Annotated in this window: 46 protein-coding genes, 3 tRNA genes and 1 riboswitch (2 of these 50 only partly in view); of the genes, 21 read left to right on the top strand and 28 right to left on the bottom strand. The window is 45.1% G+C overall.

All coding sequences use genetic code 11. The features are described 5' to 3' along the window. On the top strand, nucleotides 1-487 hold the 3' portion of the coding sequence (locus AC6H1S_RS02010) for a right-handed parallel beta-helix repeat-containing protein (RefSeq protein ID WP_497564937.1). The gene continues 773 nt to the left of window position 1, outside the view; only the last 487 of its 1,260 coding nucleotides appear in the window; the start codon falls outside the window, past its left edge; it ends in the stop codon at nucleotides 485-487. A 3-nt stretch (nucleotides 488-490) separates the two neighbouring features. Continuing rightward, entirely contained in the window at nucleotides 491-1,558 is a 1,068-nt protein-coding gene (locus tag AC6H1S_RS02005) for a phytase (RefSeq protein WP_497564936.1), read from the top strand. Between the two features lie 81 nt (nucleotides 1,559-1,639). Here AC6H1S_RS02005 and AC6H1S_RS02000 read toward each other — a convergent pair whose 3' ends face one another. Further along, complete coding sequence (locus tag AC6H1S_RS02000; protein ID WP_497564935.1) at nucleotides 1,640-2,413, bottom strand: hypothetical protein; 774 nt, start codon at nucleotides 2,411-2,413, stop codon at nucleotides 1,640-1,642. Nucleotides 2,414-2,429: 16 nt separating this feature from the next. Between AC6H1S_RS02000 and AC6H1S_RS01995 the strand changes: the two genes are divergently transcribed. Next, the gene (locus AC6H1S_RS01995; RefSeq protein ID WP_497564934.1) at nucleotides 2,430-2,663 is read left to right on the top strand and encodes a hypothetical protein; all 234 of its coding nucleotides are present in this window, start codon (nucleotides 2,430-2,432) and stop codon (nucleotides 2,661-2,663) included. A 200-nt stretch (nucleotides 2,664-2,863) separates the two neighbouring features. Here AC6H1S_RS01995 and AC6H1S_RS01990 read toward each other — a convergent pair whose 3' ends face one another. Further along, the gene (locus AC6H1S_RS01990; RefSeq protein WP_497564933.1) at nucleotides 2,864-3,550 is read right to left on the bottom strand and encodes a GNAT family N-acetyltransferase; all 687 of its coding nucleotides are present in this window, start codon (nucleotides 3,548-3,550) and stop codon (nucleotides 2,864-2,866) included. A 189-nt stretch (nucleotides 3,551-3,739) separates the two neighbouring features. Between AC6H1S_RS01990 and AC6H1S_RS01985 the strand changes: the two genes are divergently transcribed. The 3 genes from AC6H1S_RS01985 (at nucleotide 3,740) to AC6H1S_RS01975 (ending at nucleotide 5,350) form a co-directional block, all read left to right on the top strand. Beyond that, nucleotides 3,740-4,282: a hypothetical protein gene (locus AC6H1S_RS01985; protein WP_199140068.1), complete on the top strand. Its 543-nt coding sequence runs from the start codon at nucleotides 3,740-3,742 to the stop codon at nucleotides 4,280-4,282. Nucleotides 4,283-4,358: 76 nt separating this feature from the next. Further along, nucleotides 4,359-4,862, top strand: a complete 504-nt coding sequence (locus AC6H1S_RS01980; RefSeq protein WP_497564932.1) for a GNAT family N-acetyltransferase — start codon at nucleotides 4,359-4,361, stop codon at nucleotides 4,860-4,862. Continuing rightward, entirely contained in the window at nucleotides 4,859-5,350 is a 492-nt protein-coding gene (locus AC6H1S_RS01975) for a MarR family winged helix-turn-helix transcriptional regulator (RefSeq protein WP_199140072.1), read from the top strand. Before AC6H1S_RS01980 ends, AC6H1S_RS01975 begins: the two co-directional genes overlap by 4 nt. A gap of 11 nt (nucleotides 5,351-5,361) precedes the next feature. On the opposite strand, the gene AC6H1S_RS01970 is transcribed toward AC6H1S_RS01975, so the two are convergent. From AC6H1S_RS01970 to AC6H1S_RS01900, 15 genes are all read right to left on the bottom strand, one after another. Beyond that, nucleotides 5,362-6,954: an ABC-F family ATP-binding cassette domain-containing protein gene (locus AC6H1S_RS01970; RefSeq protein ID WP_497564931.1), complete on the bottom strand. Its 1,593-nt coding sequence runs from the start codon at nucleotides 6,952-6,954 to the stop codon at nucleotides 5,362-5,364. A 168-nt stretch (nucleotides 6,955-7,122) separates the two neighbouring features. Beyond that, a complete protein-coding gene (locus tag AC6H1S_RS01965) occupies nucleotides 7,123-8,016 on the bottom strand; it encodes a hypothetical protein (RefSeq protein ID WP_497564930.1) in 894 nt (297 codons plus the stop codon). A gap of 309 nt (nucleotides 8,017-8,325) precedes the next feature. Beyond that, entirely contained in the window at nucleotides 8,326-9,105 is a 780-nt protein-coding gene (locus AC6H1S_RS01960; RefSeq protein ID WP_497564929.1) for a hypothetical protein, read from the bottom strand. 143 nt (nucleotides 9,106-9,248) lie between these two features. Then, a complete protein-coding gene (locus AC6H1S_RS01955; protein WP_497564928.1) occupies nucleotides 9,249-10,508 on the bottom strand; it encodes a DUF2264 domain-containing protein in 1,260 nt (419 codons plus the stop codon). Nucleotide 10,509: 1 nt separating this feature from the next. After that, a complete protein-coding gene (locus tag AC6H1S_RS01950) occupies nucleotides 10,510-11,700 on the bottom strand; it encodes a glycoside hydrolase family 88 protein (RefSeq protein ID WP_199140082.1) in 1,191 nt (396 codons plus the stop codon). A 31-nt stretch (nucleotides 11,701-11,731) separates the two neighbouring features. Beyond that, nucleotides 11,732-13,180, bottom strand: a complete 1,449-nt coding sequence (locus AC6H1S_RS01945; protein ID WP_497564927.1) for an alpha-L-fucosidase — start codon at nucleotides 13,178-13,180, stop codon at nucleotides 11,732-11,734. A gap of 64 nt (nucleotides 13,181-13,244) precedes the next feature. Further along, on the bottom strand, nucleotides 13,245-15,494 hold the full coding sequence (locus AC6H1S_RS01940) for a glycosyl hydrolase family 95 catalytic domain-containing protein (protein ID WP_497564926.1): 2,250 nt from the start codon (nucleotides 15,492-15,494) through the stop codon (nucleotides 13,245-13,247). Further along, the gene (locus tag AC6H1S_RS01935; RefSeq protein WP_497564925.1) at nucleotides 15,494-17,092 is read right to left on the bottom strand and encodes a beta-N-acetylhexosaminidase; all 1,599 of its coding nucleotides are present in this window, start codon (nucleotides 17,090-17,092) and stop codon (nucleotides 15,494-15,496) included. Before AC6H1S_RS01935 ends, AC6H1S_RS01940 begins: the two co-directional genes overlap by 1 nt. Further along, entirely contained in the window at nucleotides 17,089-18,474 is a 1,386-nt protein-coding gene (locus AC6H1S_RS01930) for an alpha-L-fucosidase (protein ID WP_497564924.1), read from the bottom strand. Before AC6H1S_RS01930 ends, AC6H1S_RS01935 begins: the two co-directional genes overlap by 4 nt. A 91-nt stretch (nucleotides 18,475-18,565) precedes the next feature. Further along, nucleotides 18,566-19,993 carry a hypothetical protein gene (locus AC6H1S_RS01925; RefSeq protein ID WP_497564923.1) on the bottom strand — a complete coding sequence of 476 codons (1,428 nt, stop codon included), beginning with the start codon at nucleotides 19,991-19,993 and terminating at the stop codon, nucleotides 18,566-18,568. 151 nt (nucleotides 19,994-20,144) lie between these two features. Beyond that, nucleotides 20,145-21,962 (bottom strand): RagB/SusD family nutrient uptake outer membrane protein, encoded by a 1,818-nt coding sequence (locus tag AC6H1S_RS01920; protein WP_497564922.1) that lies wholly within the window; start codon nucleotides 21,960-21,962, stop codon nucleotides 20,145-20,147. Nucleotides 21,963-21,979: 17 nt separating this feature from the next. After that, a complete protein-coding gene (locus tag AC6H1S_RS01915; RefSeq protein ID WP_497564921.1) occupies nucleotides 21,980-25,060 on the bottom strand; it encodes a SusC/RagA family TonB-linked outer membrane protein in 3,081 nt (1,026 codons plus the stop codon). 44 nt (nucleotides 25,061-25,104) lie between these two features. Further along, nucleotides 25,105-26,859, bottom strand: coding sequence for a RagB/SusD family nutrient uptake outer membrane protein (locus AC6H1S_RS01910; RefSeq protein ID WP_497564920.1), 1,755 nt, complete (start codon nucleotides 26,857-26,859; stop codon nucleotides 25,105-25,107). Nucleotides 26,860-26,870: 11 nt separating this feature from the next. Continuing rightward, entirely contained in the window at nucleotides 26,871-29,681 is a 2,811-nt protein-coding gene (locus tag AC6H1S_RS01905) for a SusC/RagA family TonB-linked outer membrane protein (RefSeq protein ID WP_497564919.1), read from the bottom strand. A gap of 13 nt (nucleotides 29,682-29,694) precedes the next feature. Continuing rightward, the gene (locus AC6H1S_RS01900; RefSeq protein ID WP_199140102.1) at nucleotides 29,695-30,192 is read right to left on the bottom strand and encodes a CHRD domain-containing protein; all 498 of its coding nucleotides are present in this window, start codon (nucleotides 30,190-30,192) and stop codon (nucleotides 29,695-29,697) included. Nucleotides 30,193-30,464: 272 nt separating this feature from the next. On the opposite strand from AC6H1S_RS01900, the gene AC6H1S_RS01895 reads away from it, so the two are divergent. The 5 genes from AC6H1S_RS01895 (at nucleotide 30,465) to AC6H1S_RS01875 (ending at nucleotide 36,641) form a co-directional block, all read left to right on the top strand. Then, entirely contained in the window at nucleotides 30,465-34,514 is a 4,050-nt protein-coding gene (locus AC6H1S_RS01895; RefSeq protein ID WP_497564918.1) for a hybrid sensor histidine kinase/response regulator, read from the top strand. 69 nt (nucleotides 34,515-34,583) lie between these two features. Further along, entirely contained in the window at nucleotides 34,584-34,922 is a 339-nt protein-coding gene (locus tag AC6H1S_RS01890; RefSeq protein ID WP_497564917.1) for a zinc ribbon domain-containing protein YjdM, read from the top strand. Nucleotides 34,923-35,011: 89 nt separating this feature from the next. After that, on the top strand, nucleotides 35,012-35,275 hold the full coding sequence (locus AC6H1S_RS01885) for a hypothetical protein (protein WP_199140108.1): 264 nt from the start codon (nucleotides 35,012-35,014) through the stop codon (nucleotides 35,273-35,275). A 222-nt stretch (nucleotides 35,276-35,497) separates the two neighbouring features. Further along, the gene (locus tag AC6H1S_RS01880) at nucleotides 35,498-35,875 is read left to right on the top strand and encodes a VOC family protein (protein WP_497564916.1); all 378 of its coding nucleotides are present in this window, start codon (nucleotides 35,498-35,500) and stop codon (nucleotides 35,873-35,875) included. A gap of 97 nt (nucleotides 35,876-35,972) precedes the next feature. Continuing rightward, complete coding sequence (locus AC6H1S_RS01875; protein ID WP_497564915.1) at nucleotides 35,973-36,641, top strand: dihydrofolate reductase family protein; 669 nt, start codon at nucleotides 35,973-35,975, stop codon at nucleotides 36,639-36,641. A 240-nt stretch (nucleotides 36,642-36,881) separates the two neighbouring features. Here the strand turns inward: AC6H1S_RS01875 and AC6H1S_RS01870 are convergent, their stop codons facing one another. From AC6H1S_RS01870 to AC6H1S_RS01855, 4 genes are all read right to left on the bottom strand, one after another. Next, complete coding sequence (locus AC6H1S_RS01870; RefSeq protein WP_497564914.1) at nucleotides 36,882-37,442, bottom strand: hypothetical protein; 561 nt, start codon at nucleotides 37,440-37,442, stop codon at nucleotides 36,882-36,884. A 213-nt stretch (nucleotides 37,443-37,655) separates the two neighbouring features. Beyond that, nucleotides 37,656-37,727 (bottom strand) — tRNA-Glu (locus tag AC6H1S_RS01865). Nucleotides 37,728-37,821: 94 nt separating this feature from the next. Further along, nucleotides 37,822-37,893 (bottom strand) — tRNA-Glu (locus AC6H1S_RS01860). Between the two features lie 27 nt (nucleotides 37,894-37,920). After that, nucleotides 37,921-37,996, bottom strand: a tRNA-Met gene (locus AC6H1S_RS01855). A gap of 111 nt (nucleotides 37,997-38,107) precedes the next feature. On the opposite strand from AC6H1S_RS01855, the gene era reads away from it, so the two are divergent. From era to der, 3 genes are all read left to right on the top strand, one after another. Continuing rightward, nucleotides 38,108-38,986, top strand: a complete 879-nt coding sequence (era, locus tag AC6H1S_RS01850; protein ID WP_199140923.1) for a GTPase Era — start codon at nucleotides 38,108-38,110, stop codon at nucleotides 38,984-38,986. A 12-nt stretch (nucleotides 38,987-38,998) separates the two neighbouring features. Further along, nucleotides 38,999-39,505: a TlpA family protein disulfide reductase gene (locus AC6H1S_RS01845; RefSeq protein ID WP_497564913.1), complete on the top strand. Its 507-nt coding sequence runs from the start codon at nucleotides 38,999-39,001 to the stop codon at nucleotides 39,503-39,505. Nucleotides 39,506-39,646: 141 nt separating this feature from the next. After that, nucleotides 39,647-40,948: a ribosome biogenesis GTPase Der gene (der, locus tag AC6H1S_RS01840; protein WP_199140921.1), complete on the top strand. Its 1,302-nt coding sequence runs from the start codon at nucleotides 39,647-39,649 to the stop codon at nucleotides 40,946-40,948. A 47-nt stretch (nucleotides 40,949-40,995) separates the two neighbouring features. Here der and AC6H1S_RS01835 read toward each other — a convergent pair whose 3' ends face one another. Further along, the gene (locus AC6H1S_RS01835; protein WP_199140920.1) at nucleotides 40,996-42,126 is read right to left on the bottom strand and encodes a histidine decarboxylase; all 1,131 of its coding nucleotides are present in this window, start codon (nucleotides 42,124-42,126) and stop codon (nucleotides 40,996-40,998) included. Nucleotides 42,127-42,356: 230 nt separating this feature from the next. Continuing rightward, the gene (locus AC6H1S_RS01830) at nucleotides 42,357-43,964 is read right to left on the bottom strand and encodes a S41 family peptidase (RefSeq protein ID WP_497564912.1); all 1,608 of its coding nucleotides are present in this window, start codon (nucleotides 43,962-43,964) and stop codon (nucleotides 42,357-42,359) included. A 191-nt stretch (nucleotides 43,965-44,155) separates the two neighbouring features. Here AC6H1S_RS01830 and murQ point away from each other — a divergent pair, with 191 nt between their 5' ends. The 7 genes from murQ (at nucleotide 44,156) to AC6H1S_RS01795 (ending at nucleotide 52,563) form a co-directional block, all read left to right on the top strand. Then, a complete protein-coding gene (gene murQ / locus AC6H1S_RS01825; protein ID WP_199140918.1) occupies nucleotides 44,156-44,962 on the top strand; it encodes an N-acetylmuramic acid 6-phosphate etherase in 807 nt (268 codons plus the stop codon). An 84-nt stretch (nucleotides 44,963-45,046) separates the two neighbouring features. Beyond that, nucleotides 45,047-45,613, top strand: coding sequence for a hypothetical protein (locus tag AC6H1S_RS01820; protein ID WP_199140917.1), 567 nt, complete (start codon nucleotides 45,047-45,049; stop codon nucleotides 45,611-45,613). A gap of 40 nt (nucleotides 45,614-45,653) precedes the next feature. Then, on the top strand, nucleotides 45,654-46,391 hold the full coding sequence (locus AC6H1S_RS01815) for a Bax inhibitor-1/YccA family protein (RefSeq protein ID WP_497564911.1): 738 nt from the start codon (nucleotides 45,654-45,656) through the stop codon (nucleotides 46,389-46,391). A 169-nt stretch (nucleotides 46,392-46,560) separates the two neighbouring features. Then, nucleotides 46,561-46,662: riboswitch (SAM riboswitch) on the top strand. A gap of 133 nt (nucleotides 46,663-46,795) precedes the next feature. Next, nucleotides 46,796-50,497 carry a methionine synthase gene (gene metH, locus AC6H1S_RS01810; protein ID WP_497564910.1) on the top strand — a complete coding sequence of 1,234 codons (3,702 nt, stop codon included), beginning with the start codon at nucleotides 46,796-46,798 and terminating at the stop codon, nucleotides 50,495-50,497. A 34-nt stretch (nucleotides 50,498-50,531) separates the two neighbouring features. Next, complete coding sequence (locus AC6H1S_RS01805) at nucleotides 50,532-50,897, top strand: four helix bundle protein (protein ID WP_497564909.1); 366 nt, start codon at nucleotides 50,532-50,534, stop codon at nucleotides 50,895-50,897. A gap of 23 nt (nucleotides 50,898-50,920) precedes the next feature. Beyond that, entirely contained in the window at nucleotides 50,921-51,874 is a 954-nt protein-coding gene (gene metF, locus AC6H1S_RS01800) for a methylenetetrahydrofolate reductase [NAD(P)H] (protein ID WP_199140913.1), read from the top strand. A gap of 134 nt (nucleotides 51,875-52,008) precedes the next feature. Then, nucleotides 52,009-52,563 (top strand): hypothetical protein, encoded by a 555-nt coding sequence (locus AC6H1S_RS01795; RefSeq protein ID WP_199140912.1) that lies wholly within the window; start codon nucleotides 52,009-52,011, stop codon nucleotides 52,561-52,563. A gap of 142 nt (nucleotides 52,564-52,705) precedes the next feature. Here the strand turns inward: AC6H1S_RS01795 and AC6H1S_RS01790 are convergent, their stop codons facing one another. From AC6H1S_RS01790 to thrA, 5 genes are all read right to left on the bottom strand, one after another. Next, complete coding sequence (locus AC6H1S_RS01790) at nucleotides 52,706-53,251, bottom strand: REP-associated tyrosine transposase (RefSeq protein WP_497564908.1); 546 nt, start codon at nucleotides 53,249-53,251, stop codon at nucleotides 52,706-52,708. Between the two features lie 343 nt (nucleotides 53,252-53,594). Next, complete coding sequence (thrC, locus tag AC6H1S_RS01785) at nucleotides 53,595-54,905, bottom strand: threonine synthase (protein ID WP_497564907.1); 1,311 nt, start codon at nucleotides 54,903-54,905, stop codon at nucleotides 53,595-53,597. A gap of 80 nt (nucleotides 54,906-54,985) precedes the next feature. Then, nucleotides 54,986-55,915 (bottom strand): homoserine kinase, encoded by a 930-nt coding sequence (locus AC6H1S_RS01780; RefSeq protein ID WP_497564906.1) that lies wholly within the window; start codon nucleotides 55,913-55,915, stop codon nucleotides 54,986-54,988. Nucleotides 55,916-56,173: 258 nt separating this feature from the next. After that, complete coding sequence (locus AC6H1S_RS01775) at nucleotides 56,174-56,479, bottom strand: DinB family protein (protein ID WP_497564905.1); 306 nt, start codon at nucleotides 56,477-56,479, stop codon at nucleotides 56,174-56,176. A gap of 4 nt (nucleotides 56,480-56,483) precedes the next feature. Beyond that, on the bottom strand, nucleotides 56,484-57,671 hold the final stretch of the coding sequence (gene thrA / locus AC6H1S_RS01770) for a bifunctional aspartate kinase/homoserine dehydrogenase I (RefSeq protein WP_497564904.1). 1,263 nt of this gene lie beyond the right edge of the window; 1,188 of the gene's 2,451 nt are visible here — the last part of the coding sequence; its start codon lies beyond the right edge, outside the window; the stop codon is at nucleotides 56,484-56,486.

Below are 57,671 nucleotides of genomic sequence, written 5' to 3'. Positions count from 1 at the left end.
CATGGTAAACACCGGCTGGCGCAGGCCTACCGCCAAAGGAGGCTCGGTTTGGCTAGAAAGTACCGTCCGTGCCGACCTGTACAACAACCTGTTTGCCAATACCCGTTTTGGTGTGAAAAGAGACCCTAAAAACCCGGAAGACAAACGCTCGGTATACACCAACAACTGGTATTATGGCTACGACCAAACTACGGTAAACCAATTTCAGCCAAGTGGCGATGTGATCGGTGGCACCAACGATGTAATCAGCACCAAAGCTGGCGACAACGATCCGAAATTTGTAAATTATCCGCTCAACAATTTGGTAACCAGCCCCGATTTCAATACCGCCTGGGATTTCCACCTGCAAGGAAACTCACCGGCCCTGACCAAGGGAACTACCAATTTTACCCGTCACCATAAGGCAGGTCTTACCATGGCCAATGGCATTACTTACATATCTCCAGAGCCTTCTACCTTTGTAGGTGCTTATGGCATTAAACTGTAACCAATGAATTTGAATAAACTGAACTTTACTTTATGGCCGGCTTTGCTGCTATTGGCGGCCTGCAAAACCAACAGCACCGACACAACGAACAGCATTAAGCCGGTTATTATTACCGAACCTGTTAAATATGATACCGACGATCCTGCGATCTGGATCAACAAGGCCGACCCTGCGCAAAGCTTGATCATCGGAACCGATAAAGACGCAGATGGCGCACTTTATGTTTTCGACCTGAAAGGCAAAATAATAGCCGACAAAGTGGTAAGGGGACTAAAAAGACCCAACAATGTTGATTTGGCTTACGGTCTGTTATTGAACGGCAAGCCTACCGATATTGCCATTGCTACCGAACGCATGACCCATAAGCTGCGCATCTTTTCGTTGCCCGACATGAAGCCGGTAGACAAAGGCGGGATTGATGTTTTTGTAGGTGAAACCGGCCCCGAATACCGCGATTTGATGGGCATTGCCATCTACACCAGCAAAGACGGCAAAATGTACGCCATTGTAGGCCGTAAAAATGGTCCAAAAACTGGTGGCTACCTGTGGCAATACCTGTTGGAAGATGATGGAACTGGCCATGTAAAGGCTACTTTGGCGCGCAAATTCGGCGAGTACAGTGGCAAAAAAGAAATCGAAGCCATTGCGGTAGACAACGAATTAGGTTACGTTTATTATTCGGACGAGCAAACTGGCGTACGTCAATACTATGCCGACCCTGCCAAAGGCGACAAACAGTTGGCTATTTTTGGCACCACCGGCTTTCAGGCCGACCATGAAGGCATCTCTATCTACAAACTGACCGATAGCACGGGCTATATTCTCGTATCAGACCAAGGCGCCAACCGCTTCCAGATTTTTAGCAGAGAGGGAACCAGTAAAGACCCTTTCGAACATAAACTACTCAAAATAGCCGATGTACAGGCACGCCAAAGCGACGGTTCTGAGGTGGTCAACATTCCATTGAACGACACCTTTAAGCATGGCTTATTTGTGGCCATGAGCGACGACAAGACTTTCCACTATTACCGTTGGGAAGATATTGCTGGCAAAACGCTAAAATTACGCTAGTCGGTTGCTTGATTTATTTGTTAAAAAAGCCGGGCTAATGCTCGGCTTTTTTGCGTTAGAAAAGCTTAAAAGGAAACGAATTTACTTCAGTTCAATATTTCTTGCTTTTAACACCCCATCTTTCTTAATTTCAAGTAGCTCCTCGGCATAAACCCCAGTTAGGGGAAAAGCTTTATTCTTGGTAATGCGAAAATAAGGCCTAGGATATTTTTCTTTAATTACGTGTTCATACTCGTCTTCAATATCAAAAGACAAATTATCCTTGAAATTCAGTTCTACGGCTTGAATATCTTTTTGCCAATGTTTATCATAACGATATGGATCTCCAGGCCTTGCCCAACGACCGTCTTTTGTTGGGTAAACATCAAAAAACTGGTACTTTTCATGATAGAGTTTGCCACAATACTCACTTAAAAAGAGCATCACATATTTATAATCGGAAAACTTTGGTTTACCATAATGGTCAAAAGCCGTAAAGTTAATCGTGTCTGGCAAGACAGTGCCATACATGGTTTTTAACAGTTTATACTTTGACACATACTGTCCATCAAAAGAGACCAAGTTGCCACAGTAATAAGGATCAATTCGCTTGACCTCTATCTTTTCGGCAATAACGACATAATGCTTAGGGTTTTTATCATTGCATTTTTCAAGTTCAATGCAAATTTGAGGCGCCAATCGAATAGCTATTTTATCCATCTTTACCAAATCGGCCACAGCATACTTTTGGGTTATATACCTATGGGCACTAAAAAACAGACTGTCTTTCAGATCGGCTTTGATTTGGAATGTCCTATCGGGTTTTGTTTTCACCACCAAATTGGTGTCCTGACTTAATCCATTAAACATTTTCATTTCCCAATCCAGCCGTTTGAGGTATTGGGCGATGCTGTCTTTTTTATACTTCTTGCTCAAGGACGAAATCGTTGCCGAATTTGCACTGCTCCATTTCCTCAATGTATCGTTTAAGATTACCCGTACGGCATTAAACTCGTTATATCTGGCGGAGGTATCGCTTGCTGTTCCTTTGATGAGTACCGTTTGCGGAAATGCAGTGCAGGCACAGCATAAAAATAAAAGCGTACAGAAAATTTTCATCACATGAAATTATGAGTTTGAATGGAGGGCTTAGAAATTTTAACATGCTTTAACAAAAACTGTTAAAGCTTTTGCAACGATGATGCCGTTTGCCCTGAAATTTCACAAAGCAACAATAGAAATTAAAAAAATTGTGGCTTTAACTATACGATACCCCAGGCTGGCATCGTGTGGCCAAAGCTCTTGAAATAGGAGCGCTTAACAGAATCAGTTCCACTCCTTCCTGATGACATAGGCAAACATCTCGCCTCTGTTGCGAAAGCCCAGTTTTTCGTAGAGCTTAATGGCACCGGCATTATCATTTCTTACATGCAGGAAGGGGATTTCGCCTTTGGCCAATATTCTTTTGAGCTGCTCGCGGATGAGCTCATAGGCATAGCCTTTGCCCAAATAATCGGGGTGAGTGCATACCGCACTTACTTCGGTGTAAGGTGTAGGATTAAAGCGGTGCCCAGCCATGGCAACTAATTTTTCATTGTCGAAAATACCGGTATAATTGCCCAATACGATGGTACGTTGCCTAAAGGGCCCAGGTTGCGTGAGTTCTACCAAAGCCATCATTTCGGCTACATGCTGTTGGTCGAGATTGGCAAAAAGGATATCGTTTCCAGCGGGAGCTTCCTTGGCCTCATAAACGAATTGGAACATATCGATATGGGCAATGACTTTCCATTTTACAGGGATGGCTAATTGCACGGGACTGAAAACCACATAAGTAGCTCCAGCCTCGCTCATGCGGCATAGCTCATCAAACTCTTGCTCATTATTGTGTCTTAGGCCAGCAAAAGAAGCGATATCTTCTTCATAAAACCTTACGTTTTTCGTTCCTTTTGCAAATTGGCCATGCGCCGAATTCAAGGCATGATAGATGGGGTTATCCAACAAGTGTTCCATGTACAAAGATACCAAAAAGCAAGCGTGACGCTAGCCAGTTTCTTGCGCTAATGATAGTCCAAAAACAGAACCCAGGTTCCTTCGGCTTATCGACCATATCCCGGTTTCTATCGACGATAAACAACTATCCGACTGTTTGCTGCATTTTGCGTTTTGTTGCTCGCTAACTTACATTTCAAAAATAAGCAGATGAAAAGAATTTTGAGCGTTTTGATCGGTTGCCTTTGGGCAGGCATTCAACCCGGCACCGCAGCACAAGCCCAACAAACCAATACCCAAATCCGCAAAGAACTTGAAACGGTTATGCACGATTTTATGGCCAGCATTAAAACAGGCGATAGCACTAAATTTTACAAGCTTTTTTATGATGGGCCGGTAACCTGGGTTGGAGTAGACAAAGAGCAAAGTCACCAGTATTTTGTGAAGAAAAACAACAAGCTTAGCAAAAACTACTTCAAAAGCAGTCCGCAAAGCTTTATACGCAGTATTGTTGCCGAAGGCGGAGGTGAAGAAGAAAAGTTTTATAACATACGCATGGATGGCGATGAGCGCGTGGCCATCATTACCTTCAACTATAGCTATTGGTCTAAAGGCAAAAAGCAAAATTGGGGACAGGAAAGCTGGGGCCTGATCAGGGCAGACGGCCAATGGAAAATAGCCAGCGTTATTTTTTCTGTAGAGATGGAAAATGTAGTGCCTGAGCCAGCAAATGCTGCTAAAACAAAAAAATAAACCACTGATCAATATTTTTTTATAAAATTTAGATTTTATATTCAAATATACGTAGTTAACTACGTATATTTGAACAATGAAAACACAGGAAGAGATCAAACCACTTGACAATGGCTATAGCAATCGGATTGTTGACCTGATTTTACCCATACAACAAGAGGAATTTAATGTAGCCATTACCGTTAACGACCAGCCCGATTTGCTGGATATTGAGACCTACTATCAACAGCCAGGCGGGAATTTTTGGGGCGCATTTCATCAAGATGAGCTGATAGGCACCATTGCATTGATTGCGATTGGCCATCAGGCGGGCGCCATCCGAAAAATGTTTGTGAAGAAGGAATTTCGCGGCAAGGAAAAAAGCATAGCCCAACACCTGCTGAACCAGCTGATCGCTTATTGCGAAGCCAAAAATATGACAGATATTTACCTCGGAACGATAGCACAGATGAATGCCGCCCAGCGCTTTTATGAACGCAACGGCTTTCAGCAAATCGAAGCTGATGAGCTGCCATCTTATTTTCCGAGAATGCAGGTAGACAACCTTTTTTATCACCTGCACTTAAAAAAGCAAGCATGAATGTAATTGACGAAGCTGGTATTCTAGCCCTCTCCACAAGGCTCCAGCGCCTAAGCGACCGCATCCGCAAAGACGGGCTTGAAATTTACAGGGAAATGGGCATCAGTTTTGAACCCAAATGGTTTCCGGTTATTTACGTATTGCATAAAAAGAACGTATTGAGCGTGGTAGAAATCGCCAACGAAATCGGTTATACCCATCCATCGACCATTACTTTACTCAAAGAACTGGAAAAAGAGAAAATCATCCGCTCTAAAAAAGATAAAGCCGACGAGCGTAAGCGCCTTTTGCAGCTCAGTACCAAAGGCCAACAACTGATTGACCAGATGGGCCCTGCCTGGGAAGTTATTACCGCAGCCACCGCCGACCTGATCAATACCCAAAACAACCTGATGCAGGCCATTTTGGAGGTGGAGGAACAACTGAAAATGAAAAGCTTTTTGCAGAGAGCGCTAGTCCTGATCAAGGAAAGACAAGATTCGGCATAACGAACCGAATCTTATCTTTCTAACAGGATGCTTTCGACGATATTCACCTGCTCCAAAAAATATTCATCATGCGACACTACCAGCAAAGTCCCTTTATATTCGTTGATCGCTGTTGTTAAAATATCGATGTTCTGTAGATCGAGGTTATTGGTAGGCTCGTCTAGCACAATCAAATCGGGTGCCTGGTGGGTAATAGTTAGCGTACAAAGCATCAACCGCATTTTTTCGCCACCACTTAAAGCCAGGCAGGGCTTGTCCCAATCGTCTTTGCCAAACAGGAAACGGTTGAGGCGGATTTTGACTTCATGTTCTTGCAACATACCTGTATTGAAATGCTGTGCCTGCTCGTAAACGCTTAGCTCGTTGTTGATGAGCGAATAATCCTGATCTATGTAAATGGCTTTTATCGGCGTCCTTTCCAAAGTACCTTGTTCAGGTTGCAGTTCTCCCAAAACCAGTTTAATCAAGGTGGTTTTTCCCGAACCATTATTGCCTTTAATGGCCATGCGGTCGCCACTGTTGAGCTGCAGGTTAATCGGTTCTTTCCATAACCATCGGCCGTTGCAGTTCAGGTTAACAGATTGGGCCTTGAGCAACATTTTGCCCTTATGCAAACCCGCATGGTCTAAATCAAGCTTCATTTTATCGGTTTGTGGCTGATTTTGGCGCAACTGCTGCAGTTCTTGCCTCATAGCCCCCACCTTTTCGGCGTGTATGCCTTTCATTTGCGCGGTGCTCCTTTCGGCGCTGTTTTTCAGCGCGTTCATCACAATGGTTGGCAAACCGGCCGTTTCTTGCTTCTTTTTGCCCCGGGCATCTAGTTTCTGTTGCCTTTCTATGGCTTCCCGTTCGGTCTCTTTAGCCTTGCGCAGGGCTTTTTCCTTGTTCTTTACATCTTGTGCAAAGGCATTGCTGGCCAAATCCTTTTGTTCGACATAAAAATCGTAATTGCCACCGTACATAACAAGGCCATGTTTATTTAATTCGCAAACCGTGCGCAACAGCTTAAGCAAGGCCCTGTCATGGCTCACCACCACCAGCGCATTTTTAGTAGATTGTATATACTCATAAAGTAGGTTTCGGCTTTTGGCATCTAAGTGGTTGCTCGGCTCATCGAGCAATACCAACTCAGGGCGGTGCACTTCTATGCCGGATAAAAAGACCTTCGTTTTTTGGCCCCCGCTTAGCATTTCCATTTTTTGGGTGAGGGCAATATCGTTCAGCCCCCAACGGGCAAGCGCCATTTGGCAACGTTCTTCCAAAGCCCAGTCGTTGTCGAGCAGGTTGAGGTTTTCTTCCGTTGCTTCGCCAGCTAAAATCTGTTGCAGCGCCTCCAGTTTTTGGGCAATGCCCAAGGCCTCTGCTACACTGTACTGATTAAACTGTCCGAAAACCTGGGGTACCAAATAAGGTTGGTCTTGCACCTGAATCTGTCCGCCGGTTGGCGACAGGCGACCAGCCAAAATTTGCAATAAAGTAGACTTTCCGGTACCATTGTTGCCCACCAGGGCAATTTTATCGTGTTTGTTGACGATGAGGCTCAACCCATCGAACAATAAATCTTTATTTGGATGTGCATAAACTACATCTTGAAGCGTAAGCATAAATTCCTTTCTTTTAAACGTGAACAAATACAAGGGTTGCCGAAGGCGATACCCTACTTATTTTTCGTGAAAGAAATTCGATCCTACATTGATGTGTTTGTTGTTTGCGGTAAGCAAAAGTAAGAAAAAAATAAATAACCGCTGTTTTTTTGCTATCGATTAGCGCTTTTACCTGAAGGCATTTCCTACAAAACGCTTGCCATTGAAGATCAGCTTTCTGACGATCCTACGCTGTTGTTCTCCTTCGCCGCGCGAAATGGGCGTCATCTCGTCGGTTAGGTATGCTATGGTTAAGGTTTGGGTTTTTGGATCGAAGGAAAACTCTTCTATGTCTTCGTTTCCGGCACCAATGGTCAAACATGACGGGCCGTTTTCGCCATAGGTACTTACTTCTTCGCCAGGGGTTTCAAAAGCCTCATAATCAAAATTTAAGCCATCGGGCAACAGCTCTACCACCACCGCCGTTTGAAACATACAGGTATTGCAGCCAATGCCCGAACCAATGCATAAGTAAAGTTCTTTTGTAGACCTTAGTTTGTAAATCTTTTCGAACCATGCTCCAGACGAAGGGAAAGGGTTTTCCTGCTCGTTTCCGACGCGGCCATCGCTGGTTATCATGGCTTGGCCTGAAGCCGTTCTAGCATAAACCATGCTGATATTGCTCTTGAAACTGCCTCCCGTATTCTCGAACCAGGTAAACAGCCAGAGCTTTTTGTCATCGGCATGCACAATACCCAAGCCGGGTGCCTGCAAGAGGCTATCCATATTTTGTCGGGTAATTTTTGGGTCGTTAAGAATGGCGGTTAAAGTTGTGGCGATAGCTTCATTAACCTCATCGACTTTGTTAACCGAATCGCTTTCGTTGTAGGTGCGTTGCAAGGTATCGGCAATAGCAAAAAGTTTCTTCAGACGGTCTACAATGGCAAAGGATTTTCCTGTAGTCTTACCGGCCATAGACAATCCAGCCTCGGCATTGCCGTTGCCTGGCGTTGAATTTGGCGAGCAAGCATAGAGCCCCACCAGCAATAACAGCATCAGGGCATACACTTTAGCAGACATCATGTTGAGAGTTAACGTATGTGCGAAGATGGCAAAAGCCACAGAGAAACCAAAGACCGCTCAAGACTTTGGTCTACAAAAAAACAAAAGAAAAACGTTTTAGCAATAAAAAAACGCTACACCTATGCGATATAGGCAGAAAAAGCGTCATTCATTGACTTTCGTAATTTCTTCATTACTGTTTTGCTCTGGAAACGATTCTTCAATTGTTTAATGATCGCCTTGCCTATTTACCCGAAGAATTTGATTTATCGAACAACAAAAAACCCGTACAGTCTTGCACGGGTTTTTTATGGCTAGCCTGAGCTATGGCTAATGTTTTAAATAATATTGCAGATAGGCCAATGAGGTATTGGCATCTTTGCGCCAGATAACCAACGAATCTGTAGTTAGCTTAACCACTTCAAAAGATCTGGCATTCTGCTTGCCCAAATCGAGATCTAGCAGGCAATAAGGCTGTCCTAATTTCCAAGAGCCGTTGAGGGGTACACCATCGCTCAGTACATTGTAGGTTAAATCGGTGTTGAGTTTAAAATAGCCGACTGGGTAAACCAAATAAGGGTTATTAATGGTATTGGTTGACGAATTGTACTGAAAATAAAATGTTTTCTTGTTATCCCATTGTTTAGACAGCTCGGTGTTGGTAGGGCAATTTGCCGTTTTGTAATGTTCGGTATAAACCTTGGCTCCCTTGGCTCTTTTAACTACCAATTCTTTGGTCGAAAGGTTTAAGATATCGTATTGTACGGCTACGGCTGTAATCGCTTTATCGCCCAGCACCAATCGGCAGGTTTCTTTGTTTATCTCCCAGGTTCCTATTTGTGCTACATCGTCATTTACGATTTCATAAGTGCCATTTGGATCGATCTTCAGAAAGCCAACCGGAGAAACAACCGAGGTTTCGGTCTTTTTGGTCCTACTTTCGTCACTGTAAGTATCTATGGTGGTATAGGTGTTATACCATTTATAGGCAATATCCAGTTTATAGTTACATCCTTTCGGGTCGTCCTCAACATCGTTCGACTTGCAAGACGAGATCAGCAGCGAAAAAGCACTCATGCTCATTAATGCCAAAAGCGTTATTCTTTTCATTGGTAAGATTTTGCTACAATGATAACACTAATTGTTTAAAGCTACAACTTGAGGCTATATTTGGTTAATCGTTAAGTGTGCTCCAAACAAAAAACCGCTTTACTTTCATAAAGCGGCTTCATCTCTTAACTACCGAAAAAAGACTAATAATCTACATGGTAATCTTTAGGGAAATGTTCGCCTTTCCAGGCTTTTTTAGCAGTCCAATCGGTTGCCGGATCGGCCCAGAAAGGATCGGAGGCTGGCAGGCCCAGAGGCAGGAAAGACAAGGTGGCCATGTACAAGCTGCCTGTAGAAGTATAGTAATCGGCTATGTTCGGGTCGTTGCCACAAAAGCCCAGTTGCAACCAGCCCTTGTCGTCAAAGGTGCCTTTGGTTTCGTACATGTTCTGTTTTACCTTGGTTAGTGCGCAACGTACCTGGGCAGGCTTAATGTCTTGAGGCAACTTTTTCATCAAAGCCAACTGGCTCAAGGCCTGAAAACTGCCAGTTCTATAGGTGATTGACCGGCCGATAGGCGGAAAAGTCCCTTCCGGCGAAATCATCCGCTCCTGCCCCACGCCATAGCGTTGCATTCTTTTCAGCGCCAAATCGTACTGTGCCTGTGTTGCCATGCCGTGTTGCAGCATTACAGCTACGGTATCAACCATCATCGGGTGGATAACGAACGAATTATAGTAGTCGAAAGCCAAATTTGGCCCGTCGCCGTACCAGCCATCACCTTTGTACCATTCGTTAAGCTTGGTTACGCCTTGTTTTAAACGCGCTTCGTCGTATTGCTCGCCTATCGACATTAAAAATGCTTCGGTAATCGAGCCAAACAAAAGCCAGTTGTTGTTAAAGGGCTTGCGGTTGCGCAACGATTTGAATGCAGCCACAATTGCCTGTTTGGTAACTGGTTTAAGCGGTTTCCACAAAGCTTCGGGAGCACGCAAAAAAGTTTGTGCCAAATAGGCCGAATCGACAATGGGCTGATAGTCTTTTTCAAAATTAAGCTGATCTGGACTGTTCGGCGCAAAGCAGCTGTCTAATCCCTGAACAGCCAAATCCCTCATTTTTTTGCGTTGCTTTCCTTCTGCGGTCGCATCATCGGGCAAAGCCAGCCAAGGTGCAATGCCAGCATAGGTACGGCCCACGGCTTCTAAATAGGTCACGCTTGCGGAACGCGAATCGAAGGTGGGCGACTTAACCACCACCATGTTCTGTTTCAGTTTTCCCTCGGCCAAATTAGCCACCACCGGATAGGCGATTTTATAAAGCAACTGATACCAGTAGGTTCTGTCGTCGGTGGGTTTAACTGTTTTTTCTTTGTCCAAAGCCTCACTGGCCATGATTTTAGTTGGGCTCATGAACGCCAACAAACCCGAAAACGAGAGCGTTCCGATAAAATTTCTTCTTTCCATATTATAAATACCAGTTCTTATATCTTAAAAGTGCCTCTAAATAGTAATAGTCGGCATAGGTTAAAGGTACATCAACTTCCGATTTTGAAGGCAAGGCACCCACGCTGTGTTTCAGCAAAAAGCCGCCATTGGTGCCAGCTTTGGCGGTGTATTGCTCATCAGACAGGGACACCAGCATCTTTTTTGCATTTTCAACATAGAAAGCCTGTTCTTTTTTATTGCCGTATTGTCCCAGTTCAAGCAATGCCGAAGCAATGATTGCGCCTGCAGAAGCATCGCGATAGGTATTCGGCATATCAGGCGCATTAAAATCCCAATACGGAATGCCATCGGCAGGCAAAGCAGGATTTTTAAGGATAAAATCGGCGATATGCTTGGCTTGTTCCAAATAGCGGTTGTCTTTGGTAAAACGATACATCATGGTGTAGCCATACAACCCCCAAGCCTGCCCCCTAGCCCAAGCCGATTCGTCGGCAGCACCTTGGGCAGTTGCTTTTTTTACCACATTGCCATTGCTCATGTCGTAATCTACTACGTGATAAGAGCTGTAGTCTTTACGGAAATGGTTTTTGAGCGTTGCATCGGCATGGTTCAGTGCAATCTGCCTCAATTTTTGATCGCCCCCATTTTCGCTTACCCATAGCAGCAGCTCAAGGTTCATCATGTTGTCGATAATTACAGGTCCTTTCCAGGTTTTGCTCGCATTCCACGACTGGATTACTTTGGCATTGGGCCTGTAGCGGGTAACCAACGAAGCCGCCGCCGTATCGAGCGTAGGCCTGTAAAGCGGATCATGGGTGATGCGATAGGCGTTGCCGAAGCTGCAATACATCATAAAACCCAAATCGTGGTTGCCGGTGTAATGCTTTTCCTTTTCGAGTATGGCCAACCTTTTTTTGGCTTCGCTCAAAGTGGCGGTATCTTTGGTATACTCGTAAATATACAACAGACTTCCGGGATAGAACCCGCTGCACCACCATTGCGTGTCGCTGCTTTCCCATTTGTTTTTAGCGGCATAATAGGTTTGGGGCATACGCGTAGCCGGTGTATGTTGGCCCAACAATTGGTATTGCTGCTGCGCCAGCTTAAATTGCCTGTCTATCAGATCGGCCATGGCCCTGTCTTTTACCTGTGCAAAACTTGGCGACAAAGCTATAACCAACAGGAGTATTAAATTTATTCTTTTTATCATTTTTGTAGTAATTGCAATTAATATATAGGGTTTAGGTTTTGGCATCGCCGAAAGTGCTCTGCTTTTTGTTGGTTTTTTCCAGGTCGATGGTCATAACATAAGGTTGCTTAGGGTTGAAACCATCAGGGAGGACTACATCGTAGTACAGGTTTTTATCGCGATCCATACCCATATCTATGCGTTTTACCGACAGTTTCTTGCCGGCTACGGTTACTTGTTTAGGTTCGTCGGCATAATCGCGCGGAATAGCCAGGCGCAATACCTTATTTACCGGCTGGTTGAATACGGTTAAAAAGAGCTGCTGCCCTTTTTTGGTGTAATAGCCATAATCAGGTTTGGGCAAGCCGGCATAACGTGTACCATAGATGGCTTCACTGTTTTGGCCTACCCATTGCCCCAACTGCTGCGCAATATTTCCTTCTTCGGGCCTGATGTTGCCCTTGCCATCGGGACCGAAATTGATCACCAGATTGCCATTCATCGAAACTGCCTGCATCAGCATCTGGCTCAAATCGGAAGCGGTTTTAACATATGACGATTTCCAGTCGGAGTTATAGCCCCATTGATTTGGCGGAATGGTCATTACACAATCCCAGTCTCTACCGGCTACCACATCATAGCTGGCCGGCAATTTACGCTCCCAGCCTTGTTCGTAATCGCCCATCAATTTATTATTGCTATCAAAATGGCGCTTGCCGTTCTCGTCGGCCCTGAAACGGCTGCCAATAATGAGGCCTGGATGAATTTTGCGCAGCTCTTTTTCCAGTGCATCGGTAAAACCGGCCTGTTTAATCCAAGCCTGGTCCCAGGTGCCATCAAACCAAAAGCCCTTGGTGCTTGGATAGCGCTCGAGCAGTTCGAGCAGCTGGTTTTTGGTAAACTGCTTAAAATCTTCGTAAGCCAAGCTGTCTTTTTCGGTTTTGGGCGCTGCGCTGCGGTAACCCGGATGGTTCCAATCGATAATCGAAAAATACAGGTACACATCAATCCCTTCGGCATTATAGGCATCAACCACCTGTTTTACGATATCCTTTTTGTAAGGGGTATTTTTAATGGTGTATTCGGTGTATTTGCTCGGCCACAAGCAAAAACCATCGTGGTGCTTGGTGGTAAAAATCAAATATTTCGCACCCATGTCTTTGGCTTGCTTGGCCCATTTTTTGGCATCAAAATCGACCGGATTAAACTGTTTGTACAGGTTGTCGTAGGTTTCTTTCCAATTGGCCGGCGCACCGTTGCCTCCCCATGACCTGATCCATTCGGCCGCCCCATTGTAGCTCTTGCCTTCCCAATGGCCGCCCGGAATGGCATAAACGCCCCAGTGGATAAACTGGCCCAAGCCGTAGTCGCGCCAACGTTCCATGTCGGCGTCGTTTCTGTTGCCGGTACGATGGGCGCCATATTTTAACGGAATGGTGTCGGTTTTAACCGCAGCTGTTTGCTGGGCCATGGCCGTACTCCCGCCTATGGCAAGCGCCACAAGACACGCTAATTTTAGTTTTCGAAGTTGAGGTGTTGTTTTCATATAAATTTCAGATGTGCTGTTACTTGGTTTTGCCTTTGTTCAATCCCCATTGCCAGTCTTTGTAAAACTCGTAGGCTACGGGAAAAATCATTTTGTTGGTATCTTTTGAGGCGAAAAATTCGATGATTTGGCCAGGTTCGGTTTCGAAAGTAAGGAGCTGCTTGCCCTCCAACTGTGTGTGCTTCAATGATGGCGCCTTGCCTTTGTCGCTTTTTACCACCAGCGGTTTGAGCGTAGTTTGCAACGTACAGGTACCACCAATTTTGCTTTTGATCTTGATGTAGGTAGTATTGCCATTTTCTAGCTTGGCTGACACTTCGAAGGCGCCTACGGCCAATAACTGATCAAATGCCGCATTTTTCCAGGCAACAGGTATAGCCGGAAAAACCCGGATCTTACCGCCCCACGACTGGAGCAGCATTTCCTGCACCGAGGTCAAAGCCGACAAAGGAGTTTCGATTACCGGGCCTGATTCTTCGTAAAGCGTATTCGGCCTGATGTATTTATCGAACAGCTGGTTGAGCATGTCGTAAGCCAGATCGCCTTTGCCCATACTGGCATACAGCGATGCGGCACCCGTAAAAGTGTAACCCTGCAGGGCTCCTTTGAGCGATAGCCAGTGTTGGATAGATTTTTCGATAACCTCATGATTTTTAGGGTCATCCCAATTCACCAAATGATAGGGATAAATCATCATCAAGTGCGAATAATGGCGATGTGAGCTTTCTAGGGCCACATCTTTTCCAATCATAAACCCGGTTTCGTTTTGCGGATATGGAGTCAGGTTGGTTTTGATTGCTTTCCACTTGGCAGCATCCTTATCTTTCAGCCCAAGCTCGTTGTTAATCGCCATGAGCGTATTTAACGCCCAATTTAAAGAGGCCAGACCATAGTTGGCATCTACGGCACTTTTATATTCGGGCGAAAACGATTCGCGCAGATGGTAAATGCCCTGCTCGTCTTTTGTCAATACATGGATCAAGAAATTAGTGCTTCTTTTGAGCAAGGGATAGATTTTATCCTTAAGCGTAGCCCGATCGCCGGTATACAAATAATACTGGTAGTAATAAAAAAGGGTCCAGGTCAGGTTTGCCGATTCAAAGCTGCCTTTTTCTATTTCGGCTTCGCTTATTTTGCTTACCAGGTTATAAGATGACGACCGGCCGATGGCGGCCGCGTCGTTTTGCCAGGCTTTGGGCACATTTTCAATCAGGTTGTTCTGATAGCGGTTCAGGGCCTCGAACAAAGGCTCGGCCAGCTCTACATGGTTAGAAGTAAACAGGGGCGAATAAGTGAGCTGCGTATTCAAATTCCACCAAATGGCAGGCCAAGGCGTAGGATTGGTCCAGGGTCCCATCAGGTCTATCATGGGCTTGGTTGGGCGCGTTAAGGCCGCCAACTTGTACAATTGCGCCCAATAAAAGGTTTCCATACGCTTATCGGGTACCGAAACAAAACTTTTAGGATAGTAATTGCGCCACCAATTTTCGTGTTCGGCAAAATTGGCACTGCTTTTTTGGAAGCCGATTAGGTTTTGCTGAGCTAGGGCTGTCTCCTCCCTGCTGTTGTCTTCGTCATAGCCAATACTGATCATGGTTTGGGCGTGTTGATTATCGGAAATAGTTTGATAAACCGTTGAATAGCCGCCACCATTAAGCAAGGCTTGATGATAAATGGTGAACCCGTTATTCGTTGTTTTTTCGATAGGTGGATTTGGTGCGAAAGCTGCAGGCTTGTCTTTAGGATAGCTTTGCAAAAAACGCGGACTGATGCTGGGCTCGGGTACAAACTCCAACTGTGGCTGTTCTTTTCCCCTACCTTGCAAATCGATGGTAATGACGTCTTTTACGGCCGATACATAGGCCATAAACTGAACCTCGCCCGAGTCGGTGGTCAGTTTTCCTTCGGCCAATGCCCTGTAGATATCGAGCTTGGCCGTAGCAGTTAAAATACGGCCCTTGGTTACGAGTTTAAAATAGCCAATGGGCAAACGGGCCTGCGTGTAAAGCTTGCTCGCTGCTGGATATAGCGCCACACGATTATCGGTTACATCGCTACGGCCAATGGCGAAACGCAGCGCTTCTTTTTCGGGCTGATAAATGTTAACGCCCAGCAAGCCATTGCCCAGCAGGACACCGCTGTAATAGTTTCGGCCAATGGCATCCCATTGCATGGCTTGTTGGTCCATAAACGATGACCAATTGAGGCGCTGGGCTTTGGCTACAAAACCGGTGGCCGATAAGCAGATCAAAAAAAGCCATCTTCTCATTAGTCTTTATAATTTAGCGGCAACCTGCGCTTGCTGGCCGGCTCGGGGGTTTGTATGGGGTTAAAAGGATTATAAAAGTTCAATCCAGCTTTTTTATACCAATCGATATGGATTTTTACCTGATTTAGAAACTGTTCGTCGTTTCTAGCTGCCGGCGCTGTCCAGGCCGCAGCGGCCAAGGCCGCCAAACGCGGAAACACCAGGTAATCGAAGCGTTGCTCGTTCTGAACGGTTTCTGTCCACAGGTTGGCCTGCAACCCCAAAACAGTTGTAGTAGGTTTGCTGGTGAAGGCAGCCGCATCAAAATGGTACACCGAAAGCAGGTCGTTGAATTTGCCATCCCACTTGCGGCCATGCTGATGGCTTTTGTCCTGAACAAAATCGAAATATAAAGGCAATCGCGGGCAGAGCACCGTAGCATAGCCTTTATCTAGCGCTTGTTCCAGCTGGATTGGCTTATCATGGCGCCACCAAAAGATCACCGTGTTTTCAACAGGCAAACCGGCATCAACCATTTCGTCCCACACCGCCACTTTACCCTGCATGGCGAAAACCGAATCGGCCATGCGTTTCATAAAATAACGTTCTACGGCCAGGTTATTGGCCAAGCCATGTTGCTGTTTTAAGGCTGTAATGCCACTATCGGCATTCCATTTTTCGTTGCCAAAGCTTACTTCATCGCCTCCCAAATGAATGAGGTTTGAAGGAAATAGCAACTGCGTTTCTTGCAGGATATTGGCCAAATAGGCATAGGTTTTTTCCTTGCCTGGATTAAAGGTAAACTCCGGATGGTCTTTAGAGCCGCCGCCGGTAAAGGCCGGGTAAGCCCTATTGGCCGCCGTAGCATGTCCGGGCATATCAATTTCGGGGATCACTTCTATAAAACGCGTGGCGGCATAGGCCACAATTTCTTGCACATCGGCCTGGCTGTAATATTGGGCCGGCTCATTGGGGTCGGTGTAGGTGCCAATGCCTCCAATTAAAGTTAGCATCGGGTATTTTTTAATGGCCAAGCGCCAGGCTGGCTCATCGGTCAGGTGCCAATGGAAACGGTTGAGCTTGTATAGCGCCATCCAATCGAGCAGGGCCTTTACTTTCTTTTTGCCAAAGAAGTGCCTCGATTCGTCGAGCATAAAGCCACGCCATTGGTACAACGGTTCATCTTTAATAAGCAATGATGGTATTTTCAGGCTGTTTTTAAATTCGCCAGCACCCCGCAACAGCTGCAACAGCGACTGGATGCCGTTAAACACGCCATTACCTGTTGGCGCTTCAATCACAATTTGTGAAGGGTTGACGGTTAGCTGATAAGCCCCTTTAACGCCAGGCTTACCGCTCAGTTTTAAAACAATGGTGGCTTTTTTGTCTTTGCCTGGGTAAAAGTTAAGGCCGTACAGCTGAAAAAGACTTTGCCTCAAATACTGTTGCTGGCTTTGCAGCTCCTCGCTTAAGGCAAAGATCGTTGTATTTTGATCAAAAGTGAATGTACCTGTCTGTACCGTCACCTGCTTTGGATAAGGGATAATGGCCAATGGTGCCTGTGCCCTCAGCCCTAGGCCCAGCAGGCCTAAAAAAATCGTGCAGAGGACTTTGTTCATTTCAGGTCTATTTTTAAGGTATATATTGGAATAGGGTTTGTTTTCGAAAAGTCTGCCGGAAGCGTAATGGCTACTCCTTCGGCGGTTTGCTGCCACTCTACTTTTTTACGGTTGCCCAATAAACCAATGGCTTTTATAGGCATCCCATTTAGGCTTTTGAGCCGTAGCGATTGGTTGTGCCAACTTCTGAGCAGGACATATACCGTTCGGCCTTTGGTGGTAAAAAACACATCGGCTTTGGTAGATTTAGGCGTAGCATCGTGTACGGCATCTTTCATGGTATTTTTATCGTCGGTTTTTGAGGTTTCTTTGTCATAGCCTTCGGCTGGTAGGCGAAATGGCGAGGTACCGGTAATGGCTTCTTGGTTAATTTTCATCCAGGCGCCAATGGTGTCGAGCCTTTTAACGGCCCAGTTGGGAAAGGCGCCATTGCCCATCGGCCCTACGTTGAGCAGGAGGTTGCCGTTGTTGGCCACGACATCAATAAGGTTGCGCACCAGCATTTCGGCCGATTTCCAGGTACTATCGTGACGGCTATAGCCCCAGTTTTTGCCAATGGTGATGCAGGCTTCCCAGGCTTTTTTCGACGAGGCATCCAGGGTTTGTTCCGAAATGGAAAAATCGCCATAACCACCGCCAATACGATTGTTGACCAGGCATTGTGGCTGCAATTGGGCAACCAGCGCGCGCAATTCGGCGCTTTCCTTTTTGCTGATCAGTTCGGGTGTATCGAACCACAGCACGCCTATCGGGCCGTAATTGCTTAATAATTCTTTGATTTGAGGTTTTACTTTGCGCTCAAAATAGCGGCTAAACACCTTGGCATCTTCGTTCGGATAATCCCAGGTATTGCTTCGCCCCGCTTTTACCGGCCAGTTGGTAGGCACATCTGGGTCTTCCCAATCGCGCCCCAGCGAGTAATACAGGCAGAGCTTGAGGTTGTATTTTTTGCAGGCTGCCGCCAGTTCGGCCAGCGGATCCCGCTTAAATGGGGTTTGTTTTACGATGTTGTACTGACTTACCGCCGAATTGTACATGGCAAAACCATCGTGGTGTTTGGTGGTATAAACAATGTATTTCATCCCAGTAGCCTTGGCTTGCTTCACCCAAGTTTCGGCATTAAATTGGATAGGGTTAAAATCGTTGGCAATGGTGGCATAGGTTTTTACAGGGATGCGTTCGTAGAGCATGAAATGCTCGCCTCCCTTGGCCGGATGCCCATTCCAATCGCCAGCTGTTTGCGAGTACAAGCCCCAGTGCAAGAACAATCCGAACTTGGCATTTTTAAACCAAGTAAGATCTGGCTTGGCCATGGTTTGTGCCATCGTTAAACAGCTCGCCAATACGAAATACAGCAGTATAATCGATTTTTTAATTTTCATTTATGTTTTTCCTTAGGTAAACTAAGGCTAATATACTTATTTAAAAACCCCAGTGCCCAATGGGCACCAGGGATACTTAACTACTAAACTATTAAAGTGCTATTACCTTTATTGACGATGCTTTATCATTGAATGTAGAAACATAAGAACTTGATGAAGTAAGTTCAATGCTGCTTCCGGTAAAATTGTCGCCATCGTACATAATTACTTTTATACCCAGGCCAACATTTACAGATGACACGTCGTTATTGCTAATGCCCATGCTGATCAGATCGGCAGTGGTGTAATTGCCTACAGGCAACGATACCCCATAGCCACCATAGCTGGCATTTTGGAAAAATTTGGCCGATCCATTTACGCCCAATTGTGGCACGCCACTTAAAAACGAGAAAGAATAAGCTTTAGAAATGGTACTGCCATTATTCAACAACAGCTTAACCCTTAGTTCATAAGGCTCGTTGGTTTTATAATAAAGATCGTTGAGCGCCATGGTACCAGTTAAGGTGTTTCCAGCTCCGGGATTAAATCGCCAGGTTACGGCATTATAATCGGCATCGCTGGCGCTTGTTTTTGGATCGAGGTATACCAGAATGTCGCTCACGGTTTTATCACTTGTAAAATTACCTGTTAAACTAAAAGTTTGTGCCGTACTATTGTAGGTCATGTTGGCATTAAGGGTTGTAGTGGCGCTACCATAAGGTGTTTCACTTGGCGAAGGATCCTGAAAAACCTCGTTTCGGTTCAATATCGCGGCATCAACACCGGTGAGGAAAGTAGGTTGGCCTTTGCTAAAGGTTACGTTGCCATCAGACATTAACGAAGTACCCAAAGTTGGTTGTTCTGAGGTGTATTTTCCATGATCATGAGGCAGGTTTAATCCATGGCCCAATTCGTGCAGCATACCCCCAATGTAGTTTGAGCTCGGATTAGGGATTTTGCTGACGGCCATATTGCTGTTATCGAGGGCGAAGCAATATTTGCCATAGCCGTAAAACGGTTGCCCATCGCTGCTGGCATCGGTACGTTGCGGCAGCAAAATAAGCATGTGCTGCGAATTGGAGAACTCGCTGGCATGCGTGGCTTTGTAGGCATTCACTTCGTTGATGATTTTATTGGCCGAAATACTCGAGCTGTAAGGATAATCGGCTTGCGGACCTGCCGCAGGGATTTCGATAAACTTAACGAGACCGCTGGTATCTTTGGCCAAGCCCATATACTTGTCGTAGCCATAGCGCGACATTTCGGTATGCAACCAGTTTTGAAAATGTACCATCAAATCGGTTAAACGGGTTTTGTAGTCGCTTAATGCCGGATTATCTGTAGGCACAAACATTACGATGTTTAGGTTTTTGGGATTGGTTACAAAAGTTGGAACGGTATAGCCTGAGGGTAGGGTTGATTGGGTTGCTACCTTGAGGCTATTGGTGGTTACTGGGGTTACTTTCGCCTTTTCGCAGGCACTTAAAAGTGCAACCCCCACTACTAAAGAGGCTAAAAGATTTGTTTTTCTTGTTTTCATGGTTTTAGATTGATTTAGGTAAAAAATGCTCAGCAGGTGGTTCTATGCTTGCTGAACTATAATTGTGGTTAGCATATTCGAAAAACTACATACTTTTATAAGGAGCATAAACTGATTAAAACCAGCTTATGCTCCACTTATCCACCACACTCTACCATCCAGGATTTTGAACCAACAAATTTTTAGACTTTAATATTTCGGCCAATGGAATAGGCACGAAATACATGGCTGGGGCAATAAATTTGGTGGTAAACACATTTTGAACTTCATATTTAAAAGGATATGGGCTGCCTGCTGCATTTTGCGTAGCACGCATCAACTGCAAGGCCCCACTTTCTGTTTGTTCGGCTGTTTTCCATCTGCGGGTATCGTAAAACCAATGGCCTTCTCCATAAAACTCTACACGGTATTCGTTTCTGATCAGCGTACGCAAATTGTCTTTGCTAATGCCGGTCGGAATGCCATAGCGGTTATCAGCTCCTGCGGCTACTCCACCTCTGCTCCTGATTTTATTCAGCTCTACCACCGCCGCTTCGGTTTGTCCCAATTCGTTCAATGCTTCGGCATAGCCCATGATCATTTCTGCCAAGCGGATTACCGGCAACGAACGATCTACGGTTAAACTATTGTAAGGAATCCTGTCGTTGCACATTTTACGGGTATAATAGCCAGTTTTGGTATAATAAGCCTCTATCCCATCGCCCACACGTGTACCCGCAGCATTCGAGTAAATATTAATCGTAGCCAATGCCGTAGTAGTTTTACTGGTCATGGTAGCCTGATTATAGATAATCGAATTATAGAACCTCGGGTCGCGATTTTTATAAGGATCTAATGCGTTAAAGCCCGAACCACTTTCGCTGATCATTTTACCGTTGGCCATACCGAAAGCCTCCACCAAGTTTTGGCTCGGGTTCATATAGGTTAAATCGGTAGCATTGCTATTGGAGCGCGGAAACCAAGCGCGTTCTAAGTTACCTGCAGTGGCCGATTGGCTAGTGGCCGATCCAAGGGCGATATTATACGCAAAGATGAATTCTGAGTTTTTACGGCCACTGGTAAACAATTTCCAAAAACCATTTCCTGGTGTTGTGTTATCAACCACCAAAGCATAGTCTGGCAAATCGATCACCGCTTTACAGGCATCGGCCGCTTTTTGCCACAAGGAAGCATCATAATTGGCCGAATAGCAAATTAAAGGCAATACACTAGCATTAGTTGAAGCCGGACTACCGTTAAACAGCGGACTTGCAGCAGTAAGCAACAACCTGGCTTTAAAAGCTTTACAAGCACCCGAAGTAGCCCTACCATAATTAATGGCTTCGAGTGTTAAAGCCGAAGGCAGGTCTGCGGCAGCTTTGTCGTACTCGCTGGCTACATAATCAACGCACTCTTTGTAGGTATTGCGTTTGTAGTCGTAGGTCGGGAAATCATCGCTCACGTCATCGCCCATTAACTGTACGCCACCGTAAAAACGGATCAGCATCTGATAATAAAAAGCTCTCAAGAAACGAGCCTCGGCAATCATTGTCTTTTTACGGGCAGCAGAAATTGGCGATTGAGGTACGTTGGCCATGAACTTGTTGGCCGCCCTCACCTTTTTGTACAATAATGCCCACATGGCCAGTAAGGGATGCGAGTTGGAGTTGGCCGTACCTGATAAAAATACGTTCTGGCCAGAATAACCACTGGCGGCATTAGAGCTCAAGGTTTCAAAACTATCGTTCCAATCGCTGCTGCCTGGGCCACCGCCTGTAGCCCCACCTATGGTATTACGGTAAGGATGGATATCCAAACCAGTATTATAATAGATGTTGTTCAAGAAGTTAAAAGTCATTGCACTATCGGCAAAAACTTTTGCTTCGGTAAGTGGCTCTACTTTAGGATCTAAAGAACCGCCCTTTTTACAAGATACAATCAATAGGGTGCCCGAAACGGCCAATGCTATTGCTAATATTTTACTTTTCATCTCTTTACATTTTTTAATTATAGCCCAAACTGTATCCCGAAATTAAATACCCTTTGTTGCGGGTATTCGCCCACTGATGAAGACAGTGCCGATTCAGGGTCGACGAAAGAAGGAATTTTGCTGTACACCAAGCCCATGTTATAACCATTGGCGTATACCCTAATGTTGTTTACATGGAGTTTTTTAGCAAATGTGGTTGGGAAGCGATAGCCTACTTCGAACTGTTTCCATCTGATGAAATCGCCAGGTACATACCAAAAGGTAGAAAGGTTGGCCCCATCAAAACCATTCTGTGCACCTGCCAAGTCGGGGAAAGTAGCAGAACCAGCGGTAACTGGCGTCCAACGGGTAGCATTCCATGGCACCGACACGCGGTCTGGCCTGCCATAGCCCAAAGAGCCACGGTACATGCTGATAATGTATTTGAACGAACCTTGGAACAAGGTAGAAACATCAAATCCTTTGTAAGAAAAACCAAGGCTCAAGCCCCCGGTAAAGTTCGGATTGTTATCGCCAATGTAACCTCTATCGTTTGCATCGATAATGCCATCGCCATTGAGGTCCTTAAACTTAACCGAGCCCAAGTTGATGGTACTCAACTGCGTAGAAGAAGCCAATTTAGGCGAGTTGTACAAATCGTAAAGGCTTTCGTAGAAACCATCGTAAGTATACTGGAACGTTGCGCCTACAGGTTTGCCCGTAGAAGCTAACCAAGGATAAAGATAGCTTGGCTCATCTCTGTATAAAACTTTGTTTCTGGCATAGGTAACGTTGGTATTCACAAATAAGCTAAAGTCTTTACCGATTTTATCCCTATAGGTAAGATCCAATTCGTAACCTTTATTAGATACTTTGCCCAAGTTATAAGGAGGCAATGAAGCTCCGAAAGAACTCGGGATCAAACCTGGCGTGGTTAAGATATCTTTGGTTACCTTTTTAAAGTAATCGGCAGTAATCGATAGGCGCGAGCCAAAAAGCTTCAGGTCTATACCGGCATCAAAATCTTCGGTAGTCATCCAGGTAATGTTGGCATTGCCCAAGGTTGGCTCTACTATACCGCCATAGCTTTGCGGGGTTTCGCCAAAGATGATACCACTGGCGCCAGTACCGTAAGATTTTTGGTAAATGTAGGTGTTGCTACCAATATTGTCATTACCGGTCAAACCATAAGAGGCCCTCAGTTTCAAGAAATCGATAAACTTCAGGTTGTCTTTGATAAAGCTTTCTTCGCTTACATTCCAACCAATACTTGCCGCCGGGAACCATTGGAAACGCTTGCTCGATTCGAAACGGTCTGAACCATTATAGGCAGCTGTTAAATCAAGCAGATATTTTTGGTTATAGGCATAAGTGAGCTTTCCGGTAAATCCTTTAATGTTGTAAGGATCGGCCGCTACACTACCTGATGGATCGGCGTTATAGGTAGTTTGGTTGTACAAGGCTAACGCGCTTACCGCATGCTTATCGAAAGTACGGCTATAGTTTAAGCTTGCCCTTAAATTTAAGGTGCGGTTGGTACCCGAGTTAGAGGAACTTCTGCTCAATGCGCCCATACGGTATAAGTTAGGCGTTACCGGATCGTATTTACCCGTGTTTACATTATAGGTATAAGCCAAGATTTCTGATGAGCTTCTGGTCAAGTTTCTGCTAAAGCCATAATCGCTAGCAAAAGACAACAAACCGTTGGCCGAAAGCCCTTTGGTAATGAAATTAAGCTCTTGATTGGCGCTGGTTACCGCTGCAATGTTATTGGTATAAGAACGGTTATAGCCCGAGTACATTAAATTGGCTACCGGATTGGGTTTGGTTAAAGAAGAAGCAGAACTGGCGATTAAACCATTTTGCCAATAAACAGGGTATAAAAAGCCCGATAACTCGCCATTCCATAAATATTGGAAGGTAGAACCTCCGTTATTCCAAGGCTTATCGTTAGGCTCGTTGGTTACCCCAAACCTGCCTGATAAATCTAGCTTGATCTTTAAGGTTTTTGTAGGCGTAATGTCTACGTTCGATCTAAAGTTGTAACGGTTGTACATGTAGTTCGATTGGTAGCCTTGGCCTTCTGAAAAATCTTTGAACAAACCACCTTGGTACAAATAGCCTAGGTTCACAAAGTATTTCACCGTTTCGGAGCCTCCAGAAATATCAAAGTTGATACGGTTTTGGATACTCACTTTTTTAATCACCTCATCCCACCAGTTAACATTTGGAAAATTGTAGGGATCATCGTTTAACAAATAATGTTGCAAGTTATTGCCAGCAAAAAAGTTAGAATAAGAGTTTAACGGATTGGTATATTGACCTGCCAAACGCTCCCTCAACAAATTCAAGGTGGTATAACCATCATTCACTTCTGGGCGCTGCGTTGGAATTTGCAAACCTGTTTCGTTCTTAAAAGTTAAAGCAGGCTTGCCCGAACTGCCTCGGCGTGTAGTAATAATGATTACGCCATTGGCGCCTCTTACACCATACACCGCTGTAGTTGAAGCATCTTTTAAAATGGTTACGGTTTCTACCTCATTCGGATCGATCTGACTGATCTGATCAGAAGTAAATTCTACATCGTCAACAATAATCAATGGCGTAGTACCACCGGCATAGGTATTAATGCCCCTAATTTGAAAAGCAGCACCGTCTCTGCCTGGTTGCCCACTTCTTTGCTGCGAGAAAAATCCTGGCAAGCGACCAGCCAGGGTATTTTGCAAACTGGCCGATGGACTTTGCCTAATTTCCTTACCAGAAATAGAACTTACCGAACCTGTAAGCGTTACTTTTTTAGCGGTTTGGCCCACACCCAACACTACTACCTCTTCCAAACCTTTGGTATCGCTTTCTAGTTTTACTTGAATATCGGACTTGCCTGTCACATTGATCTCTTGCGACAAAAAGCCGATCGACTTCACTACGATGATGCCTTGTGTACCTCTTAATTTTAAGGTAAACTTGCCCTTCTCGTCGGTTTGCGTACCGTTTGTATTAAATTCTTTTTCGTAAATGGTTGCTGCCGGAATTGGACCTTGCCCATCAGACACCGTACCATTAACCACTTTACCTGTTTGTGCCCAAGCGTTATTTGCAATAAAGAACGTCAGAAACAAGCAAATACATGATATGATTGTTTTTATATGCTTTGTTTTCATGTTTACCAATTGGGATTTTGAACCATTGATTTATTGGATACCAGCTCGTTAAATGGAATGGGGAACAGGTACATTTTGTTGGCATCAAATTTGGCATCGGCGGCATCAACAATGGTATAGTTTGTTGTACTGCCTGATACTACGCCTTGGATGCCGTGTAATTTTCCATTCAACACGGTTTCGGCAATTTTCCACCTCCTGATATCCCAGAACCTTTGCTCTTCGAAAGCAAATTCTACCCTACGCTCGTGCCTGATACGGGTACGCATCTCTGCCTGGGTTAATCCAGTTGGCAAATTTGGCATGCCTACTCTTGCCCTAATGGCATTTACTGCGTTATATACTGTATTATCAGGACCAACAGCCTCGTTTTGTGCCTCGGCATAGTTCAATAATATTTCGGCATAACGCATAATCGGAAACACGTGCGGATAGTTAGCATAAGAGGTTGCGCTGCTATTGCTGGTCATGAATTTGCGCAAATAGTAGCCTGTTCTGGTTTCGCCCTTGGTTACCCTTCCGTAGCCGAATGGCCTGTCTAAGCCTCCATCGGTAGTTTGTACTTTTCTGTTCAGCCAGTATAAGCCATCGAACATAATGGTTGCCGGAAAACGAGGATCCCTATTGAAATAAGGATTGGTGATGGTATAACCTGAACCACTCTCGCCAATCATCTTGCCATTGCTCATTTCATACTCGTTTACCAACTCTTGTGTAGGGTTGGTTTTGCCCGATGTTGAACTGGCGCGGGTATAGCCTACTGGATCATTAATCGCCTCAACCGTACTGTTGGTGGTGGTCATGTACGGCAAAATGATCTCGTTATTGCTATTGGTGGTAAATACGCTCAAGAACTTGTTCACGTTGGTTACATAGGCCGATAAGGATGCTGAAGGTGCTACTCCAGCCAAAGTGGTAGTCGTATAATGTGCGGTAGTAGCGGCATCGTTCAGCTTATAGGTAAACTTGCCTAAGGTTACACTGTCCATCACTGCTTTTGCCGCAGCGGCGGCATCGGCCCACTTGGTGAGCGTATTCGATGGATTGTTTAAAGGACTGGCCGCATACAGTAGCAGTCTTGATTTAAGCGCCATGGCTGCTCCCCTGCCAAAACGGCCATAATAATTGGCGGCAAAAGTTCCATTGACAGAACCATTTGCCGTAAGCAGGTATGGCATGGCTGCATTAAGCTCCGAAAGAATATAATCAACGCATTGCTGATAAGTGTTGCGCGAAACGGTGATGGTTTCGTTGGCATCGTAAACCTTATCGCCAATTAAAGGCACGCCTCCCCAGCGTTTGATCAGTTCGAAATACGACATGGCCCTTAAGCACTTGGCCTCTGCTTTCCAACGGTCTTTTAATCCGGCAATGTTAAGGGGCACCACGTTAATATTGGCCAAAAAAACATTTACCTTTCTAATGTTTGCATAATTTTTGGCCCAAACATCGTCTACCACGTTAGTTGGACTAATACCGCCATTGCTAAAGTATTGTACGGCATCGCCGTTAGCATTCGGAATGGCGTCGTCGGTTCCTGCATCGAGCATGTTGCTGCTAATACGGTTAAAGCCATTGGGCAGGCCCGAGTAAATGTTGTTCAAGAAACGTTCGGCATTAACGCCCAAAGAATCTTTCGAATCAAAAATTAAATCTTTTTCTATCAGTTCTAGCGGTTCGCTCTCTGTCATCTTTTTACAGCCCAACGTTCCAGCTACACAAACGGCAGTCATTACTGCTATTACATATTTTTTCATAAGAGTTGTTGCTATAATGTTAATGATATACCTCCATTGATTACCCTTTGGTTAGGGAACGCACTCACATACGATTCTGGATCAAAATCTAGCTTGCTAATGGTAAACAGGTTATAGCTGTTTACAAATACCCTCAACTTAGCCACATGCATTTTGCGCACTAAGCCAGCCGGGAGCGTATAGCCCACTTCTAGGTTTTTTAGGCGCAGGTAGTTCGCGTTTCTTAGCCAGAAAGTAGAGGTCGCATTATTGTTTACATTGGTACCCAAAGTAAGGCGAGGCAAAGTAGCATTCACCTGGTTTTGTGGGGTCCATCTGTTTTCGGTGGTATAATCCAATACATAACCTGTATTGTTATTTAGGGCCAGCATAGACGATTGGCTCAAATGGATTACACGGTTGTAAACGCCTTGAAAAAGACCACTCAAATCAAAACCTTTGTAGTTCATGGCGAAATTTAGGCCTCCAAATACAAAAGGTTTGGTGGTTGAAATCAGCTTTTGGTCTAAAGTGCTGATTACGCCATCGCCGTTAAGGTCTTTATACTTGATATCTCCCGGCACCGGACTATAGCCCAAAATAGTTGGTGTATTGCTGGCATTCTCTCCTGCTTTGTAAAAGCCAATGGCCTCATAACCTCTGGTACCACCCACCGGATTACCCGCCCTGTACATCCAGCTATAAGGCAATTGAGGCTCGCCTGCATTAATTACGCTGCTTTTTTGGAAGCTTGCATTGATACCTACTTTATAGCCAAAATCGCCAGCCTTGCCTACATAATCGGCAGTAAACTCCATGCCCGAAAACCTGTTCTTGCCAATGTTCTGGCTTGGATAGTTTTGGCCGATAATGCTGCTCGCATAAGCAGGGGCCTGCAACAGATCGTAATAACGGTTACGGTAATAAGTAAGGCCAACATTTAATTTTTGATTGAAGAATGCCGCATCGGCACCCACTTCAAACTTCAAGGCTTTTTCCGGACCTATATTCGTAGTGGCCAAACCACTCTCTGCCGCGCCAGAAACCCCGGTTAAAGCCGTACCAAATACATAGCCCGTGGTGCTGTTGCTGTAGCGTTGGATATAAGAATAATAATCATCGGCATTAGCCATTGCGGTTAAGCCAACTGTACTTCTCAGCTTTAAGAAGTTAATGGCGTTCGAGTTAAACCAGCTTTCTTTGCTCGCTACCCAACTTAAACCTAATGATGGCAGATAGATCCATTTATTGGCATTGGCATAGCGGTTGTAGCTGCCATAAGAATTGCCCAGCTCTGCAAAATACCTTTCGCCATAATTGTACTTAATGGCCAAACCTGCTGTTCTGTAAATCTGATTCAGTTGGTTGTAGCTGGCCAATCTGTTATCGCCATTATAAGTGGCCAATACGTTTAACTGATGCTGGCCAACTGTTTTATCATAACCCACCAAAAAGTTATAATAGGTTTGTTTTAACTGCGAAGAGATCGAAGCCGCGCCAGTTCCGGCCGAAACGTTGCCATCGGCACCAGATTTAGTATAGGTGACGGTAGAACCAGATACGGTAGGATACCAAATGGCAAAGTTCTTGCCCCTATCAACCGTTTGGTTATAAAAGTTATTGATAGAAAGCCCAGCCTTGGCCCATAAACCTTTGGTAAGGTCGTCTAGTTTATACTTCAAAGCTACATCGACGTTAACAGACCTGCTATTGTCTCTGATATAGCCCGAATTAATGGTATTGGCCAAAATATTATTGGTAATAGATGCGGTACCGCCATAAGTACCATCAGGGTTTTTTACCGCATAGGCCAAAGGCGAAGTACTGTATACCAAGCCCATAATGGTATTGGCATTGCCACCCGGCTGATTGGTATTTTCTATAGAACCAAAAACGTTCAACTGTAGGGATATATCCTCGTTAAAATTGATTTCGGCATTGGTACGCATGTTGTACCTTTTATAAAAGTTATTGGTATTATAGGCATTGTTGTTATCGGTTACAAAATTACCATCAGAGCTAAAATGCTCTAAACTGGCATAATACCTATAGGTTTTAGAATTGCCCGAAACCCCTAAGTTATAGCGTTGTTGGGCACTGTTCTTTTTATAGACCAAATCGTACCAGTTATTGTTAGGCTGCAAAAATGGATTGTTGGTGCCATTTTGATAAGCGGCAATAGTAGCATCGCTGTACAATGGCGTGCTGCCCGGCGAGGTATTCTGCTGGGCCTCATTGTAAATTTTAGCGTAATTGGCGCCTGTAATAAAATTAGGAGTAAATAAATTCTCTAAATGTCCGTATTCGGCACCGAATTTAATCTCAAATAGCTTATAGGCCGCTTGTTTTTTAGTAGTAATGTACACCACCCCACCCGACGAGCGCATCCCGTACATCGAAGTAGAAAGCGCATCTTTTAATACCGTTATGCTCTCAATATCATCAGGATTAAAACTGGTAAACGTACGCACCACGCCATCAATTACAATAATTGGCGTTTGTCCTCTTAAGGTAAGCGAAGTGCCATCAAAACCAGTTCTGGCCGATGATTGCAAGGTGTACAATCCAGGCAGCCTACCGGCTACTACGTTGGTGATATCTGATACTGGGGTAGTATTTACATCTTCTGCATAAATGGTAGATACCCCTTCAACCTGATTGGCCTTTTTGCCAAATCCATTCCACTGGCCTATTTCTTTTTGCAGGTAGTTCTTCGGGTCAAATCTTTTGATCAGCGTACTGTCTGCCACTTGTGCTGGTTTAGCCTGGGCCCAACCCACTGCCGGAAGCACGCTCAGCAACCCCACCAAAGATCTGATCTTAAAGTGATTCATTTTCATCATGTTTTTCGTTTGGTTAGTATGACTGCATATCCCCCCTCACCAGTCCGTTAGGCTGTTGGCTAGAGGCAATCTGCAAATAGTTGGTTTTGGTATTCAGGTCGTTGATGGTGCTAGCCGAAACCGCAACGGATCCTTTTACTTCGCGGGTGCTGCTAAAGGCCCCATTATTAAGCTCAATCAGTACCGTTCCATTGCTGCCGCTTGCACCTGTATAAACAATGGCCTTTGTGGGCGTATCGTTGTTGTTCAACGCCTGATCAAAATAGAGGTAGTAATAAAGCTTGTTGTCGGTCATGAGGTAAAATACCGCAACGGCATGATCCGTTCGGCCGGCAACTGCCGGAACAACATCACTGGGGGTTAGGTTTACCTTCCATTGCTTGAGCGTGTAAACATCGGAAGTCTTCATCTCCTTTTTACAGGAAATAAAACCGGCCGACATCAACAAACACCAAAAGAGCAACTTCAAGTTCCACTGTCGGGGATTACGAATGCGTAAATCTGTTTTCATAATTTATTTGGTTAGTTGTAAGTCGGGAACAAAACGAGCTGGCGCTCACTTGTTCCAATTGGTTAGTTTAGTTGCAAAAAGTGGCGGATAATCACTTTTCGTGCTTATACAAAGCTGACGGATTAAGAATTGAAAAAAGATGAAAATTCTGTCGGAAAAGATAGAATAATCTATAAAGGAGCTTAAAACTGCTTGTTAAAACACAAATTAGGCAGCTTAGCCCTGGATAATTTGCTATATTTATCTTGCAAACCAACCTGACCTATTGTTGAATGAATTTCTACCTGCGATTCATATCCATTTTATCGTTTACGCTACTCACTGCCCTAAATCCGGCAACTGCGCAGCGCCGTTTGTCTTTTACCAACCTTACGGTAGAAAACGGCCTCTCGCAGAACTCGGTCATGGCCGTTGCACAAGACAGTACGGGCCTGATTTGGCTGGGCACACGGCAAGGCGTGAACCGCTACGACGGCTACCGCTTTAAAATCTACAAGAGCGAAGAAAAAAACAACCCCGACCTGCCTCCAGGCGAAACCACCGCCCTGCTTACCGATGCCCAAGGTACACTGTGGGCCGGCACGTCAAAAGGCTTTGCGGTTTATAATGGCAACAAGGATATTTTTGAACCCGTAAAAGGGTTAAGCAACAGCAACGTCGAAAGCCTATACCAAGACCGGCAAAAACGCCTTTGGATCGGTACCTTAGGAGGCATCAACCTATTAATCGACAAAAAACAGCGGCGCTTCGAAGCCTTCTTTTTCAGCAAAAAAGCCAAAGACCCCGTCAATAATATCTATGCGATGTTTCAGGATGAAAACGGTCAGTTTTGGATTGGTACCGGCAAAGGGCTCTTTACCATGCGCTATAGCCACCATCAGGTGAGCTACCAAAAAGTAGCCTTGCCCAACTCAACCGACGGCGACTATTACATTACGGCTATTGCAAGCGACAAGCAACATCACATTTGGGTAGGTTCTTCTAACGGACTTTACCAAATTGCGCCCGACGGCAAAAACATCCGCTCTTTTCTGCACAGCGACAATAACCCCAACTCCATCATACACAACGACATCAGGGAGGTTATGCTTGATAAAGACGGCATGGTTTGGGTAGGTACACAAAACGGACTAAGTATTTTGAACCCCGCCAATGGCTACTGCACCAATTATCAGCACGATCCTGAAAAGCCCTATAGCATTAGTCAAAACTCCATCCATAACTTATTTACCGATAGGGATGGCAACATTTGGGTAGGCACTTATTTTGGTGGCGTAAACATCTCTTACCCTACCCTGACCAATTTTAAGGTTTACCGCAACAGCAAACAGCAAAATAGCTTAAGCAACAATGTGGTGAGCTCTATTGTAGAAATTGGCCCGGGCTTTTGGATAGGTACCGAGGGCGGAGGGCTCAACTATTTTAATCCGGCCAACAATACGTTCAAAAGCTACAAGAACAACCCCGCCGATCAAAACTCCATCAGCTCCAACCTGGTTAAGATCATCGAAAAAGAAAGCGATGCCAGCAACAGGTTGTTTATCGGTACACATCGCGGCGGCCTGAACCTGTTCGATCCTGTAAGCAATAAATTCAGGCATATAGCTAATGTTAAAGACACCATAGGTACTGTGGGCACCGCCGAGATCATTGCACTGGAAATGGATAGCCGTGGCACCTTATGGGTAGGTTCTTTTGAGGGATTAACCGTACTGGAAAAGAAAAACGGAGAATACCCTGCCCAAACCAGTAAAAGTCCTTTAGAAAGCCGATTAAAGAGCAAAAGCATTACCTGCCTTTTTCAAGACAGCTGGCAACAGCTCTGGATTGGCACCAATGCCGGTCTTAATCGCTATGACCTTAATTTAAAAAAAATCTACAGCTATACCAAAGAAGAGAACAACAAACTTAAGCTCCCTTCAAACTATATCAACTGCATTACCCAAAGCAGCAACGGAAAGGTATTGGTAGGCACAAGGGCCGGTTTGAGCATTTTCGATCCTACCAAAGGTACTTTCACAACCTACAGCGAAACCAACGGTCTGGTCAACAACAATGTAGTCGGCATCATCGAAGACAATGCCCACAACCTATGGCTCAGCACCTCTAATGGTATTTCTGAACTCAATATAGCCAGTGGCCGTTTCAGAAACTACAACAAAAGCGACGGACTGGCCGGCAACGAATTCAATGTACGCTCCTTTTTTAAAAACAGACAAGGTCAGCTGTTTTTTGGCGGATTTAACGGGCTGACTGCTTTTTATCCACAGGAAATCGAGCTCAATAATTTTGTATCGCCATTGGTATTCACCGATCTCAAGCTTTTTAACCAATACTTAAGGGTTGGTGGCGACGATGATATTTTGCAGCAACAGATCAATTTAACCGACAAGCTTGATTTTAGGCACGACCAAAACCAGTTTACCTTGGAGTTTTCGTTACTGAACTACCTTAAATCAGACAAGAATAAATATTTCTACAAATTAGATGGCTACGACAAAGACTGGATTGCCACTGTTAACCCAAGTGCCAGCTATACCAATCTGCCTGCAGGCAATTACCGTTTTATGCTCAAGGCACTTAACAACGACGGCATTCCGGGCAAGCCCATACGCAGCTTGCACATACACGTAAGCCCCGCGCCCTGGGCAAGTTGGTGGGCATACCTGCTCTACCTCGTCGTATTTTTCACCATTTTGCTGGTTACCATCAGGTATTTCTTTGTAAAGGCGTTGCTCAAACGCACAGAAGACATTCAGCAAATGAAGCTCCAGTTCTTTACGCAGGTTTCACACGAAATCAGGACTCCATTAACCCTCATTTTGGCACCACTAGAAACCTTATTCAAGAATACCCGCAACCTACCCGACATCAACAAACAGGTAGAACGCATCAAAAGCAATGCCGACCGGCTTCACCTATTGGTAACCGAATTGCTCGATTTCAGAAAAACCGAAACGGGACACCTGAAGCTCAAATTTGCACAACAAGACCTCGTACCCTTTGTGCAACAGATTTTTCAGGCTTTTGAGCACCTGGCCGAAAGCCGGAACATTACCTACACTTTCAGCTACGAACAACCCGAAGTAAGCATTTGGTTCGACAAGCTCCAACTGGAAAAGGTATTCTTTAACCTGCTATCCAATGCCTTTAAATTTACCAACGATGGCGGAACCATTAACGTAACCATTGCCGACAATAACCAACAGGTGGCCATTTCTGTTCGCGATAACGGCCTGGGCATACCCGAAGACAGTCGCGATAAGATTTTTAGCGACTTTTTCCAAGTAGACCGCGAAGGCTCTACCCATATTGGCTCGGGCATTGGCTTGGCACTCTCCAAAAGCATTGTAACGGCGCACGGCGGGCAGCTTTTATTAGAAAGCATTGCCGAAACCGAAACCAAGCCGGGCGATACGCGCTTTACGGTGCTACTCAAGAAGGAACAGCCCCAAACAGCAGCCACCATGCCACAAGAATCGGGTACCGAAAGCTGGCATACGCTTGCCCCATTGCCACTGCCAGCAGTGACCGAGGCTAGTAGCACCAAAGAAAACCATAGCGAAACCGTACTGATTGTGGAAGACAATTGGGAAATCAGGCAAATGTTGCGCGATTCGTTGGAAAGCCGCTACCATATTGTAGAATGCGAAAATGGGCAGGAAGGTTTGGAAACAGCCATAGCTTCGATCCCCGACTTGATCATTTGCGATGTGATGATGCCCATCATGAACGGCACCGAAATGTGCCACCAGCTTAAAATCGACGAACGGACCTCGCATATCCCCGTTATTATACTAACGGCCATGGATTCGCATGCACAACAGGTGGATGGCCTGGCTACCGGCGCCGACAGCTATATTACCAAGCCATTTAGTGTAGAGCTGCTGGGCTTGCATGTGCGCAACCTGTTGCAGTCGCGCAAAATTATGCGCAGGAAGTTTAGTGGCACCATCAGCGAATCGATACAACTTAACACAGTTGACCAGCAGTTTATAGAAAAAGTAATCCAGCGCATAGAAGCCCGGCTTGCCGATCAAACCTTCGGCGTACCCGAACTGGCTAAGGATATTGGTATGACGGCGCCAGTGCTGTACAAAAAAATCAGGGCAGTTACCGATCTTACAGTCAACGATTTCATCAAATCCATCCGCCTCAAAAAAGCCGAAGCATTGCTAAAAGAAGGCATCCATAACGTAGCCGAAGTCGCTTATCTAGTGGGCTTTAACGATGCCAAATATTTCAGTCGCGAGTTTAAGAAGCAATATGGAATCAATGCCAAGAACTATCAGTTGGGCGGAGATAAAAATGCTACGGATTGACGATAGCGCTTGGCCTATCAAGGTCAATCGGCAAATATTTCGTACCTTTACAGCCAAACAGCACAGCAAATGACAGAACTGCCTCCATGCCCTCAATGCAAATCCAGCTATACCTATCAAATGGACGACCTATTGGCCTGCCCAGAATGCGGACACGAATGGAATGTAGAAGAAACCGCTGCCGCAAGTGGCGAACTGGTGGTAAAAGACTGCAATGGCAACATCCTGCAAAACGGCGATTCGGTAGTAACCATTAAAAATCTTCCCGTAAAAGGCATTGCGCAAAGCATTAAGGCAGGCACCAAGGTAAGGAACATCCGTTTAACCGATGGCGACCACAATATAGATTGCAAAATAGACGGTTTTGGGGCCATGGCGCTTAAATCTGAGTTTGTAAAGAAGGCCTAGCCTCCAGACCTCCATTATCTTTTCCACGCAGAATATACTGATAGTCAGCATATTTTTGTAATTTCCAGTCTAACCAAATTTAAATCATCATGAAAAATTTCAACGACTGGAAATCGAGCTCCTATGTAGTATTGAGCCGTTCGGCCATGAAACTAATTCTTGGCGGAGACCCTATCGAGCTTCGCCCCTATGACCCTTACTGCGACGAGGTCAAAGAAACCGAATATGTCCCCGATTGCCCCTGCTTTGCAGATACGCAATGCCCTGAAAGAAGGTATGTAGGTGGCCCTCCGGGCTCAGTGGGCAACATTATTCCAGGCAGTGGCTATTGCGTGAACGGCCACTGTACCTAAAATACTTTCAAGGCGGACCGTTTGATCCGCCTTTTGTTTCATCATGCGAAAACATTTTATTTATTTAACCAGCCTCGTATATTTAAGAACTGGTAGCCTTATACCAGCCACAAATACACCAGCAACATGAAAAGAACATTATTGATCGCTTTAACAATTACGGCATCTTTTCTTTCAGGTTTTGCGTTCAACACCATCGTTTCAAAACAAAATCAAACTAAAATGAAAAAAGTAACAGGCATTGGCGGCATTTTCTTCAAATGCAAAGACCCCAAAAAGATGACCGAATGGTACCAAAAGCACCTGGGTTTAGACACCAACCCTTATGGCGCGACTTTCGAATGGTACGAAGGCACAGACAGCACCAAGAAAGCACAAACGCAATGGTCGCCTTTTGCCGAAAACACCAAATACTTTGAGCCTTCGACCAAGGATTTTATGATCAACTACAGGGTCGAAAACCTCGAAGCTTTAGTTGAGGAGCTCAAACAAGAAGGCGTAACCATTGTCGATAAAATCGAAACCTACGATTATGGTAAATTTGTTCACATTCTCGATGCCGAGGGCAACAAAGTTGAGCTTTGGGAACCGATAGACTAATATCGGCCTTGTCGGATGCCACCTTGTAATTGTCGCGCATCCACCCCTCCTTGTTTTTTAAAGGCCTTTAACTTTGGTTAGACTTAAATCTTAAACCATGAGAAAGATTATTGTAACTACATTTCTAACAATGGATGGTGTGTTGCAGGCTCCAGGCGGACCTGAAGAAGACCGCAGCAACGGCTTTAAGTGGGGCGGCTGGCAATTTGGCTATCCCGATGAAGTAACCGACAAAGCCTTAACCAAAATCATGTCGGCCCCCTTCGACCTGTTGTTGGGTCGGCGCACCTACGAAATATTTGCCGCTTACTGGCCATACCAAAACGACGGAATTGCCGAAAAGTTTAACCGCATCAGCAAATATGTAGTAGGCACTACGCCTATTGATACCTCCTGGAACAACTCGATATTGATTAGCCGCGATGTGGTAAACGAGTTGAAAAAGCTGAAAGCGCAAAACGGCCCCGATTTATTGGTGCATGGCAGCAGCGTATTGGCACAAACCCTGTTTGCTAACGGGCTGGTAGATGTGCTCCACACCTGGATCTATCCGATTACCTTGGGCCAAGGCAAAAAATTGTTCGGCGATAGCGTTCCGGCACAGGAATGGAAGCTTACCGAATCGGCCATCTCGAAAAACGGCATTATCGTAGCCAGCTACGAGCCAAACGGCGAAGTGAAACTGGGTTCGTTTGAAGCCGCTGTGATTAGTGATGCAGAGCTCGAAAGAAGAAAGAGATGGGCGACCGAAGAAAAGAAAAGCTAAACCCTTAAAAGCACCAACGCATCAAGGCTGGTTTCATTAAGTTTATATGGATCGCCGAAATTAACATACTTTAAAGTTAGTTTCTTAGTCAAAAGATAAACATAAAATTTCCCAATTAAACTGTACTACCGAGCAAACTATTTCCAAAATCCAAGACAACAAAAAAAGCCGTTGATCGTTAATCAACGGCTCTTCCAAAAGAAAGTTTTTTAAACACTTCGCATTTCGTGCAGCCCATGTTTAGCAGCCGTTGTTTTTGCTCAAATCTCGTTTTAGCAACACTTTATTATTTTGCTCAATATAATCGCCAGCTATAATCAAATAAGGATGATTCGGTGAATACCCTGCATAACGACTTCTCACAATTATTTTGTCGTTAACTTTCAGGTCATTTAGTTGCCGAAACTCCTTCACGCTGAACTGCATCATGTATTTTTCGCCATCTATCCTGACTATAAGCCACTTTGATGCCGATGGGTTCTCATTTGGGCGCTGAAAAGTTACCGAGGTTACTACGGCCTCCATATTGGAAAAATCCTTGATGTGCTTGCTTATTTTTTCATTGCTAACATGCACTTTTTTACCTTCTGGAGAAAACACCCATGCTTTGTACATTATACCGTCGGGAGAAGCCTCCCATTTTTTTCTGTCTTCCGCCACACGGGCTTTCATTTCGGCAGCAGACAAAGGTTTTGAGGATGGCTTGGTTTCGCTTTTGACTTTACGATTGGCAAACACCAGTCCGCACGCCACAGCCAGCGCCAAGATCAGCGCGTAGCTCACTTTTCTTTTATTTTTCATATCCTTTCAAATTAATTGAGCCAATCTACTTTGATATTTTTCGAATCGAGTGGTTTGGACTGTAAATAAAAATGTAAATTTTGTAAATAAATTAATTTACAAGCTCGTAATGAGCATAATCCTACCGATAGCTATCGGGATGGGACGAAACCATATTTTTAAAGTCCAATACAATAAAAAAAGCCGTTGATTATATAATCAACGGCTTTTCAGTAGCCCGTAGGGGAATCGAACCCCTGTTTCCAGAATGAAAATCTGGCGTCCTAACCCCTAGACGAACGGGCCAATCGATTTTTATATTTTGCGATTTTAGATTGACGATTGGCAGTTACCTAAAATCTTTTAACAAAAAAACACCAGCGCTTGCTGATGTTTTTTGTAGCCCGTAGGGGAATCGAACCCCTGTTTCCAGAATGAAAATCTGGCGTCCTCACCCCTAGACGAACGGGCCAAAAAAGAAGTGTCTTTTCAACTCCTTTGGTAGCGGGGACCAGACTCGAACTGATGACCTTCGGGTTATGAGCCCGACGAGCTACCAACTGCTCCACCCCGCACGCTATACAATCCTGAAATTTTGCGATTTTTATTCGCGCTTCTTCCGAATTGGAATGCAAAGATATAATTCGTTTCTTTGTAGTGCAAATTTATTTTAAAAAAATTCGAATATGTCGCACAAAGCTGGTTTCGTAAGCATTATAGGTAAGCCTAATGTAGGCAAATCTACCCTCATGAATGCACTCGTGGGCGAAAAGCTCTCTATCATTACTCCAAAAGCGCAAACTACGCGTCACCGTATTCTGGGCATTGTAAACGAAGACGACTACCAAATTGTGTTCTCCGATACACCCGGCATCATCAAGCCCCTCTACGGCTTGCAGGATTCGATGATGAGTGCCGTAAATGGCGCACTGGTTGATGCTGATCTTATCTTTTTTGTAACTGATATTAACGAAAAGCACGACGAAAACGACGTACTCGAAAAAATAAACAACACCAGCATCCCGCTGGTCGTACTATTAAATAAGATAGACAAGGCCAGCCAGGAACAGGTGGACGAAAAAATCGCTTTTTGGCAAAAGGAACTGAATCCGAAACATATTTTCGCCATTTCTGCCCTAGAAGGCTATAATGTTGATGGGCTCCTGCCTTTGATCCTCGACAATTTGCCAGAGCATCCGCCCTATTACGACAAAGACGAGCTGACCGATCGCAGCCAGCGCTTCTTCGTATCGGAAATCATCCGCGAGAAGATCTTTAACAACTACCAAAAGGAAATTCCCTACAGCACCGAGGTGATCGTTACTTCTTTCAAGGAGGAAGAAGATATTATCCGCATCAATGCCGAAATTATTGTTGAGCGCGATTCGCAAAAGAATATCCTCATTGGCAAAGCAGGCAGCATGCTTAAAAAAGTGGGCATGGAAGCACGTAAAGACATCGAAAAATTTGTCGACAAAAAAGTGTTTCTGCAAACCTTTGTTAAAGTACTGCCCGACTGGCGCAGCAAAAAAAACTACCTTAAAAACTTTGGCTACGAAAGCTAATCGCATACCTTTATGAGGAAACTACTTTTCATCGTGCTCGCCTTGTACAGCGCCACTTCATTTGCCCAAGAAAGCAACAATGGCAAAAAGCTCTGGGCCAAATCGGTGCTCAACGAAAAAGCGCCCGAACTGGTTGTAGAAAAATGGCTTTCTAAACAGCCCGACACCAAAGGCAAGTTTGTGCTGATTGATTTTTGGGCTACCTGGTGCGGTCCTTGCCGCAAATACATCCCAATGCTGAATGATTTTCAGGAGAAATACGGCGACAAACTGGCTGTCATTGGCATTTCAGACGAAACCGAAGACCGCGTAAAAGGCTTTAAAGACCCGAAAATAACCTATGCCGAAGCCATCGATACCAAAAGAAGCCTGCACAGCCAACTGGAGGTAAAAGGCATCCCGCATGTCATTATCATCGATCCCAAAGGCATTGTAAGATGGGAAGGCTTCCCTTTATTGGGCAATTTTGAGCTGACCGAAAAAGTGCTTACCGACCTGATGGAGAAGTACAAAAACTAATTTTAGGCTTCATCTTCAAAAAATTAAGCGTACTTTTGCAGGCTCGGCTATGCAGAAACACAGGGAGTTTAGCTTGCAATGTTCAATTAAACACCTGTTTCGCAAAAATCGTAAATTGTAAATCGCACAATCGTAAATCACATGAGCAATATCATCGCTATAGTAGGAAGACCCAATGTGGGCAAATCGACCCTATTTAACCGCTTAACAGAAAGCCGCAAGGCCATTGTTGACGATTTTAGCGGCGTAACCCGCGATAGGCACTATGGTGTGGCCGAGTGGACCGACAAGCAGTTTACCGTTATTGATACGGGTGGCTATGTGGCCAATTCGGAAGACGTGTTCGAAGCCGCCATCCGCGAACAGGTGATTATTGCTATTGAAGAAGCTACCGTGCTTTTGTTTATGGTTGATGTAACCACCGGCATTACCGATTTGGACGATGAGATTGCCCAGTTGTTGCGCCGCAGCAAAAAACCGGTGTTCACTGTCATCAACAAGGTCGACAATACTGCTTTAGAGCACGAAGCTCCTATTTTTTACAGCTTTGGCCTGGGCGAAATCTATACCATCTCCTCCATGACGGGTTCTGGAACAGGCGAATTGCTTGACGATGTCGTGAAACATTTTGAAGATGTGCCGGAAGAAGAAAATTCCTTGCCGAAAATTACGGTAGTAGGCCGTCCTAACGTAGGCAAATCGTCGCTGGTAAATGCCTTGATGGGTATTGAACGCAACATTGTGACCCCAATTGCCGGCACCACCCGCGATTCGATACACATCCACTACAACCAATTTGGCCACGAGTTTATGTTTATTGATACCGCCGGACTACGCAAAAAGACCAAAGTAAAAGAAAACATCGAATTTTACTCGGTGATGCGGACCATCAAAGCGTTGGAAGAAGCCGACGTGGTGATTTTGATGATCGATGCGCAGGAAGGCCTGGAGTCGCAGGACATCAACATTTTCCACCTGGCCGAGAAGAACAAGAAAGGCATTGTGGTGTTGGTTAACAAATGGGATTTGGTAGAGAAGAACAACAAAACCATGAAGGTTTTCGAAGACCAGATCCGCCAGAAACTACAACCGTTTACCGACGTGCCGATTGTTTTTACTTCGGTACTCAATAAGCAGCGTATCTTCAAAGCCATCGAAACCGCATTAGAGGTTTACAAAAACCGCGGCAAGAAAATACCTACCTCAAAACTGAACGATGTCATGTTGCCGATCATCGAAAACTATCCGCCACCGGCGCTCAAAGGCAAATACATTAAAATCAAATACATTACGCAAATCAACGGCGTATCGCCTATGTTTGCGTTCTTCTGCAACCTGCCACAGTACATTAAAGAGCCTTACAAACGCTTTATCGAAAACAAATTGCGCGAAAACTTCGACTTTTCGGGCGTGCCGATACAGATTTACTTTAGGCAAAAGTAGGGCTAGTATTGCGATATGCGTCTGGCATGGGCTATAGCCACGCAAAGCTAAATCCCTACCGCACTAAGCGACAGCTCCTGTATCAGCTCGTCGATATGCTCGCGCTGTACATTGGGCATGCAGATGATGTGCGACCAGCCATTTTCGGAGGCTAATTGCCATTTTTGCCTAATCGCCGGATCTGGTTCGGGAAAATTAACGGTAATGGCATTGGGGTTTCGCCATGCAGCCAAACCGATTTCCTTAAACTTAGCCAAAGCATATTCGGCTACCGCCAAGCTGTGTTGGGCACGTTTTTTCAGGCCTTCAATGCCATGTTTCTTTAAGGTATACCATAAAAACAGCGGACTGTGGCCATTGCGCGAGCCCGTAATGGTGGTATCGATGCTTCCAATATAATCGATAGCACGGGCAATGCGGTTACGGTTCGATTTTTTAACTACCACTACTCCACATGGCATGGGCGAGCCAAAAAACTTGTGCCCGCTAATGGCAATGCTATCGGCTCCATCGGCAAAATCAAAAGCCGGACGAGGCTCGATAAAAGCGCTGTAACTACCCGACAAGGCTCCGTCGGCATGGATATAGAAGTTTTTAATGGCCAGCTTCTTTAAAATGGCCTTGATTTTGGCAATATCGTCGCGGGCTTCGGTCATGGTGGTACCGATGTTGGCCATGATGATAACCGGCGTTTGGCGGTTCATCCCGATGGTATTTTCCAAATCGTGGTAATCGATTTCGCCATTGGCCTGCGCGCTGATGACAATATTGGGCATATTGAGCAGGTGCAGGTTTTTCTGCACGCTGTAGTGGGTCGATTCAGAATAGTAAACCATGGCCTTAGGATGAAGCTCCCTTGCCAAGTATAGTCCGTACAGGTTGCCCTCAGAACCTCCATTGGTAACATAGCCCCACCAATCGTCGTCATGTGCCCTGAACAAGGAGGCAAAAAACCGAACAACCTCTCTTTCCATCGCCCTCGAATCGACCGCATAAGTAGAGGCTACAAAAGGATCGCCGAGGTTGTTCATCGGATAGCTGAGAAAAGGCATCAGCTCTTCAAAATCGAAATCCTTTGAAACAGGATAGCCCATAAAATTCTGGGTGTTTTCTTTAACCTGTGCCAGCAGATCGGCTAAGATTTGGCTATCGGCCGGAGATAGGGAACTAAGGTGCATTGCTTGTAGATTGAGCTACAAAACTAGCCCTAATGAAATTAAATTTCAATTAAAATATTAATTTTAGAATATTATTCCGAAATAAAAAACAATTCAAAATAAAAAACCAAAACAACTACTAAAGCTTAGACCTTACCTATTATGATTTGGCCAGTTGCTTTGAACAAAGGACAGATTTATTGCTACTCCATCCAATACAGCATTTTAAAGCTTGCCCCACTAGGCGCTACCTATTGCAAACTAACCAGCGCCTGCTTTACCACATTATCGGTCAGGTTATGCGCCTTGTAATAGCCTATATCGCCGAGGTGGTATTTGTACAACATCACTTTCAGGTCGTTGTAGATAACCTGCTTCGAAGCCAACAATTGTTTGGGATCGATGACCACGTTTTTCGATTGGATATACTTGAGCAGGTCTTTGTAATCGGCATCGTTAATGGTAAAAACATTCAGGTTTTGCGACAGGTAACTTGGCGTATACCGATCGGCCAACACATCAAATACAAAATCGATCAGCACTTTTTTCTGTACCAAGGTGCTGTAAAATTTGTTGTAGCCCATTGTATCGAGCTTCACGTATACATCGGGCTGTATGCCTCCACCACCAAATACCTTTTTGCCACTCGGCGTTACATAGGCATTGATTTTTTGAAGGCTGTCTTTCTGTTTCGCATTTTTTGCGGTCAGCTCGCCATCGTTGTAACGGTCTTCCAATTCATGCTGGTAGGCGGCATAACCCTTTTTGTACGATTTTTGAATGCTTCGTCCCAATGGGGTATAATACCGGGCTATAGTCAGGTTAAGTGCCGAGCCATCTTCAAAAGCAAACTGTTCTTGTACCAGTCCTTTGCCAAACGAACGGCGCCCGACGATAATACCTCGATCCAAATCTTGCATAGCCCCTGCAAAAATTTCGCTCGCCGAGGCAGAATTTTCGTTGATCAGCACTGCCAGCTTGCCTTGTTCAAATTCGCCACCACCCGTTGCAAAATAATCGGTGCGGGGTTCGTGCTTGCCTTCGGTATACACGATCAATTTATTTTCCGGCAAAAACTGGTTGGCCAAGCCGGTTGCCGCATTGAGGTAGCCTCCGCCATTGTCACGTAAATCGAGCACCAATTTTTTCATGCCTTTGGCCTTTAGTGAGCGAATGGCATTCACAAAGTCTTCGTCGGTATTGGCGCCAAACTTGCTGATGCGGATATAGGCCGCGTCATTGTTCAGCATGTAAGCGGCATCAATGCTGCTGACTTCTACCCGGCCTCTTTTGATGGTAAGCATGGCTGGGGTGGTATTTCCGGCATGCAACAAGGTAATCTGCACAGGTGTGCCTTTTTTGCCTCTAATTTTGCCCATCATTTGGGAGCGGGGCAACGAATGGCCGCTTACATTGGTACTGTCTACTTTTAAAATCTTATCGCCTTGCTTGATGCCGGCCAAAAATGCCGGTCCGTCTTTAAGCACATTGGTTACCAAAAGGGTATCGTTAAGGATATAATATTCTACGCCAATGCCTTCAAAATTGCCTTCCAGGGTTTCGGCCAGTTCATCGGCCTTGGCTGGTGGCAGGTAGCTGCTGTGCGGGTCTAGCTGATGCAGCAAGCTATCGATGGGCAGGTGCTGCAGGCTGTCGGCATTTACCTCGTCTACGTAGTTTTTATTGATGATATGAATGATATCCTCAACTTTTCTTGCATTGTTGTCAACGTAACGCTTGTCTTGCCGTACCTGAAAGCCTTGGTCTTTTAAAAACTTAAAACCCAAGTACATCCCTCCTATTAAGGTAACGGAATAGGTAACAGCAATAAAGACATTAAAACGAGTATTCTTTTTCATTACGCAGCAACAGCACAAAGTTATGAAAATTAGCGCCTTAATGAAAGAACAAAGCCCACAACATTTTAGTTTTTCGAATATTTTGCCGCAAATATTTGCAGGGGCGTAATCTTCTCTCTAAAATTGTATGGATTTACGCAAATATTTCCTGTTAATTTGAAAATTAACGAACTTTACCTCAAATGAAATCCATGAACAGAGTAACCGAACAAGAATCTAAATACCACAACATTGACCAAATGTCGGTTTTAGAAATTTTGAAAGGAATAAACAACGAAGATAAGCTAGTTCCCCTTGCCGTAGAGAAAGCACTGCCACAAATTGAAAAACTGGCCACTGCCATTGCCGAAAGGATGCTGAAAGGCGGCCGTTTGTTTTACATTGGCGCTGGCACCAGCGGCCGTTTGGGCGTAGTTGATGCTTCTGAGTGCCCTCCTACGTTCGGCGTACCGTTCGATCAGGTGGTAGGCATCATTGCTGGTGGCGATTCGGCTATCCGCAAGGCCGTAGAGTTTGCCGAAGACGACGACAAACAGGCCTGGATAGACCTGCAGGAATATCACATCAACGAAAAGGATTCGTTGGTAGGCTTGGCCGCTTCGGGTACCACGCCTTATGTAGTGGGGGGCTTAAACACTGCCCGCCAGCACGGCATCTTAACCGGATGCATTGTTTGCAATGAAGGTGGTCCGATTGTGGCCGAATCGGATTTTCCGGTGGAGGTAGTGGTAGGGCCTGAATTTTTGACCGGGTCTACACGCATGAAATCGGGTACGGCCCAAAAACTGGTCTTGAACATGCTCAGCACCACGGTAATGATCCGTTTGGGCCGTGTAAAGGGCAATAAAATGGTAGATATGCAGTTAACCAATCATAAGCTGGTGGATAGAGGCACGCAAATGGTGATGGACGAACTGCACATTGACCACGACCAGGCCGCCGATCTGCTGAACAGGTACGGAAGCGTACGCAAGGCAGTTGAAGCCAATAAAAAATAGTTACGAGTTTGGATTTTAGATTGACTGTTGTTGTAAGCTGAAATCGTAATCTGAAATCGTCAATCTAAAATCTAAAATCCCCTTATGCACGAAATAGAACCTTTTTATTTGTGGCGCGACGATTATATCGCTGCAGAAGATGAGCGTTCGCCGTTTTTCAATACCGAATACTCCGAATTCTATTTCGACAAGCAGCTTTACAATTTCCTGATCCATCCGCAATGGGACACTTTTGGCTCGCCTACCCTGTACCTCAAAGTGCTGTATGCCGATTACGAAAGGGGCTATGCCATGATCGAGATGATGGGCGAATGGAACGACACGCTGCACAACGACATCATGATGCTGAAAAGGGAAATCATTGAGCTTATGATCCAGGAAGGCATCAACAAATTTATCCTGATTGGTGAAAACGTGCTGAACTTCCATGCTTCCGACGACAGCTATTACGAAGAATGGTTTCAGGATGTGGAAGACGGCTGGATTGCCGGCATCAACTTTAACCAGCATGTAATTCGCGAATTCCGCGACCATGGCATCGATTACTACATCAATTTTGGCGGCGAGCTCGACGAATTGCACTGGCGGAAGCTCAAACCTTTGCAGTTTTACAAAAAAGTGGACGAACTGCTGACAAAAAGGTTAAATTAAAACCGTATTTTTAACGCAACATATTTTTAAACCAAAAAACATGGAACAACAAAATTATCAATATCAAGACAATTCGGTCTTTGTACAAGAGCGATCGGTTGCTAAAAAATTCTTTGCCAACGTTTTCCTTTGGATGTTTGTGGCCTTGGCGATTTCAGCTGTATCTGCTTATGTTTTAGCTACCACACCTGCATTACTAAGCTATTTAGTTGGCGAAAATGGTTTTACAATTTTTGGCTACATCGCTATTTTTGCACCCATAGGACTAGTTTTTTTAATTAGCGGCGGCATTTCCAGATTTTCGTTTGGCACTTTGGTCGGTTTATTTGTCCTCTACTCTATCTTAACTGGGGTAATGCTAAGCTTTATTCTACTAATCTACACCTTATCGTCAATCGCAATCTGCTTTGTTGCGGCAGCGGGCATTTTTGCCGTTATGGCCGTTATGGGCTATACAACCGATGTAGACTTAAGCCAGTTTAGATCTATTTTAATTGCTGGCGTAATCGGATTGGTTATTGTTAGCTTAATCAATATGTTCATCGGAAGCGATACCTTGAACTATATCCTTGGTTTTGCAGGCGTTGCCATTTTCACCGCCTTAACGGCCTATAAAGTACAGGAAATCAAAAGAATTGGCGAAGGTTTGGATGAGGCAGGAAATGAAATTGCTATCGAAGACAGCAAAAAACTCGCATTGATGGGTGCCTTGTCTTTGTATATCACCTTTATTAACTTGTTGCTCTCTTTACTTCGTCTTTTTGGCAGCAGAAGATAAGATCCATCGATTTAAAGGTTAGGACAATCCAAGCCAAAATCGTACATCTACAATTCTTAAATCCAAAACATTATATCGAAGGCCGTGCACATTTGCATGGCCTTTGTAATTTTATTTGGTTTAAGCGCGATATTTTTGGAATTGATGTGGCATTGTTGCATTTTTGTACCGCTTATTCAGAAAGATGGAGGGATTAGACCCTGCGAAGTCTTAGCAACCTGTGCTAACAAGGTGCTAAATTCTATCCTGAGCAATCAGGAAAAGATAAGTTAAAGTCAAACTATAGCCCGACTTTTCGAGATAAGCCTATTTGAGATTTGAGAAATTAGATTTGAGATTTGAGACCAGTGATGAGTTTCTGATTCTCATATCTCACATCTCCAATCTAATATCTAACAATAAGAATGAACATTAGAGAAGAATTAGAGAAGCGAATTTTAATCATAGACGGTGCCATGGGCACAATGATACAGCGCTACGTTTTAACCGAAGAAGACTTTAGGGGCGAACGTTTTGCCAATCACCCCTGCGATGTAAAAGGCAATAACGATTTGCTGAACATCACCCGTCCCGATATTATCAAGGAAATACACCTCGAGTATCTGCAGGCTGGTGCCGATATTATCGAAACCAATACCTTTAGTACGCAACGCATTTCTATGGCCGACTACCAGATGGAAGACCTTTCTTACGAACTGAGTTTTGAAGGTGCCCGCGTAGCTAAAGAGGCTGTTCAAGAGTTTATGGCCAAAAATCCGGGTAAGCAATGCTTTGTAGCCGGAGCCATTGGCCCTACCAACCGTACGCTTTCGCTTTCGCCTGATGTAAACGACCCGGGCTTCAGGGCCATTACCTACGACCAGTTGTTTGATGCCTATTACGAACAGATCCGCGGCTTGGTTGATGGCGGCTCAGATGTATTGCTGATCGAAACCATATTTGATACGCTAAATGCCAAAGTGGCTATTGCGGCCATTAAACAATATGAAGAAGTAATTGGCCGTAAGCTCGAAATCATGATTTCGGGTACCATTACCGACGCTTCGGGAAGAACGCTTTCGGGCCAAACCGCAGAGGCTTTCCTCAATTCGGTTAGCCATGCCCAGCCTTTGAGCATTGGCTTTAACTGTGCCCTGGGCGCCAAAGAAATGCGCCCGCACATCGAAGAGCTGGCCGCCAAAGCAAACTGCTACGTTTCGGCCTACCCCAATGCGGGTTTGCCTAATGAATTTGGGGCCTACGACGAAATGCCTCACGAAACCGCACATTTGGTTGATGATTTCATTACCTCTGGATTTGTAAATATCGTTGGCGGTTGCTGTGGCACTACGCCAGACCACATTGGCTGCATTGCCGAGAAAGCCAGCAAAGCTTCGCCGCGAAAAATCCCAACGCTTGAACCTTATATGCGTTTGAGCGGCTTAGAACCGGTTACCATTACCCCCGAAAGCATTTTTGTGAACGTGGGCGAACGCACTAACATTACCGGCTCTCCCAAGTTCTCCAAGCTTATTTTGGGTGGCGATTATGAGGCCGCCTTGACCGTAGCGCGCCAGCAGGTAGAGGGCGGGGCACAGGTTATCGATGTGAACATGGATGAAGGCATGCTTGATTCGGAAGCGGCGATGACCAAGTTCCTCAACCTTATAGCTTCCGAACCCGATATTGCCAAACTGCCCATCATGGTCGATTCGTCTAAATGGTCGGTTATTGAAAACGGCTTAAAATGTTTGCAAGGCAAGGGCATCGTCAACTCCATTTCGCTCAAAGAAGGCGAGGAAAAGTTCAAAGAGAGTGCCCGCAAAATTATGCGTTATGGCGCGGCGGTAGTAGTGATGGCCTTCGATGAACAAGGCCAGGCTGACAACTACGAACGTAGGATTGAAATCTGTAAAAGAAGCTATGATATCTTGGTCAATGAACTGGATTTTCCACCCCAAGACATCATCTTCGACCCTAATATTTTAACTGTTGCCACGGGTTTGGAAGAGCATAACAACTATGCCGTCGATTTTATCAACGCCACCCACTGGATCAAGGAAAACCTGCCTTACGCCAAAGTGAGCGGCGGTGTTTCTAACATTTCTTTCTCGTTTAGGGGCAATAATGTGGTTCGCGAAGCCATGCACTCTGCCTTTTTGTTCCATGCCATTAAAGCTGGCTTGGATATGGGCATTGTTAATGCAGGGATGCTGGAGGTGTACCAGGAAATTGAGCCCGAGCTGTTAGAAAGAGTAGAAGATGTATTGCTGAACCGCAGGCCCGATGCTACCGAGCGTTTGGTAGAATTTGCCGAAACCGTAAAAAACAAAGGCAAGGCGGTTGTAAAAGACGAAACCTGGCGCAAAGGCACGGTTGAAGAAAGGTTATCGCATGCCCTGGTCAAAGGCATCATCGAATACTTGGACGAAGACGTGGAAGAAGCCCGGTTGAAATATCCACGTCCCTTGCACGTGATCGAGGGGCCTTTAATGGACGGCATGAACATCGTGGGCGACCTATTTGGCGCAGGCAAAATGTTCTTGCCACAGGTCGTGAAATCGGCCAGGGTCATGAAAAAAGCAGTAGCTATTTTATTGCCCTACATTGAAGCCGAGAAATTGGCCAACCCTGATGGCAACCAAAGCTCATCGGCGGGCAAAGTGCTGATGGCCACTGTAAAAGGCGATGTGCACGACATCGGCAAAAACATTGTAGGTGTAGTATTGGCCTGCAACAACTTCGAAATTGTAGACATGGGCGTGATGGTTCCTGCGCAGGAAATCATTAAAAAAGCCAGGGAAATCAATGCAGATATTATTGGTTTAAGTGGCTTAATTACACCTTCGTTGGACGAAATGGTGCATTTCGCGAAAGAAATGGAGCGTGAAGGCTTCACCATTCCGCTGATCGTGGGTGGCGCTACCACTTCGCGCATTCACGCCGCCGTAAAAATTGCGCCCAATTATAGTGGTCCAGCCATCCACGTACTCGATGCTTCGCGTAGCGTTACGGTTTGCAGCACCTTAATGAACCAAGAAACCCGTGGCGAGTACATTGCCGGCATCAGAGCCGAATACGACAAAGCCCGTGAAGCGCATTTGAACAAACGTTCGGATAAACGCTATAAAAATATTGAAGAAGCACGTGCCGATAAATTCCAGATTGATTTGGATCAGGTAGCGCCTGCTCCAACCTTTACCGGAACCCGTGTTTTTGAAGATTATCCTTTGGCAGATTTGGTCCCTTACATCGATTGGACACCGTTTTTCCATACCTGGGAACTGCGGGGCAGTTACCCAAAAATCTTCAACGATAAAACCATTGGCGACGAAGCACAAAAGCTATACAACGATGCCCAAGTGCTATTGAAACGTATTTTAGACGAAAAACTGCTCACTGCCAAGGGCGTAATCGGGTTTTGGCCGGCCAATTCGGTTGGAGACGACATCCAGTTAACAGTTGGCGGTTCACAGTTGGCAACCGACCCACAATTGAAAGCTGAAAACGGTGAACTGGTCACTATCCATACCCTGCGCCAACAAGCCGAAAAAGTAGCTGGAGAGCCTTATTATGCCCTGTCTGATTTCGTTGCGCCAAAAGAAAGCGGTGTGCAGGATTATTTTGGTGGCTTTGCCGTAACGGCCGGCATCGGTTGCGACGAGCTGGTGGCCGAGTTTGAGCAGAACCACGACGATTATAACAGCATCATGGCCAAGGCATTGGCCGATCGTTTAGCCGAAGCTTTTGCCGAACGCATGCACGAACTAGTAAGAAAAGAATACTGGGGCTATGCCAAAGATGAAAACTTGGACAACCAAGACCTGATTAAGGAAGCTTATGCAGGTATTCGTCCGGCACCGGGCTATCCGGCTTGTCCAGACCATACCGAGAAGGAGACCTTGTTTAACCTGCTGAATGCCGAAAACAAAATCGGATTAAGGCTAACCGAAAGCTTTGCCATGTATCCGGCGGCGGCGGTAAGCGGATTTTATTTCTCGCACCCACAATCGCGTTATTTTGGTTTGGGCAAGATTACCAAAGACCAAGTAGAGGAATATGCCCTTAGAAAAAACATGCCTTTAGCAGAGGCAGAAAGATGGCTTGCGCCGAATTTGGCTTATTAGTTGTTAGTCTTTAGTTCTTAGTTGTTAGTTAGGGATGAGTTATCAAAAATATACAGATCTTGAAGTTTGGAAAAAAGCTAGAGAATTTGCTACATACATCTATGAGCTAACTACAGTATTCCCAAAAGAAGAACAATTTGGAATAACAACTCAAATAAGAAGATGTGCTGTCTCAATCGCTTCAAACCTAGCAGAAGGCTGTGGAAGGCAACATAAAAAGGAAACAATACATTTTCTTACCATTGCTAGAGGTTCTCTGTTCGAAATAGAGACCCAACTTTATATTTCTAATGATTTATCTTTAATAAGCAATGAAGAATTAAAAGAATCACTCGATAAAATTGAAAATCTAGGAAAACTAATTAATGGATTTATCAGATATTACAATTCTATCAACTAACAACTGACAACGAACCGACAAAAATGAAGATTACCGAACATATTAAAAACGCAAAGGGAAAACCTCTTTTTTCATTCGAGCTCCTGCCCCCGGTTAAAGGGCAGAGCATTCAGTGGGTGTACGATGCCATTGACCCCTTGCTTGAATTTAATCCGCCGTTTATTGACGTTACTTCGTTAAGGGAAGATTACATCTATAAAGAGCTCGACAACGGGTTGCTGCAAAAAGTTTCTTACCGTAAGCGTCCGGGCACCATTGCTATTTGTGCAGCCATCATCAACAAATACAAGATAGATGCGGTGCCACACCTCATTTGCGGTGGCTTTACCAAGGAAGAGACCGAAAACGCATTGATCGACCTGCAGTTTTTGGGCATCGACAATGTCTTGGCCCTGCGTGGCGATTCGAGACAGGCCGAGTCGACCTTTATCCCTACGCCCGGCGGACACTGTTATGCTACAGACCTGATCCAGCATATCAAAAACCATAACGAAGGCAAGTTTTTGCACGAAGATGTAGAAACCTACAAAAGCGATTTTTGTATTGGCGTAGCAGGCTATCCCGAAAAACATTTTGAAGCACCCAACCTCAATGCCGACTTCAAATATTTGAAGAAAAAGGTAGACATGGGGGCCGAGTTTATCGTAACACAGATGTTTTTCGACAACCAGAAGTATTTTGACTTCGTCAACAAATGCAGGGAGAATGGTATTAACGTACCAATTATTCCAGGCCTAAAGCCCATCAGCAATGCCAAACAACTCGTTGCCTTGCCCAAAATATTCCATATCGATCTACCTGAGGATTTGAGCGATGCCGTTTCGCATGCCAAATCCACTGCCGAAGTCAAGGAAATCGGCACCGAGTTTATGATCAAGCAATGCAAAGAGCTGATTGAATTTGGTGCTCCAGTATTGCACTTTTATACCATGGGCAGGCCAGAACAGACACAAAAAATTGCGAGGGCCGTATTCTAGGCCCGGATCTTTGTATCCGACATCACAAAATCCCAATGGCTTAAAAATGCTGTTGGGATTTTTTATTTGGAACCAAACACAAAACCAGCTGTTTAGGCGTTTATAGGTTTACGTGTTTATAAGCTATATCGCCCATGAAGGTTACCCTCTCTTTGCTGTTTGCTGTTTTTCTCTTCCACTTCGCCCATGCGCAGATTTCGGTTAGTCCCATTTCGGCAGAAAGCCTTAAAGGGGCTCCCTTTAAATTTAAAGGCAGCAGGGCGATGATGGCCGACCGTGTTGATGATGCGAACAGCAAAAATATCTTTCTTTTTTCGAAAGTGGGCCAAGGGAGCAACCCCGATACGCTGTTTTTCCAAAAATTCAGCAAAACCAACGAGCAATGGAAGCTGGTCCAGGAAAAGACAATCAGCGCCCCTGGAGCGATCAGTATTTGGCAAAACAGAAAGGCTTTTTTTGATGCCGACCAAGACAAGCAGGTAGAAGCTTTGTTTGTTTATAGCCTGCATGATGCTTCCATGCAAAAACAACTGGCGGTCAATCTCTTGCTGTTTTACAAAAACGATAGCTATACGATATCGGAAACCAAGGACAAAATCACAATCTACAGCGCCAATTTCCAGCAGTTACCGGCCAGCGTGAAGGCTTATGCCACCGAATACTGGAACGGATTGGACAAGTGGAAGTGACTTTTAATTAGTTTTGCCGGGTAGGCTGTCCCAAGCGGATTGAAAATCCACAGCTAGCAAAGTCGGGAAAGCATTTCCCTGCTAGCCGGGTTGGTCGCCCGACCCAGATAACCCTGGATTTCTAATCCAGTATGTAGCTTAGCTAAATTAGATAAACTACATCAATCAATCCTAATTCGCCAGCATAGTTGCTAGCCGAACTGTATAGGTAATGCTCAGGCAACGCAACCAAGCCACTCTGCACAGGGTTTTGATGGAGGTAATTTAGTTTCTGAATTGCAAATTCTGGGCTAAAGAGTTCAATAGGATGAAATCCATCTTGCCAAAATTTAAATTCTTCATTTTTGGGGTGTATTTTTGCCGCAAACTGAAATTTATTCAGCATCCAATCTCTACTTTCGTTAATTTCTTTAATGGTGCTGATTATCCGCTTTGAGGTAAACTTTTTGAAATCCCTGATCACATCCGATAGTTTTTTGCCTTCGCCAACACTGCCGATGAAATGAAGATGACTTGGCATAAGACACCAAGCATAAATAACAAGCCCTTTATGTTTTTGACAATAAACAAGGCTATCAATAACCACTTCTGCCAGTTCTTTTCGGGTAAAGGCATCAATCCAACCTATAACAGTTGTAGTCATGAAGTAAATTCCATCCTGATTTGTTATCTGATATTTGAAAGCCATATATTAAATATAATCAAATAAAATCGGACACGTTGGTCGGGATATGCCATCCCGACCCGAATAGCACTGGATTTCTAATCCAGTTATGCTAAAAACGGATTGAAAATCCGCAGTTATCCAGTCGGGAAAATATTTCCCGACTAACACGCTTAGACTGGTCTTGATTTACAAATCTCAACCCTGATAACCATGGATTTCTTATCAGCCAAGTTGATTTATTTATACAGCCTGCAAATCTGTAGTTAGCAGGGCCGGGAAATTATTTCCTAAACAGCTGCTCTTGGTTGGTCTTGATTTACAATCTCAACCCTGATAACCATGGATTTCTAATCCAACTAGCTTCCTAATTATAATCAAGCAAATATTGCTTAAAACTTTCAAAATCCCTATCCAATGCTTTGTATTGCTTGGCCTTGCCTTGCAACGAACCGAGCTGTGCTGGCAAAATAAGTTTTTCCCGAATGGCTTCCGGAAATACTTCCGGAAATTTGCAGGCGTGAGCCGTTGAAAGAAAAACCTTGGCACTTTCATCCTCAGGGTTTTCCTGTACATACGCTTCTACTGCCAACCAGGCAATAGCCGTATGCGGACAGGCCATATAGCCGTACTTTTTAAAAATGGCTTCCATACCTTGTAAAGTTTCCTCGTCGGTAAAACGGTAAGCCTTGAGCATGGCCTTAAGTTTATCTATATCGCCGTTAAACAAGTCCATAATGCGTACCCAGTTGCTCGGCGCCCCCACATCCATGGCGTTGGCATAGGTTTGTACCGAAGGCTTGGTTTCGTAAATACCTGTTTCGAGAAAACGCGGCACCGTATCGTTGCTATTGGTAGCTGCAATGAACCGCTTAACGGGCAAACCCATCTTATAGGCCAGCATGCCGGCACCAATATTGCCAAAATTGCCGCTAGGCACGGCAAAAACCACTTCGCTAAAGCCCTGTCTTTTAAGTTGCGCATAGGCATTAAAATAATAAAAGGCCTGTGGCACCAATCGGGCAATATTGATCGAATTTGCCGAGGTGAGCCTAAACTTGGCATTGAGTTCCTCGTCGGCAAAAGCCTGTTTAACTAGCGCCTGGCAATCGTCGAAAGTACCATCGATGCTTATGGCCCTGATGTTTTGGCCATTGGTGGTCAACTGCAACTCCTGTACATCGCTTACCTTGCCTTTGGGGTAAAGGATGGTTACACGTGTATTGGGTACGCCCAAAAAGCCCAAGGCTACGGCGCCACCTGTATCGCCAGAAGTGGCCACCAATACATCGAGCAGCTGTTCGCCATTTTGGAGAAAATAGCCCATGATGCGGCTCATCAACCTCGCCCCAAAATCCTTAAAGGCCAAAGAGGGCCCATGAAAAAGCTCCAAGACAAAAGTCTGTTTGTCGAGCTTGACCACTGGTGCATCGAAATTAATGGCTTCGTTAATGATCGAGCGCAAATCGGCATAGGGAATTTCATCGCCCAGTAAGGCCGAAGCTACCCTATAGGCAATTTCCTGAAAAGAATACTGTTCGATGTTGTCAATAAACGCCTGTTCGAGTCTGGGTATCTCTACCGGCATATACAAACCCTTGTCTTTGGGCATACTATTAAAAACCGCTTCCTGAAAAGAAACGCGAAGATCCCTATTGTTGGTTGAATATAGTCTCATGTCTGAAAAGGTTGAAGGTGAGAAGGCTAAGTGTTAAAGGGTGAAGAGTATATGCTTTTCCCTTTAAGCATCCACCTTAGTTATAATACTCGGGGGCCTTCGGCATTTACCGCCGATACAAAGGCCTTGCTGTTGATGTTTAGCTGATTGAGGTGTTGCTGCTGTACCTTGGTAACCTGCTTAGCCGTTTCTACATTGGTTGTTAGGGCAAAAACCGATGGACCCGAACCCGAAATACCAAAACCCAAAGCGCCATTTTCCATGGCCAGTTTGCGCAATTGCTCAAAACCCGGAATGAGGATGGACCGAACAGGTTCTACCAGCACATCCTGCATGCTCCGTCCAACCAGTTCCACATCGTTAAGGCAAAGGCCAGCTACCAGTCCGGCTACATTGCCCCATTGGGTTACGGCATCCTTAAGCAGCACTTTGCTCCGTATCATTTGGCGGGCATCTTTGGTGGGCACGTCCACTTCAGGATAAACAATGGCAGCGAACAGGTTATTGGGTGTTGGCAACGCCACCAAATCGAGCGGATCGTAGCTGCGCACCAACACGAAGCCGCCCATTAAAGCGGGTGCTACATTATCGGCATGACCGTAGCCACAGGCCAATTCTTCGCCCTTCATGGCAAAAGGCACCAGTGCTTTGGCTGTGAGCAAATTGCCCATCAGCTGGTTAATGGCAAAAAGACCCGCCACGGTGCTGGCCGAGCTGGACCCTAAGCCACTGCCTATGGGCATTTTTTTGTGCAACTCTATTTCTACACCAATATCAGGGCGGTTCAAATGTTGCAGGTAATGCTGCACGCTAGCGCTTACCGTATTCTTGTTCGAATCGAGCGGCAAACGACCTTCATCGCCGGTAATTTGGAGCAAACGCACACCCGGCTCGTCAACCAAGCGCATAACCACCTCGTCGCCGGGCTCGTTAACGGCAAAGCCGAGCACATCAAATCCACAAACCACATTGGCAACGGTAGCGGGGGCAAATACTTTTATTTCTTTCATTTTTTGGTTTATAAGTTTAGGCAAATTCGTAGCCTTTTATTTCAAAATATACAATAACCAAGGTATTGTGTACCACAGCACATGGATAAAGCAAATGCCTTAATTTTTTTTATCATTGTTTAAGAATTTGGGCTAAATGATAGTTTAAATGCACGAGATAATCTTCTATAAAATAAGCCAACGTGTGTAAGGTTACCGTTCCTTTACCCGTATCGCATACATTTTGCAGTTTGTGTTCGGGTATGTTTTTAATCACCCTTACATATCGACGGTTGAGCAACAACCAAAGCGTTTTAAGCTCTTCACCGGTGCCGATTGGTAATCTTGATAAACTACCCATTCATCTTGATGGTAAACGATCTTGGTTCCCTGCTCATACTGGCTTACCACCAAACGGCGCAGGTTATTGCTGGCGCTATCAACCAAATGGCCCAGCAGTTCTTTTTTTGACCATTTTGCCGGGTTTGGCTTGGCGTTCCATGTCTCGTTAGCTATTTTTTCAAAATCGGCGAAGGCCAGATCAACGGCTTTCCCTATTTCCTGTGCAGTTTCTAAGTGTGTCATTTCCTTAATTGGTTCCTACGTTTATAATGTCTGCAAATACGCCCGCAGCGGTTACCTCGGCACCTGCACCGGGCCCTTTTACCACCAATGGCCTTTCTTGGTAACGGTCTGTAGTGAACGAAATAATATTGTCGCTGCCCGAAAGCATAAAGAATGGATGGTTTTCATCAACCATTTGCAGGGTGATTTCGGCCTTGCCGTTTTCGAGCTTGCCAATGTAGCGCAATACTTTGCGTTGCTGCTCGGCATCTTCCTTCAATTGCTCGAAATAGGCCGCATTGGCCTCTAGTTGGGCATAAAAGTCGGCCACGGTTGGGGCTTGCAGACAGGCTTCGGGCAACATGCTTTCGATTTTTACATCTTGCTCTTCAAAGGCGTAACCGGCATCGCGGGCCAGGATGAGCATTTTGCGCATAAAATCCCGGCCGTTCAGATCATCGCGCGGATCGGGCTCGGTATAGCCTTTTTCTTGCGCTTCTTTTACTACTTCGTGGAAAGCCACATTGCCTCTAAAGTGGTTAAAGATGTAGGAAATGGTGCCCGACAAAATCGCTTCGATGCGCGCCACTTTATCGCCACTGGTCATCAAATCCTTCAGCGTTCTGATAATCGGCAAGCCTGCACCCACATTGGTTTCGTAATAAAAATCGACTCCATACTTACGAGCGGTATTTTTGAAGGATTGATACTGCGCAAAGCTCGAAGAATTACCAATTTTATTACAGGTAACTACCGATATACTCGATTCGAAAATGCCCTGGTAATATGGCACCGGCAACGGGCTGGCGGTATTGTCAACAAACACACAGTTGGGCAGGTTCATGGCTTTCATTTGTGCCACAAAATCGTCGAGCTGGGCAGGTTTGCCATTTGCTTCGAGGCTCTGCTCCCATTGCGCCAAAGCAATGCCATCGGCCGACAATAGCATTTTCCGCGTATTGCTGATGCCCATTACCTTTACCTGCAGATCGTTGTTTAAGGACAGAAAAGGCATCTGCACCTGCAATTGCTTAAACAAGGTTTTTCCAATGTTCCCGGTTCCCAAACAGAAAATATGCAGGGTTTTATTGAGCGAAGTATAAAAGGCATCGTGCACGGCGTTGACGGCTTTTGACAAATCGACCTTGGCAATAATGACCGAGATGTTATATTCAGACGAGCCTTGGGCAATGGCATGTACATTAACGCCGTT

This window comes from Pedobacter sp. TM02 (assembly GCF_059705275.1).
This window is presented reverse-complemented; position numbering and strand designations above follow the sequence as displayed.

What these genes read in the sequence shown, in the direction of transcription:
- AC6H1S_RS01830 (WP_497564912.1), bottom strand. Translation starts at nt 43,964, where the DNA reads ATGAAAAAGAATACTCGTTTTAATGTCTTTATTGCTGTTACCTATTCC.
- AC6H1S_RS02005 (WP_497564936.1), top strand. Translation starts at nt 491, where the DNA reads ATGAATTTGAATAAACTGAACTTTACTTTATGGCCGGCTTTGCTGCTA.
- AC6H1S_RS01895 (WP_497564918.1), top strand. Translation starts at nt 30,465, where the DNA reads ATGAATTTCTACCTGCGATTCATATCCATTTTATCGTTTACGCTACTC.
- AC6H1S_RS01950 (WP_199140082.1), bottom strand. Translation starts at nt 11,700, where the DNA reads ATGATAAAAAGAATAAATTTAATACTCCTGTTGGTTATAGCTTTGTCG.
- AC6H1S_RS01960 (WP_497564929.1), bottom strand. Translation starts at nt 9,105, where the DNA reads ATGAAAAGAATAACGCTTTTGGCATTAATGAGCATGAGTGCTTTTTCG.
- AC6H1S_RS01880 (WP_497564916.1), top strand. Translation starts at nt 35,498, where the DNA reads ATGAAAAAAGTAACAGGCATTGGCGGCATTTTCTTCAAATGCAAAGAC.
- AC6H1S_RS01875 (WP_497564915.1), top strand. Translation starts at nt 35,973, where the DNA reads ATGAGAAAGATTATTGTAACTACATTTCTAACAATGGATGGTGTGTTG.
- AC6H1S_RS01780 (WP_497564906.1), bottom strand. Translation starts at nt 55,915, where the DNA reads ATGAAAGAAATAAAAGTATTTGCCCCCGCTACCGTTGCCAATGTGGTT.
- AC6H1S_RS01940 (WP_497564926.1), bottom strand. Translation starts at nt 15,494, where the DNA reads ATGAGAAGATGGCTTTTTTTGATCTGCTTATCGGCCACCGGTTTTGTA.
- AC6H1S_RS01990 (WP_497564933.1), bottom strand. Translation starts at nt 3,550, where the DNA reads ATGGAACACTTGTTGGATAACCCCATCTATCATGCCTTGAATTCGGCG.
- AC6H1S_RS01885 (WP_199140108.1), top strand. Translation starts at nt 35,012, where the DNA reads ATGAAAAATTTCAACGACTGGAAATCGAGCTCCTATGTAGTATTGAGC.
- AC6H1S_RS01955 (WP_497564928.1), bottom strand. Translation starts at nt 10,508, where the DNA reads ATGGAAAGAAGAAATTTTATCGGAACGCTCTCGTTTTCGGGTTTGTTG.
- AC6H1S_RS01925 (WP_497564923.1), bottom strand. Translation starts at nt 19,993, where the DNA reads ATGAAAACAAGAAAAACAAATCTTTTAGCCTCTTTAGTAGTGGGGGTT.
- der (WP_199140921.1), top strand. Translation starts at nt 39,647, where the DNA reads ATGAGCAATATCATCGCTATAGTAGGAAGACCCAATGTGGGCAAATCG.
- AC6H1S_RS01775 (WP_497564905.1), bottom strand. Translation starts at nt 56,479, where the DNA reads ATGACACACTTAGAAACTGCACAGGAAATAGGGAAAGCCGTTGATCTG.
- AC6H1S_RS01935 (WP_497564925.1), bottom strand. Translation starts at nt 17,092, where the DNA reads ATGAACAAAGTCCTCTGCACGATTTTTTTAGGCCTGCTGGGCCTAGGG.
- AC6H1S_RS01975 (WP_199140072.1), top strand. Translation starts at nt 4,859, where the DNA reads ATGAATGTAATTGACGAAGCTGGTATTCTAGCCCTCTCCACAAGGCTC.
- AC6H1S_RS01820 (WP_199140917.1), top strand. Translation starts at nt 45,047, where the DNA reads ATGCACGAAATAGAACCTTTTTATTTGTGGCGCGACGATTATATCGCT.
- AC6H1S_RS01805 (WP_497564909.1), top strand. Translation starts at nt 50,532, where the DNA reads ATGAGTTATCAAAAATATACAGATCTTGAAGTTTGGAAAAAAGCTAGA.
- thrC (WP_497564907.1), bottom strand. Translation starts at nt 54,905, where the DNA reads ATGAGACTATATTCAACCAACAATAGGGATCTTCGCGTTTCTTTTCAG.
- AC6H1S_RS01920 (WP_497564922.1), bottom strand. Translation starts at nt 21,962, where the DNA reads ATGAAAAGTAAAATATTAGCAATAGCATTGGCCGTTTCGGGCACCCTA.
- AC6H1S_RS01835 (WP_199140920.1), bottom strand. Translation starts at nt 42,126, where the DNA reads ATGCACCTTAGTTCCCTATCTCCGGCCGATAGCCAAATCTTAGCCGAT.
- AC6H1S_RS01910 (WP_497564920.1), bottom strand. Translation starts at nt 26,859, where the DNA reads ATGAAAAAATATGTAATAGCAGTAATGACTGCCGTTTGTGTAGCTGGA.
- AC6H1S_RS01870 (WP_497564914.1), bottom strand. Translation starts at nt 37,442, where the DNA reads ATGAAAAATAAAAGAAAAGTGAGCTACGCGCTGATCTTGGCGCTGGCT.
- AC6H1S_RS01815 (WP_497564911.1), top strand. Translation starts at nt 45,654, where the DNA reads ATGGAACAACAAAATTATCAATATCAAGACAATTCGGTCTTTGTACAA.
- AC6H1S_RS02000 (WP_497564935.1), bottom strand. Translation starts at nt 2,413, where the DNA reads ATGAAAATGTTTAATGGATTAAGTCAGGACACCAATTTGGTGGTGAAA.
- AC6H1S_RS01970 (WP_497564931.1), bottom strand. Translation starts at nt 6,954, where the DNA reads ATGCTTACGCTTCAAGATGTAGTTTATGCACATCCAAATAAAGATTTA.
- AC6H1S_RS01930 (WP_497564924.1), bottom strand. Translation starts at nt 18,474, where the DNA reads ATGAAAATTAAAAAATCGATTATACTGCTGTATTTCGTATTGGCGAGC.
- AC6H1S_RS01985 (WP_199140068.1), top strand. Translation starts at nt 3,740, where the DNA reads ATGAAAAGAATTTTGAGCGTTTTGATCGGTTGCCTTTGGGCAGGCATT.
- AC6H1S_RS01845 (WP_497564913.1), top strand. Translation starts at nt 38,999, where the DNA reads ATGAGGAAACTACTTTTCATCGTGCTCGCCTTGTACAGCGCCACTTCA.
- AC6H1S_RS01900 (WP_199140102.1), bottom strand. Translation starts at nt 30,192, where the DNA reads ATGAAAACAGATTTACGCATTCGTAATCCCCGACAGTGGAACTTGAAG.
- metH (WP_497564910.1), top strand. Translation starts at nt 46,796, where the DNA reads ATGAACATTAGAGAAGAATTAGAGAAGCGAATTTTAATCATAGACGGT.
- AC6H1S_RS01795 (WP_199140912.1), top strand. Translation starts at nt 52,009, where the DNA reads ATGAAGGTTACCCTCTCTTTGCTGTTTGCTGTTTTTCTCTTCCACTTC.
- metF (WP_199140913.1), top strand. Translation starts at nt 50,921, where the DNA reads ATGAAGATTACCGAACATATTAAAAACGCAAAGGGAAAACCTCTTTTT.
- murQ (WP_199140918.1), top strand. Translation starts at nt 44,156, where the DNA reads ATGAACAGAGTAACCGAACAAGAATCTAAATACCACAACATTGACCAA.
- era (WP_199140923.1), top strand. Translation starts at nt 38,108, where the DNA reads ATGTCGCACAAAGCTGGTTTCGTAAGCATTATAGGTAAGCCTAATGTA.
- AC6H1S_RS01905 (WP_497564919.1), bottom strand. Translation starts at nt 29,681, where the DNA reads ATGATGAAAATGAATCACTTTAAGATCAGATCTTTGGTGGGGTTGCTG.
- AC6H1S_RS01790 (WP_497564908.1), bottom strand. Translation starts at nt 53,251, where the DNA reads ATGGCTTTCAAATATCAGATAACAAATCAGGATGGAATTTACTTCATG.
- AC6H1S_RS01980 (WP_497564932.1), top strand. Translation starts at nt 4,359, where the DNA reads ATGAAAACACAGGAAGAGATCAAACCACTTGACAATGGCTATAGCAAT.
- AC6H1S_RS01965 (WP_497564930.1), bottom strand. Translation starts at nt 8,016, where the DNA reads ATGATGTCTGCTAAAGTGTATGCCCTGATGCTGTTATTGCTGGTGGGG.
- AC6H1S_RS01890 (WP_497564917.1), top strand. Translation starts at nt 34,584, where the DNA reads ATGACAGAACTGCCTCCATGCCCTCAATGCAAATCCAGCTATACCTAT.